The following is a 54,224-nucleotide window of genomic DNA, read 5'->3' on the forward strand; positions in this document are numbered from 1 at the left end:
TACCCCTTCGCCCCTAATCCCCACTCCCTTGGGGGGAGTGGGGGCCCCGAGTTCCTCAGAGGAGACCCCTACCTTCCCCAATCCCCAATTCACACCCCCACCACCCACACCCTATTACCTTTCATCCTCACAACAACAACGCGATCGCCTTGAAAAAATTCTTGAGTTTCATCGGTGAGGGCGACAAAATCTACTAGGGAACCTTTGAGATTGACGCGGATTTTTCCTGGACTATTGTGATTGAGAGGAATTTCCACAGTTCCGTAAGAACCGACGATATTATCCATGCGTACGAAACTGTCTATTGCGAGGCGTCGGCGTTGTAAAAAAATCAGTAAAACGATGAACGCACCAACTAAAACTCCCAGGGCGACTGTAATACCAGCAATTACCAAAATTGAATTCTTCATAAATATTCCAATTTAACCGCCACAGCCACCACATCCACCACCACATCCACCACCGCAACCACTCCCACATCCACCACCACATCCACCACCATCACCACTACTGCTGCTAGTGCTTGGCGGTGTGAAGACTTGTTTTAAATCTGCTAAAGAACCTATTAAGACTGCACTACCAAATAAAGCAAAAGAAAATGCAATGTTAGATGAATTGGAATAGGATAAGCGATAGTAATTGAGGGTGCGATCGCCAAAGCGAGTGCGGCGTGGTTTAGTCAATAGCAAGAAGGCAAAAATAGCCGTCAAAATGCACATTACTATTAAGAAACCTACAGGTTTACCGCGTGAAACTCCCACAAATATTTTGCTTATTCCCAACAACAATAATGCTAGAACGGGTATTGCAGTTGCAATTTGAATCATCCTCGCTTGGCGATCGCTAATTAATAAACCTTGGTTTTCTAAGTTTCGCTTAATTGAATTTGTTGCTGATACTAATCTTGCACGGATACTTTCAATCGGAGCATCATTGATACCACTAATGCTTTCCTTAATCATTGCTTCTGTTATTGATTTTTCCAAAGGGTGACTATTGGCAGATGGAGCATTTTCTAAATGTAAAGTCCGGCTTGTTGCTGATACTTTGATAACTTTGTCTTGAACAAGTTTGGCGATCGCAGCATCTACGGCTCGATATGCACCACCATTCAAATATGCTAATTCATAAGCATCTAAAGAGGTAGATTCACTCAGAGAATGATTAACAGATGTACTTAAAAACCAACGTAAAGTTCTAGCAATCACCAAAGTAACACTTGCCAGCAAAAAATAAAACCAGAGAAACTCATATCCATTTAACTTCAATGGATTATTAATCGAAGCTGCTAACAAAGGCTCATTATTTGCTACTATTAATCCCAAAGAAAATGGCATCAGTAAAACTGGTGATATATTTCCTATAGGACGTAGTGTAAAACAAGCTAAATTTATCTTTGGAAACTGGAATAATTCTTTAGGCAAAATCCAATTTTCATGAGTATTCACCCGCACAAAATTAGTATTACGATCAAAACGAATATGCGGTGCTAACCAAATATCTGCTGGTGGAGTTTGCCCAAAAAAATGCTCGTAACTTGCCAAAGTTTGAATATACAAATCTTGGAATTTATGATGTTCAACACTACCACCACGAGTCGGATTGTGATGCAGTGGTGTTTGTAAAACTTTTGAACAAAACTCGTCCCAATAAGAATGTGTATAAGTTAAGTGGAGATGCCAAACTTGATCTACTTGTTCTGATGGCGTTACCGTATGTTCCGCAACAACCGATAAAAAAGCAAACTTTTTATACTCCTCAATTGCCCGTTTGGTATATTCAGCACTCCAACCATTTTCTTTCGCTAGCTTGTTGCTGAAAGGATAAACAGCATCCTTTTCGTCTAAAGAAAACTCTTGAATACGTGTATATAATTCTGCTTGTTGAAGATTCATCATTTTCCTATCATCCACTATTCACAGAACTCTCCCAATCGGCGCCTTGGTTCTATAAGTTCTTCAGTTGGAACAGGAAAAGTTTATTGCTGTGTTTACATAAATTTACAATTTAGCAACAGTTTTCTTCTTATACCATTTCCATATGAAGATGCATAGAAAGAACCCCACCGCCTTCGGCACCTCCCCTTACCAAGGGGAGGTTGGGAGGGGTTAAAATAATGTGCAGCTTCATATTTAATTGGTATTACCTATCTACTCTCCGGAGTTAAACATCATTGAGATATTGTGGCGTTTTATTAAATATCACTGGCTGCAAATAGATGCATATGGCACATGAAGAATAAAACAAGTTTAATTTGATAACTGATATGTTTCCCCACTCTCCCTTGTCCCCGATTCCCGATCACTTTAACAGATTTTAATTTATTTTTACAATCTGTAAATATAGCTCTATTGCCTTCCCCATCGTGCTGTATTGCATAATACTAAAGACTTGATACTTAAAAAATATTAATAGAAATTCTCATCAAATAGCTTTATTGTAACGTTTTAGTGGCTTTTGTAGCCGTTCTTAACGGGTTGCAGAAGTCCCCATCCTACGTGTCGTTTCCTTCTCAGGTTTAAAGACGCTGAGTTTCCCACATACCGAGCATTTTTATGAGCAGTAATTTAGCAACTAAATTGCGTGTAGGCACAAAAAAAGCCCACACGATGGCAGAAAATGTTGGTTTTGTCAAGTGTTTTTTAAAAGGAGTAGTTGAGAAAAACTCTTACCGTAAGCTGGTTGCCAACCTCTACTTCGTGTATTCGGCGATGGAAGAGGAAATGGAAAAGCACAAAAATCACCCCATTGTTTCTAAGATTAACTTTCTAGAGCTATACAGACAACACAGCTTAGAAACAGACCTAACTTATTACTACGGTACTAACTGGCCAGAGCAAATCCAATTATCCCCTGCTGGAGAAGCATACGTCCAGCGCATCCGGGAAATCTCTGAAAAAGAACCAGAATTGTTAGTAGCCCATTCTTACACTCGCTACCTGGGTGACTTGTCTGGGGGACAAATTCTCAAAGGAATTGCCCAAACAGCAATGAATCTAAATAGTGATGGTGTCGCCTTCTATGAATTTGCAGATATTGATGACGAAAAAGCATTCAAAAACAAATATCGTCAAGCCTTAGACGAACTCCCAATTGATGAAGCCACAGCCGATCGCATTGTTGAAGAAGCAAACGATGCTTTTGGTATGAACATGAAGATGTTCAACGAATTAGAAGGTAATTTAATTAAGGCGATCGGGCAAATGCTTTACAACACCCTAACCCGTCGTCGGACTCGTGGTAGTACTGAAACCGGACTCGCCACAGCCGAGTAAAAGCTGTAATAATTTTGGATTTTGGATTTTTACAAACAATAATTTAGTTGCCAGTCTAAAACCAAATGATACTAAATCTTGAATAAAAGATCTTAGGGGTAGTAGCCTTGAGATTACCTGTACCAGTTATAGGTAAGCGCAAGGAGACTACCCCTAAAACAATTCAAAATACCTACATGCCTGTCGCTACGCGTCTACAAAATTCACGCATTGCGAGAACAATAGTAGAATTTCAGCTTAAAATAACAGAGGTTAATTTCCACATCAAACTAACTTCAGTACCTAGTAACATAATATAGTTACCAGTTAAATACTGACAATTACTTATTTTTAAGACTACAAAAGATTATTTTCAGCATGGCTAAAAAAATTCCTGTCACCGTCATCACCGGGTTTTTGGGAAGTGGTAAAACTACTTTGATTCGCCACTTATTACAAAATAATCAAGGACGACGGATTGCGGTTCTAGTCAATGAATTTGGTGAACTTGGTATTGATGGCGAACTCTTGAAATCCTGCCAAATTTGTCCAGAAGATAGTGAGAGTGAAGATAATATTTTTGAATTAACCAATGGTTGCTTATGTTGTACAGTGCAGGAAGAATTTTTGCCGACAATGCAACAATTACTCAAGCGACGCGATCGCATTGATTGCATTTTGATCGAAACCTCTGGTTTAGCATTACCAAAACCATTAGTAAAAGCATTTCGCTGGCCAGAAATTCGTTCTGGTGCGACAGTTGATGCTGTGATTACCGTCGTAGATTGTGCAGCAGTTGCAGGTGGAACCTTTGCGAGTAACCCAGAAGCAGTAGAAGCGCAAAGACAAGCAGATGATAGCTTAGAACACGAAACACCCTTACAAGAATTATTTGAAGATCAACTTGCTTGTGCAGATTTAGTGATTCTCAATAAAACTGATTTAATCGACGCAGAAACAAAAACACAAGTCGAAGATTTAGTCAAACAAGAATTACCCAGAGTCGTCAAGATAGTAGAAAGTGATCAAGGTAAACTTGACCCATCTATATTATTAGGATTTCAAGCCGCAGTTGAAGAAAACTTAGATACTCGTCCCAGTCACCACGACACTGAAGAAGATCACGATCACGACGAAGAAATCACATCAACTCACTTAATTTTAGACCGTGATTTTGACCCGCAAATACTGCAAAAACAATTACAAAACCTTACCCAACAACAAGAAATTTATCGCATCAAAGGCTTTGTTGCAGTACCCAACAAGCCCATGCGTTTAGTTATGCAAGGCGTGGGAAACCGTTTTGAACAATTTTACGATCGCCCTTGGCAATTAGATGAACCAAAGCAAACACGGCTAGTTTTTATTGGTCGCAAACTCAATCGAACTGAAATTGCAGCGCAGTTAGAAGCGAGTTTATGTTAGTAGTATGGTAGATTATGGTTTAACAGGTAAAGTTGCTCTAGTAACAGGAGTTAGTAGACACATCGGAATCGGTGCTGCGATCGCTCATTTTTTGGCAAAAGCTGGGGCTGATGTGTTTACAACGTACTACAGACCATTTGACGAGTTGATGCCTTGGGGTAGTAAATCCACTGAAGCAGAAGAAATTATTGAATCACTGAAATTGCTAGGTGTGAAGTCAGAAGGCTTTGAGGCGAACTTGGCTGAACCTCACATACCTAAGCAAATATTTGATCAAGTCGAGAAATCTTTTGGTTTTGTGGATATTCTGGTGAACAACGCCGCCCATGATCAACAGGTAGATATCTACTCACTATCAGCCGATTTACTTGATGCTCATTATGCCGTAAATGTGAGAGGCACTACGCTGTTATGTGCTGAATTTGCCAAACGCCATGATGGAAGACCAAGGGGAAGAATCATTAATCTTACTTCTGGTCAAAGTCTCGGACCCATGCCTGAAAATTTACCATATGCTATTACCAAAGGCGGAATAGAAGCACTTACCATAAGCCTCAGCGCTAATCTTGCCAAAAAAGGAATTACTGTCAATGCAGTCGATCCAGGCCCGACAAACACGGGTTGGATGAGTGATGAACTTTTTTCAGAACTTGAGATAAAAGCACTCTTTGATCGTGTTGGTACACCAGAAGATGCTGCACGTATAGTGTTATTTCTTGCTTCATCACAAGCCCAGTGGATTACAGGACAGATTATTCGTTCCAGAGGTGGACAGTAGCTTTTCACTACCGAATGTTTACCTGAATTAAAAAGGGTGTAGGGGTGTAAAAAGAGTGATATTCTTATTCACCCCAGTATACGCAGTTCATGACGACTAAATTTTGTAATAAATTATGATAAGTAATCAACTGTTTAATATTGCTAATCTTTACGTATTGCCATTTTGGCTAGTAATGATTTTCTTGCCTAACTGGAAAATTACCAAACGGGTAATGGAATCATATATTCCTTTTGTGCCGTTAGCATTAGCTTATATATATTTATTTGTCAGCAGCATTACACCAGAAAATGCCCAAGCATTATCGAATCCTCAATTAGCTGATATTGCCAAATTTTTTGCTGATGAAAAAGCAGCTGCAACAGGTTGGATTCATTTTTTAGCCATGGATTTGTTTGTCGGTCGTTATATTTATTTACAAGGACAAAAAACAGGAGTTTGGACAATTCATTCTCTAGCCCTATGTTTTTTTGCTGGACCAATGGGATTGCTTTCTCACATTTTGACTTATTGGGTAACGAAGAAATTTTTTCCAAAATCAGACAATGAGACAACAACAGTAGGAGAAAATACTATTTCATTAACTGATAACTGATAACTGATTAATGTGCCACAGCACCACCAGTCGGCTTGATTTTCTTGAAAAAAATAATTGCGATTCCACTCAGTAATAAAGAAATACCAATAAAGTAAAAACAATCATTAAACGCCATAACAAAAGCCTCACGACGAACTACATTATCAATAGCTTTAATCGCTTGGTCTTGGGCTGTACTTAAATCTGCACCTCGACTAATAAAATATTGGGTTAATTGATTAATTCGTTCTTGAGTTGCTTGGCTATATAAAGATACTGATTCTCCCAATCGATTAGAGTGAAATTGTTCTCGATTAGTTAATAAAGTCGCTAGAGATGCTATACCAATAGAACCACCCAAGTTACGCATCATATTAAACAAACCACTACCTGAACCAGCTTCTTGCGGACTCAAACCAGCAGTAGCAATAGAAGAAAGTGGAACCATAATTAAAGGTTGTCCCATCGCCCTCACAAGTTGTGACCATCGCAATTGATCTAGTCCAGTTTGAGAGGTCATATTAGAATTCATAAAAACACTGATAGAAAATAAAGTCACTCCCACTGCAACCATGAATCGTACATCTATTTTTTGCATAATTTTGGGAATCAAAGGAATAATAAATAATTGTGGTATTCCTGCCCACATCAATACTTCACCAATTTGCAATGGATTATATTGTTGAATTTGGGCTAAGTATAGCGGCAATATATAAATTGAACCATACAAACCGATTCCCAAGGCAACATTGACAATACTAGCTAAACCAAAGTTACGTCTTTTCAAAAGTCGCAAATTAATAAATGGCTGTCTACGAGTTAATTCAATCCAGAAAAATAACGCCAAAAAGATTGCTGCAATGATACTTAAACGCACAATAAATTCTGAACTAAACCAATCTTTGCGGCTACCTTCTTCTAAGACAATTTGTAGGGAACCTAAACCAATTGCCATGCTAATGATTCCCCACCAATCACCTTGTTTTAGTAAATTAACTTGAGGTCTATCTTGCCTGATTCCATACCAAACCCCAGCCAACATTAACAAACCAGGAATTATGTTGAGATAAAAGCTATATTCCCAACTAAAGTTTTCTGTTAACCAACCTCCTAATGTCGGACCAATTGAAGGTGCAAAAACAGCAGTCAAACCAAATGCAGCTAACCCCACTGATTGCTTAGAGGGAGGTAAACTTGTCAATACAACCGTCATCGCAATCGGAATTAAAACCCCTCCTGTAAAACCTTGGGCGGCGCGGAAAACAATCATAGACATGAGATTCCACGACCAAGCACAACATATAGAAAAAAAGATAAATAAGATAGTATTAACTAACAAATAGCGTTTGAGAGTAAATACTCGCGATAGCCATCCTGTTAAGGGAATAACAACAATTTCTGCTACTAGATAAGCAGTAGAAATCCATGAACCTTCTTCTAAGGTAGCACCCAAACTAGCTTGGATTTGTTGTAGTGAAGCATTGGTAATTTGAATATCTAGTACCGCCATGAATGCACCAAGCATACTAGCTAAAACACCAATCCAAGTTCTTAGCGGTATTTGGTCGGAGGAAGATTGAATAACTGCGTTTTGTTTAGCCACAGTAGTACTCCGAATAATAAATGTTTAAGAGTTCTAAAATATTAGATTATCTAGAATTGGGGCAAAAGGGAAGTATTTTAAGTTCTCTCTTGAAAAAAGATTTAAGTAAGTCGGCACAAATAAAGCTAACTAGTTGGGATCGTTATTTTTCATACTCTACCTTGAAGCCGAAGAAGGCACGTCTATGTCATTGGTTATTGGTAAGGCTTTTAGGCATGTTTACTCTTCGTAACTCAGTTATGTTTATTCCTGCCGACTTACTTAACTTAAGTTCAATCTTTTCAGCTTCTGCACGTCTAAAAATCTAATGTATTTTAGCAGGTAGAATTCCTCTTTCTACATAAATAGGACGTATCAATTGCCTTAAATTAGGTAGCTGTCTGGAAAAATATATAGAACCTAAAATACAAACTACTCCATCAAAAATTAAAGTATTAGTAGCACCAATACTATCAGCTAAAGCCCCTCCCAATAGATTACCAAAGGGGATAGTACCCAAAAAAGCCATTGTCAATAAACTCATAACTCGCCCACGTTTTTCATCTTCAACAATTGTTTGTAAAACTGTATTACCAGCAGCAATTTGAAAAATTGTTCCCAAGCCAACAAATAACATTGTGAATAATGAAAGTGGTAATAAACGTGATAAGGAAAAAGCTATTAATCCCATTCCTAAAATTGCTGGTCCTACAACAATTAATTTCCCAAGTCCCAAGATAGTTTTACGTGATGCCAAATAAATTCCACCAGATAATGCTCCGACACCAGAAGCAGCCATCAAAAATCCCAGTGTTTCTGCATTACCTTGTAATATTTTTTCGGCAAAAACTGGAACGAGAACAGTATACTGGAATCCAAAAAAGCTAACTATGGCTGAGAGCAACAATATTGCCCGAATAGGTGGAAAACCAAAAGCATATAAAAATCCCTCTTTTATTTGTTGTAAGGGATTACTCATACTAGCTACAGTTTTTTGAGGCTTAATTCTCATTGCTAATAAAGCCATGATTACGGCAATGTAACTAATACCATCAATTAAAAAACAATAAGCTACGCCCACACCCGCAACTAACAAACCACCAATCGCAGGGCCAATTAAGCGCGCCCCATTAAACATTGTGGAATTAATCGCGATCGCATTCGCTAAATCTTCTTTATGTTCTACCAAATCCACCACGAATGCTTGCCGTGCAGGTGAATCAAAAGCACTAATAATTCCTTGGAACAAACTTAAAACAATAATATGCCAAATATGAATCACACCAGTTAGTGCCAATATCGCTAAGATCAATGACTGAATCATTGCCAATACTTGGGTACCAATTAAGGTGCGATAACGAGAAAAACGATCTACAAATACGCCACCAAACGGAGCAAGAAGAAAGCTAGGAATTTGACTGCTAAATCCCACCAGCCCCAGCATCAAAGGCGATTGAGTTAAGCTATAAACCAGCCAAATTGTAGCAGTTTGTGTCATCCATGTTCCAATCAAAGAGATACCTTGTCCAATAAAAAACAAACGGTAATTTCTCGATCTTAAGGCTGGTAATAGCACCTGTTCTTGGGCTTGTGTTTTCATGCTGGTTAATGGTAATCAGTCAACAGATTTACCTAATTGACAATAATGAAAATATTTCACTTTCACCCCTCTCTATTGACGTAAACGGAAGTAGTCGTCAGGTGGAAGTTGGTGATTGGGGATCGGGGATTGGGGATTGGGGAAAAGGGAAGGCGGACAACTAATGACAAATGACAAATAACTAACTTACTTAACTTTGACGCTCACTTCCGCAGACATGCCTGGTACAATCTGTGATTCATAGCCCTTGATGCTGTTTTGATCAAAAACGATTTTGACCGGGACACGCTGTACAATTTTGGTAAAGTTGCCTGTGGCGTTATCTGGTGGCAATAGGGCAAATTGAGCGCCGGAAGCTGGAGAAATACTGTCAACATGACCCTCAAAAGTATGATGAGGTAAGGCATCCAGTTTTATTTCTACTGGTTCTCCTGGTTTCATGTTTTCAAGTTGGGTTTCTTTGAAGTTAGCAACAAGCCAGTTCTCGTTATCAACGATCGCCATTAATGGTGTTCCCGTTTGTACTCTGTTACCAACTTCCACATTTTTCTTACCTACCCGTCCACTACTGGGGGCGGTAATGTTGGTGTAGGATAGCTGCAATTGAGCATCGTTGAGAGAAGCTTGTGCTTGAGTGATCGCTGCTTTCGCTGCGTCATACTGACTGCGTTTTACGGCTGTGTCTTGCTTAGTAGCCGTGGCTTGTTGTAATCCTCCTTGGGATGCTGCGAGTTTAGCTTGGGCGCTAGCAACTCCTTCTTGGGCTTGTGCTAGTTGGGACTGCGCTTTGGCAACTCCTTGTTTAGCAGCAGCTAGTTGTGCTTGGGCTTGTTGAACTCCCTGAACGGCAGCATTTTTTTGTGCTTGTGCTACACTATAAGCGGCTTTGGCTGTATCCAATTGCTGACGAGCGATCGCACCTTGTTGATATAAAGTTTGGTAGCGGTTATAGTCAGCTTGGGCTTTTTGTAAATTCGCCTCGGCTTGTGCTACTTGTGCTTGGGCTGCTGGAACCGCAGCTTCGGCAGAACGAACTTGAGCTTGGGCTGTGGGAATACCTGCTTGCGCCTCTTTTACTGCTGCTTGGGCTGTGGAAATTGCTGCTAAAGCAGCGTTAACATTTCCTTGCGCTTGATTTGTCTGAGCGCTGCTAGTTTGTGATGTTAAAGCAATATTTGCTTGTGCAGCCTCCGCTTGAGCCTTAGCATTTACTAAGGCTGCTTGTGTCTGCTGGACTTTACTTTGGTAGTCTTGGGAATCAAGCTTTACTAGCAACTGTCCCTGTTTTACCAACTGGTTATCATTTACCAGTACTTGAGCGACAGTTCCTGGAATGCGCGTGCTAACTTGGTGGACATGTCCCGCTACCTGGGCGTTGTCGGTTTCCTGATGAGTAGAAGCATACTCCCACCAGCGAAACCCAAAACCACTAGCCGCAACTGCACCCACACCCAAGGCTACCAAAATTAGCTTGATTGGTTTCTTACGTTTTTGAGGTGAAGAGGGCTGTTGCTTCTCTGCTTCCGGCGCTTCTGGCGTTGCTACTGGCTGGGTACGAGTTTTCAATTCTTCTGTATCTATAACTAATTCTTTTTCCAAGACTGCTGTTTTGCTGTGTCCGTTATTGTTGTTGAGATTAGTAGTGCTTGAACGTTCCATGATTGCCAATTCTCCTGTTCCAGCGCGAAATTATATAAATTATTTAGGACTCGTAATATCGATCTAAAATTAGTTAGGGAATAATTATTTCGTATGCTTACTATTTTTTAAAAAAAAACTGAATGTCACTACACCCAATTGGGTGATATGTGTCTATTCTTCAAGAAAGATAAAGGTTAGTTGTTGGTCAACTATCAATTGTCAAACATCAATCGTTATTCTACCCATCTGCCTTGTTCCCAATTCCCAATCTTACGACAAATTCGCGATCGCCTGATTGATCATGCGGGCAAATTGTTCGCGTTCAGCATGGGAAATACCTTGCAAAGCTTGCTCACGCACTTCTACAGCCAGTTCAGGTAGAATAGCTTCTAGTTCTTTGCCAGCATCAGTTAACCAAATTCGCCAAATGCGGCGATCGCGACAATCTCGTTCTCGGCGAACTAAGCCACGCTCTTCCATCCGATCTAGTACCCCAGTTAATGTACCTCCGACTTGTTTGAGCCTTTCGCCAATAGTGGAAGTAGGTAAACCGTTTTCCTCCCATAAACAACATAAAATTACCCAATGAAAGGGAGTCAAACCATAGGGTTCCAGACGTTCTGTAAATTTGCGATACAGGAGTTGAGATAGCAATTTGATTCGATAGCCAAGATTGTATGGCGCTCTAGTTTGCTGCCACGACTCCAAAGCTACAGAATTTTCAGATGTAGAAACCATTTCAGGAAATACTTAGCGTGCGTACTATTATCATAGCACTGATTATGGAAAAGCTGCAAAATGATCGCATTCCGATAAGAAGTCGGAATCTGGCTGTCTCAATTTATCTTGAAAGCAATCTTGCGTTTAATGCTTTGGTAATGCGATCGCTCGTTTCTTCAAGATGAGCGAGTGTGTAAATATCAAGGTTTTCATTTTGGTACTTCAAGCTAGTATCAATGGCTTGGCGTAGTTGGCGCAATTCAAACCAAGCTAGTGTCCGTCCATCTTCTGGGACATCTGTATTACGCAACACCATATCGAGCAAAATATTTAGGTATTCTCGCTGCAAGGAACGACGGATACTAGAAATTGGTTTTGCTTTTCTAGCATCTACAACTTCTGTCCAAATGTCTTTTTGCAGAGTGTTGAACAATTCTGGCATGGAAAGTGCTTGTCCGCCAGTTGTTTTGAATTCGATATCCCGGAGATGATTGAGGCGATCGCTATCTAAGAGCGATCTTAATATTACAGCTTGAAAACGTTGAATACGTTCGTGAATTGGATAATCAAGGCGAGATACAGGTATAAAGTTACCCCAGTGTTGCCAGCGTGAAGGTGCTAGCAGATTCAACAATTGTGGCGAAAAACTAAAAGCATCCTCTGCAAATACATACTCTTGCAGTTTTGCTAAGACCTGGCGTTGCTGTTCTAGAGAAACTGCTACAAAACTGGGGCGCATATTTTCATCAGCATGATGACGCCCAAAAGATTGTCCACCTATATATTGAGTCAACAAAAACGCATTACGAAAATAATATTTGAGAATGCTATTAAATAACACCCGCAAGTTACTATAACTTTCTCCTTTCAACGGGTAACGCTGATCAAGACGTTGCCACATAGCGCGAGCATTATCCATTTGCCATTGGGAATAAACTAGCACATCACTACTCATATCCCAGACATTTGCCAGAGGATTGATATCCCAGATATCTTCATCTGTAGCGTAAGATAATTCTGGTTGCGGGGACGCCAAAGCAATCTGTTCCAAAAAATCTTTTTCAGCTTCGGGAATTACTGGTTCTGCCGTAAAATCTGGGTGAGGTTTGTAACCATACACAATTGCCCATTCATCATAAGGACCAATAATTGTGGGAAAATAGTCGCCTTGCTGTATTCCTGGAGGTGCTATATTCACAGGCAAATAATCCATCACAGAACCTGCCAAACCTTTGGTGTGAGTGATTTCTGTATTATTTAATTCCTGGGGTGCTAACATAGTGCTGCCGTGAAAATTGTGGCGCAAACCTAGTGTGTGTCCGACTTCGTGAGCAATGAGAGAACGTATATATTGATGCACGTATTCTTTCATCTCATCACTACTTGGTGTAGCGTCTTGCAACAGCGACAACGCCAAGGCCCCCATCGCTGCTTGCGTTGAAGATTCCATCCCATAGCAGAAGTCAGAATCTTGTTGAGAAGTCAACAATCCAGTATTCACAGTCCAAGGTAAATTATGATCAGTGCATTCAGCAACTGGACTGACTTTGCTATTTTGCAATCCCAGATTCGCAATTTTGAACCCTTGACCATTGACCCCTGATTCCATCAAAGCACGATATTCTTGCTGAATTGAGCGCACCATATTGGCATCGACGATAATATCTGCATCTAATATTTCTCCAGTCATGGGGTTGACGCGGGCTGGACCTCTAGCAAAACCTGCATCCAAAGAATTGAACCAGCGAATTGTGTTGTAGCGCACATCTGCTGGATGCCAATCAGCATCATCTGGCATTTGTCGGACTTCAATAGCATTTTGGAATCCTGCTTTGGCAAATGCTTGATTCCACATCAAAACGCCTTCACGCATAGCGTCGCGATACTCCAATGGTACAGCATTTTCAATCCAAAATATTATTGGTTTTTTCGGTGGAGACAAAGGTGCATTAGGATCAGATGGTTCAAGATGCCAACGATTGATATAACGTACAAATGATTCTTTGCTATTATTATGAGAAAAATCCTGGAAAGCAGTAATAAAATATCCGACTCTATCATCAGCAAGTCGGGGAATATACCCATTATTTTCGGGTAGCTGGGAAAAACTGTAGTGTACTTTTAAAGTCAACGCTCTGCTATCAGGTAATGTAACTAAATATGCTCCCTCTGGTGATGAAAAGGTGTAGATAGATTCAATCTCTAAGTTGTAAGGAAAGCTGTCAAGATCGCCAAAATATGATCTATTTTTTTCCAGGTGATAATCAGCCCGTAAATAATATTTTAATAAGGAGGTTAATCCCGGGAAATCCTGCATCAGCAGGTCATTAAGGTCAACAAGAATATTTTTACTATATGGATCGATACTGTCAATTTCGAGGGCATAAAGAACTGAGTCGCTAAATGAACGAGCAAGCGATCGCAATTCTGGTTCATCTTGTTCTGTGCGAAACTTAACATTACGAACAACAAAATGCAAATAATTGTTTACTCGCCGAAAGTAAAACAGAAAATCTTGCAGAGGTAGTCCACTATAAATCCCACTTTCCCCAATGCCAGATTCTAGTGTTACTGTACAAAGATAATTTTTATTCAGTTGTTCTGGCTTCAATTCTAAATAAATTTTATCGTCTTCCTGACTACGATAAATTGTGAATACTCCCTCTAATTTATTCGTTCCTTTGACTGCCTCACGAAATCGCCACAAATCTTCCTTTCTGTTCTCTTTAAAACTATAATCAGTACTTGCTAATTGTTCAATACCTGACAGTGTATTGAGTTGCTGGACATAAATATTTGCAACTTGATTGGACATAGCATAATTAGTGCCAAATAACAAGTAATAAAATAACAATACATATACTGTTAACTTTGTGATCCAGTTATTCATTTTTTGGCTACCTTATGAAGCGCTTTTCCTCTTTACAAGGGAGCATCCCAATTTTTTTCAACATCCCGCTAAGAGTTTAAATTTTTAGCCAATAGCACAAATCGTCTTTATACGACTCTAATAAATCAAACAGTCTGCTTCAGCTGACTTGAGCCGATACACTGCAATTTCAATCGCAGGCGGATTTTTTGGGCCGATTTTTTTAACATTTGAGATGCTCTCCTTACAAGCCGCTTGAATAATAAAATAGGTATTTTTTATCTTTCATGTAGTCCTGTTTTTACTGAATTACTGGGAAATTATTTAATTAACTATTAATTTCTTCCTGTATTCAAACAATTATTTCATCTAGGATTAAATTATTAAGTAAATCTCAACATCTTAAAATATGCATAAGCGTAGACAGATATAGCGATGTCTACGCTCACTCGATTATGAAAAGCAATAAGTAATGAATCTAATTTCATGTCATCCTACCAACCAAAAAATAGGTAGTGAACTGTAGATATGCGTGGGATCATTAATCCTAAATTCTACGTTAACCACAATAAATGTCTGTGGCGAATGTTACAGCATCATTTTCAACATGAGAGTATGATCTGTTTTTCGATTTCGGCAGAAAAACGTTTTTTTGCTAACTCCCTTTAAGAAAGTAAACCCAATAGCTTGCCGTTGGCATGAGTCAAATGGATGAGATTTTGACGAGTATTACATACAGTCAATACCAAAGCGATATTTCTGGTTAACCTCCATCAATTAGAATAGATAAAGCTTGACGAGCATGTTTTGCTCCTGCTGGAGTTCCTTCAATTGTTGCCATCAGACTAGCACCACCAATTAATAGCAAGTACTGCTGAGAGAATGCTTCTGGATTACGAATTTGAGCTTCGATTGCTAGTTTCATTATGTGAGTGCGGATCGCCTTACGTAACGATACAGAAACATGATGAGCTGGATGATTTGCATCAGCAATTTCCAGAACTGCATTAATGAATGGACACCCGCGAAAATCTGGTTGAGCATACCACTCTCCTAGCACATCAAAGGTTGCGAGTAGTTTTTCTTTAGCTGTTTTTCCTCGCTCCTCAACAGACTTTTGAAACCACTGTAACCACTGCTTTTTGCGATAGCGCATCACCTCCAAAATGAGTTGATCTTTTGAAGGAAAATACTTATAAAACGTCCGTTTTGCAACGTCGGAAGCAGCTATTACCTCATTAATTCCGACGTGCTGAATCCCCTTTTGATAGAAAAGCTCCGAAGCAGTTTCTAGAATGCGATCGTAGATTTGGTTAGTTTCTGGTGCCATAGATAGATCATTAAGTAGACAAACTTGTCTACTTAGGATATTCTACTAAAAGTAGACAAGTTTGTCTACAAAGCGAGCGACAAGTGTGTAATTAGCATTTTTGACAGGGTTTTTACCCTTCGACAGGCAATGTCGATAATACCAATACCTTAAAAAATACAACACAATGGAATTCACCATTTATACTCTTGAAACAGCACCAAAAGCATCTCAAGAAGCTCTGCGCCACGCCAAAAAAACATTTGGCTTCATTCCCAACTTAGAGGGTATCTGCGCTGAAGCTCCTGCACTTTTGCAGGGTGGTATGGCTTTATGGGATCTTTTCAGCACAACTAGCTTTAGCCCAATTGAACAGCAAGTAGTCTACCTGACAGCAAATTATGAAAATAATTGTCACTATTGTATGGCAGCACACTCAGGCTTGGCAAAAATGGTTGGCATGTCCATCAAGGATATAGATACCATGCGAAATGGTGAACTCCTGCAAGATCCAAAACTCCAGTCACTCCGGGAATTTACCCAGCGAATGGTGCAAACTCGTGGTTGGGTATCTGACGAAGAAATCGAGACATTTATGAAGGCTGGTTACACAAAGCAGCAGGTTCTTGAGGTAATTCTAGGTATCGCTGTGAAAGTTATTCACAATTACACCAATCACATTGCTCAAACGCCACTGGATAAAGAGTTTAAGCCTTATGCTTGGTCAAAACCTACCGTGTAGAGAGATGCAACTATATTTTTGACCATCAAGAAATAACTTTAAAAGTTTTTAACTCAAATCTACTAAATTAGCAAAATCCAATTATTTAGTCATCTTGAGATGACTTCTACATATCAGCCTAGAACTAAAGTTCTAGGTATACTTTTAGTTGCCAACGCAAAATATATTAACGATTATCATATTTTAAGTAAAAATTTAAATATTTTTACTTGAAATATGATAGACAGCTAGTAAACAGTATCATTATTATATATGCCTGGTATGATATACCAGGCAAAATACTTAAATTCTATTTGCTATATCGGCAATTAGTAATAAACCTATTAAAAATTCAATACCAGCAGAATTATCAAACAATCGAGCAGAGGATAAAAAAATGAAATTTGGGATAGATAGCGGACATAATTGTCCACCAGATACGGGTGCAAGAGGAATCAAAATAGAGGATAATCTGACTTTGGATGTAGGCAACAGGGTTACATCTAAGTTAAAAGCTTTAGGACATCAAGTTGTAGTATGTAAACCAGACAGAGCCTCTACAGTAGGTGATTCTTTAAGAAAAAGATGCGCTACAGCAAATGCTAATAAAGTAGATCTTTACGTATCTATTCATTTTAATGCCTTTAATCGCCAAGCAAATGGTACGGAAGTATTTGCAGTTAGCGATACAGGCAGAAAATTTGCCAAACCAATATTAGATGAAATTGTAAAATTAGGCTTTTTTAATCGTGGCATTAAAAATGGCAGTCATCTATTTGTCCTCAAAAATACCAATATGGCTGCGATTTTAATAGAATGTTGCTTTATAGATTCACAAAAAGACATGAATCTGTATAATCCAGAGGCAATGGCGAATGCGATCGTCAAAGGTTTAACAGGTCAATCACCTACTACTCCTGTTAATCACGTAGTCGATGAAGAAGAAAATCCAGACACAACTATTAAAAGATTGCAACAAGCTTTAAATAGACTCAAAATTACCGATAAAAATGGTAGATCTTTGTTAGAAGATGGCATAAATGGTGCTGCAACAAAATCAGCAATTGAAAAATTTCAAAGTATTGTTGGTATTCAACAAACGGGAATAGCCGGAGACACTACCTGGAACGGAATTAATCAAATTCTAGCGAAACGAGTTATTAGATTAAATCATGCAGGCGGTGTAGTTATTAGATACTTACAATTCCGCTTAGGTGTGGAAGTTGACGGTGTTTATGGTCCACAAACAGAAGCTGCTATGAAGAGATTTCAGCAGCAAAATGGTTTAACAGCCGATGGAATTATTGGCCCTATTACTTGGCAAAAATTGATTGGTTAGTGCATGTTTGTTGTTGGTTGTTTGTTGGTAAGAATGATCAATAACCAACATTTAACAACCAACAAAGCACACTTGAGGAGAATTTTATGACTTTTAATATTGACTTACTGAAATTACCAGTTCTTAGACTTGGTTCTAATGGAATATATGTGAGTGCTTGGCAAAGTTTTTTAAAAGAAGCTGAATATCCTGTTCAAATTGTTGACGGTGACTTTGGTAAAATAACTGACCAAGCTACTCGTCTTTATCAACAAAGAAATAATTTAGAAGCTGATGGGATTGTTGGTAATGGCACATATAGTAAAGCTGCTAATCAAGGTTTTCTTGCTAAAATACCTAATCTTTCAGCTAGTACATTGCTGAGTTATCTTGGCTTTGGTGATACAGAAGTTAAGGATTTACAAAAGTGTTTGAATCAGGTAGCACAACTCAATCCCCTATTAATAATAGACGGAGATTTTGGTAATACCAGTACCAAAGGATTAGCCGAAGCATATAAAAAAAGAGATGTACGTCTACGTGGTGAATTAGAACAAGCTTTGAGTAATGCAACTAAGCAAAAATTGGGGACAGATTTTACTCAAGCAATGGATATATTTAACGCCTATGCGAAAAAATTAAGATTTCGTCTGAGTGGTTCTCATTGGATTGATTACTTTCCTACAAGTAAGTTAATTGCTGATTTAGCTTCTCCATTTCGTCAAAAGGTAGAAGCATTTCAAAATGCTCTCATTGACGCTGGTTGTCAGGTGATTGTTACTGCTACCCATCGTCCCAAAGAACGTGCCTACTTGATGCATTATTCTGCCAGAATTAATCGCCAAGAAATATCTCCCCAATATATACCAGCAATGAGTGGAGTTGATATTGAGTGGGTGCATTATACGAATGCAGGATCACTACAAGCTGCTAAAGATATGGTAGAAGCTTATGGTGTGGGTGGTAATCCTGTATCTTTAAATTCTCGCCATATTCAAAGATTAGCAATTGACTGGAATGTAACCTGGGATGGCAAGATTAATATTAAGGATAGATACGGGAGAATGATTAGTGTTGGTGAACCGTGTAATGCTGCTTTAAATAAAAATGTATGGAAGGTGGGCGAATCTTACGGTGTATATAAACTAAGTAATGACCCTCCTCATTGGTCAGTGGATGGTTATTAGTAACTAGTTCAAAAATCAAAAGTTAAAACAAGAAAACCCAATAATCTATCAAATTAAAAAATGATGGTGCGTTATGGTTTTAATCTAACGCACCCTACAATATTACTGCACTATTACAAATATTTTTTATTGGGTAGTGACTGGCTCTAACGGTAAAGATTGACCATTTAAAATTGGTCTATGAGTTTTTAAATCAAATTTATATCCGTGTGGCAAAATATGAAGTCTTGCTCCGCAAAATGCTAGAGCTTCATCCTTCAAGATCTCGTCAATATTGTTATGTATCACCTCTGATTCATCTACAATTGTTACAGAGCCTTCTCCAATGACCTCAACTTGGCTGTCAGTAATAATCATTGCGGTATTTTCATCAATACCAAATCCTAGTACAGCAGGTTGTTGCGCCAAAGCTGATATTAACCTTCCTAAACGTCCTCTTTGAGAGAAATGTTGATCAATTACTACGCCAGGTAAAAAACCTAAACCGGGACCCATATCTACAATTTCAATCCGAGGATTTGTTTCAGAATCGCCTTCTACAATCATGACATCTGGCATGACAGCAGCTCCAGCACTTGTCCCTCCCACTACTATACCTTCAGAAAAGCGTTTGTGAATAGTTGCGTCTATTTCAGTATCTTTAAGAATACTAGTAATCCTTGCTTGATCTCCGCCAGTAAAAAATACTCCTGTTGCTTTATTAATTGCTTCCAAAGCAGTAGAAGAAGAAGCATCATCACGGGTTTCTGTATCAATTATGCGAACATCTTCTGCTCCTAGCCGCTCGAATACTCTTATATAATTTTCTCCTACTTCTCTAGGTAGTTCTGTCGCTGCTGTCATAATCACAATTCGCGCTTTAATACCACCAGCACGACGCACAAACTCCCGTAATATTTGACAGTCTCCTTCTTTATCTTCTGCTCCTCCAATAATTACCAACTGCCGTTTAGTTTGGCTTTCTAACATAGCGCCTCCAAGTATGAGTTGATATCAAAAAATGAATCAATAATTACTAATTTTGGTGAAAAATTAATAATTCTTTATATTGAATCAGTCAATAATACTCCCGCACTGGAGAACACGGGAGTACATCGGTTCAAAACTGAGTAATTTGATGATTTAATACAATTTTCTCAGCTATTTTTTGAACAAAAAATCTCACTTACTTGGTTGTTAAACAGCAGATCTACTAGAAAAGTGTGTGCTTCTTCCAATGGTAAATGTCTTGGTTTTCCTTGAAAGACTATTTGATATTCGTTAACATCTGGCCCATCTCCAAAGCCGGAAATTAACTTACGGTGAAAAGCTTCCTCAGCTAGATAGTGAACTTCTTTTCTGAGAGCAGCTTTGGTGACATTCATAATCTGCTGTCTCCTAAGTTTTTTTGATTTTACTTGTTCATTCTATTATTTATATGTATTTGGGGATCATATTTCACCCCTCAAAAGTTATAAGTTGTTAGGTATATAAAATAATTTGATTTGTTGGTTGTTGTTCGTTGGTTTTCTCTTTTGTCTCCCTTTGTCCCCACTCTCAACCTTTATACCCTGGGATAGCTCAAAATATTTCTCAATAGAGTTACACTGATTCCTGGATACACAAGAACTTTGACAAATTGATTTAGTAGTAAATCTCGGTAAACGCAAATTAGTATCAAGACACCAGAGTGTTTCGTCAAAGGTATATAGTCAATGGTTCAAGATAGAAGTACCGATACAGTCCGCATTAATGCTAGAAAAACAGATGCTTTTGATATTTTCAACTTTCAGCACTATACTGGGCCGAACCCTTACTTAGATACAGGAGCGCTAGTATTTGATTTTGCTATGACAGAGTCTTGGCGATCGCAACCTGTTGAAAATTATCTAAAAATTATTGGCGATCGCTACCCCCAACTCAAAAACGAAACCTATGATTCTCATGCTCAACTGTTTGCGCGCACTCTGTCGCAAGTAAATAAGCTGGATATGGATTTGCACCTTGATCGCTGGAGTATCCAACCCAATGGCCGATATACCAAAATCGCTGTCCAATCTCTACACGAAGACACAACACGCTCTGTAGCTTATTTTGTTTGGGATTGGTTTGAAGCTATTACTCGCGAAGATGATATTGAGTTTGAACAACAATTACGGACGCTGCAAAAGGAATTTCGACTTTCCGCTTACGGTGGTCCCACAATTTACGCCTTATTGCGAACAGCTTCCAAAAAAGCAATTCCTACCTTTCATATATGGGAAGAAAGACTAACACAATACGGCTACGGTAAAAAACAAATTCGCGGTGTTGCCACAACATTTGACAGCGATAGTCACTTAGACTCAGATTTTACTACCCGCAAAGATGACTGTAAAGAATTCTTGAAAATCTTGGGTTTTCCAGTACCCAAAGGTGATATAGTTTTCTTCAAAAAAGAAGCTTTCAGAGTAGCCAGAGAAATTGGTTATCCAGTCGCAGTCAAACCTGTAGTCGGTCACAAAGGTATTGGTGTAACCGCAGATGTGCGAGATGAAGATGATTTAGAAGCCGCTTATGGCAGAGCAGTCCAAGCTATTGATGAAAATGAGCCAATCCGGATCATCGTAGAAAAAAGTATTCGTGGGAAAGATCACCGCTTGCTGTGTGTGAATGGTAAATTTGTCGCCGCAACCGAACGTCGTCCAGCATCAATTGTTGGTGACGGATACTCAACAATTGACGAGTTAATTGAAAAAGAAAATCGTAAACCAGCTCGTTTAGATACACCCACCTCACCTATGAGTAAAATTCAGCGTGATGAGGCGATGGAACTATATTTAAATGAACAGGGTTTATCATTAGATAGTGTGATTGACAGAGACAAAACTGTCTATCTTCGCAAAGTTGCTAATCTTTCTGCTGGTGGTATGAGCATTGATGCTACACGCAATGTTCACCCCGATAATATTATTTTGGCACAAGATATTGCCCAGCACTTCCGATTAGTTTGTCTTGGAATTGATGTCATTTCCGAAAATCTTTCTCAATCATGGAAAGAAAGTGAATTTGCGATTTTGGAAATCAATGCTGCTCCTGGTATTTTGATGCATCTTAACCCCGCTATTGGTGAAAGTGTGGATGTACCTGCATATATTTTAGAAACCTTTTTTAAGACAGAGTCTGATTCGAGAATTCCAATTCTCACCTTTAATCAAATTTCAGTGAAAGAACTACAAGAAACTATTGATCATATTCTTTTACAAAATCCAAATTGGACAATAGGAGCTGTTTGTCGCGAAGGTGTGTTTGTGAATCGCTCCGAAAAATATTTGCATCAAAATTACAACAGCAACGTCTACACTTTGTTGCGTAATCCTAAACTAGATTTATTAATTGCTGAGTACCAAGATGACATCTTAGAAAAAGAGGGTATGTTTTATGATCGCAGCAATTTAGTAGTGCTGAATAATCCTACAGAAATCGAGATGATGTTGATGCGGGATGTCTTGGAAAATTCGACTGTGGTAATTAGAAAAGGAGATAATATTTCAATTCACCGCCAGGGTTTAATTGAAGAGTATACATTGGGAGAAGATGAACCATTGACTAGGGTTTATTTGAAAGAAATTAGCACTATTTTGTAAACATCTAGTTTTGGCTATTCTAGCCCTGGCGATTAGAAATCGCGGCTATACAAACTAAGTCCGCCTACGCGGACTAATGAAAATTCAAGAGTTATATCAAGTTTGGATAATTAGTTACACTTACCACAGTAATTGTACCCCACCCCGGTTTTGGCGTTAGACAAAACCGGGGTGGGGTTCTAAGGGTATTATAAGTAATTAAGCTAACCTGATATTATAAACCCACGTAGGTGTTCTAAGCTCGCAAAATCGATTTTGGTGACTCCCGAAATAATAATTGCGCTCGCAAAATCTATTTTGGTGACTCCTGAAAAACAGTGATCAACAGGGAGCATCCCAAATGTTTAAAATCTCCGCAGAGTGGAAGTCTGAGGCTACACAAACCAAGTCCGCCTGCACGGACTCTTTTTAGCCTACGTAGGTAGGCTAGGTTATGTTTTTGTGTGACTCTGGATCAAATTCTGCAAAATAAGGATATATAACTAAAGAAATCATTAGCACTCCTATTGATTGGAGGGCTTACCAATGCTTTATCTTCTCCAACGTCTTACCCTGATCATACTTTGTCTGACTTTCCTGATTGCGTGTGATTTTTCAATTCCCCAATCTCCGACAACACAGACACCAACAACACAACGCCGTACAAAAGAAGCTTTGCAGTTACAACAACAGGGACTGCAACAGCTTAATCAAGGTAAGTATCGCGAAGCTTTAGTAAATTTTGCACAGGCTTTAGCTATTTTTAAAGAAACTGGGCAGCGTCAAAACGAGATTACCACGCTTAAATATATTGGGCAGACTTACGAGAAATTGCGCGAGTATCCTAAAGCCCTAGAATATGATCAACAAGCTTTAGCGATCGCCAAAGAAACTGATAACAAGACTGAGGAAATGGAAATTCTCAGTCACATAGGTGTAATTTACTACAGAACTGGTGTTTATACCAAAGCACAGGAGCTTTATCAACAAGCTTTGGTGATGGGCAAAGAAACTGATAATATGCAAGCCCAAGCAGAAATTCTTCACGAAATAGCTTCTCTTTTGGAAGCACAGCAAAAGCCAGAGTTAGCGATCGCCTTTTACAAGCAAGCGATTAATGCTTTGGACGAAATGGAAGTTGATTCCAAACTATCCCCGCAAAAACCAATTCAGCATTTTTCTACAAACAGATTCACAAATACTTATCGCCACCTAGCTGATTTGTTACTCAAGCAAAACCGTGTAGTAGAAGCCCAAGTAGCTGTTGACTCGCTCAAAGTCCAAGAACTAGATGGTTATCTCAATAATGTCCGAGACAAAGCCAAAACACCGCAGCGCATGGAATATCTGCAACCAGAACAGCAGGTTGTAGATAAATTTAACACTGAAATTTCTGTTGTAGTCAAACAGGGCAAAGAACTAAGCGAATTACAAAAAATTCCTGAAAAAGATCGCACCCCCCAACAAGAGACACGCAGACAAGAACTTGAAGCTGCTCAAAGAGAAACTTTAAAAGATTTTCTCACATTTAGCGATAGTCCAGAAGTTATGGCTCATGTCCGAGAACTCAGCCGGACTACTGGTGGCGAAAATCTTAATCCTAAAATACTTAGACGTCTGCAAGACTTGATTAAGCAATTAGATATAAATGCGGTTTTACTTTATCCCCTAATTCTAGAAGACCGCTTGGAACTAGTGTTAGTCACTCCCTATACACCTCCAATCCGCCGTTCTGTACCTGTGAAACGCCAAGAACTAAACCGGACAATTGAGGAATTTCGCAACGCCTTAGAAGATCCACCAAAAGATGCGAAAAAACCAGGACAGAAACTGTATAATTGGTTAGTCCGACCGATTGAACCTGCTCTGAAAGAAGCGAATACAAAAACCATCATTTACGCACCGGATGGAGAATTGCGCTACATACCCCTGGCAGCGCTTTATGATGGCAAAAAGTGGTTAGTGCAGAATTATCGGGTAAATAATATTACTGCTTTAAGTCTCACCGATTTAAAAGAACGTCCACAGAAGTTGAAGATATTAGCAGGTGCTTTTACGCGGGGAAATTACGATATCAAAGTTGGTAAGCGTACTTTCAAGCTGGGCGGATTACCTTTTGCAGCAAAAGAAGTCGAAAATGTGACGTCGGCGTTTCCTGGTTCGGAAAAGTTAATTAATTCAGAATTCACTGAAAAAGAAACTTTAAAGCTGATGAGCAATTTCCCCATTCTCCATTTTGCCACCCACGCTGCTTTTGTGCCGGGTGCGCCGAATGAATCTTTTATTTTGTTTGGTGATGGGAATGCGGCGAGTTTTCGGGATTTACGATTTTGGAATCTTTCTAACGCTGATTTAGTGGTATTGAGCGCTTGCGAAACTGGCTTGGGAGGAGAGTTAGGCGATGGTATAGAGATTTTGGGATTTGGCTATGTGATGCAAGAAGCAGGTGCAAAAGCTGCGATCGCTTCATTATGGCAAGTTTCTGACGACGGTACACAAGCCCTGATGAATGCTTTCTACGCCGCACTCCAACAAGATAAACTCAGCAAAGTCGAAGCCCTACAAAAAGCCCAATTATCATTAATCGATAGTATTTACGATCATCCCTACTACTGGGCAAGTTTTATTTTAATTGGCAATGGGATGTAATAAAAATTATGAAATATGAATTATCGCAGAAAGGGACGATGCTCTAACTACACAGAACGTAAATCTTAGAACATTCTCAAAAAAATTAGATTATTTCTGACAACTTTTCAGGAAATCTATCAATTGATATTGGTGTTATTTCAGGGGCAACCCCAAAAGTGTATATCTCAATCGAAAATAAAACTATGAAACGCACAATCTCATTGGTAATCGGTATCTTTATCTCATTTTTGATGATGTTTAGCTCTGTTGCAATGGCTGATGAAATGAAAGTTGCAACACCAGTAACCCCATCAGAACTAACTAAATCAGAAGTAGTTAAAGTCACACCAACCGAAACGAAACAAACCTCAGTATCACAGCCAAAAGCTAGCGATATCGTGGATAAAGGGGAAATGAACCCCATTAAATTAAAGCCTGAATGCAACGTCCCGTGTCCAGGTGGTGCTGGTGGATATATTTCATATGGCTATTGCATACCATGTTAAAACTGACGTGAATTAGCGATAAATTAATAAATATTAAGGTAGGGTGTGTTATGGCGGAACGCCTAACGCACCCTACAAGTTGGATATTTTTTGAAGAGATTGTTTGTCATTCCACCAGATGTAGAGACGTTGCAGTGCAACGTCTCTACATCGGCATAAGCATATAAGTAGCATTTTCACAATGTTTCTGCTTACTGACTATCAACAAATAATTTGTATATGCTAAATAAAATTATTCCTAATTCATAATTGTTTATGAAAAAGCGGAATCACCATTTTTGCATAACTAGTTTAGTTTCCTTATGCTTTCTGGTTAAAACCGATTTGATTCAGGCACAAGTTTCCTCAGATGGAACTTTATCAACCCAGGTTACAACCACCAATAACCGAGATTTTAATATTACCAACGGCAACAAGGTTGGTAGCAACCTTTTTCATAGCTTTAAAGAATTTTCTGTACCAACAAGTGGTTCAGCTTCCTTCGCCAATGACTTAGATGTTAAAAATATCATTAACCGAGTGACAGGAGGTTCAATCTCAAACATAGACGGACTGATTAAAACCAACGGTTCTGCCAACCTTTTTTTAATTAATCCTAGTGGTATTATCTTTGGTCAAAATGCCTCATTAAACGTCAACGGTTCTTTTGTTGCCAGTACAGCCCATAGTATCAACTTTGCCGATGGCACTCAATTTAGTGCCACTAATCCCCAGTCAACACCATTACTAACTGTCAATCTCCCCATCGGTTTGCAATTTGGGCAAACTGCTCAACCAATCCAAATAGAAGGGTCGAATTTACAAGTTCTGCCTGGTCAAACTTTAGCAATGTTGGGTGGTGATTTATCAATTAAGGGTGGTACGCTATTAGCACCCGCAGGACGAATTGATATTGGAAGTGTCGCTCCTAACAGTTTTGTCAGCTTGGCTCCTGTTACTGAAGGTTGGGCTTTGGGATACGATGACGTGCAAAATTTTCAAGATATACAAGTATCCCAAGCTGCTAATATTTTTACAACTGGTGAAGGCAATGGAGCTATACAGTTGCGTGGCAGAAATATTGCAATTACTGATGCATCACAGGTCGGAGGAATTACCATAGGAGATAAACCAGGTCAACCTCTAACAATCACAGCCTCTGAATCTGTAGAAGTCAGTGGTTTCAACCAGAATTCTCCTAGCCAATTAAGTACTTTTACTTTTGCAACTGGAGCCGCAGGCGACATTACAATTGCAACAAAGCGATTGATTGTTCGTGATGGTGGACTCATAGAGACGTCTACTTTTACCTCTGGCTCAGGAGGAAATTTAACTATAGATGCCTCTGAATCTGTACAAGTACTAGGAAACAATAGACGCTTTTCTAGCTTAAGTGTTCGGACTCTTAGCACCGAAAAAAATGCTGGAAATGCGGGAAAAGTGCAGATTTCCACCAAGAACTTAATTCTCCGTGATGGCGGACAAATCTCAACTTCTACCCTTGGTGCTGGTAATGGGGGAACTGTGATAGTAGATGCCTCTGAATCGGTGGAAGCCAGTGGTTTAATAGTGATACCTCTTACCAGATTTGACGCGAATGGGCAAAGAGTGGAAGATACTATTAATTTCCCCAGTGGCTTACTTTCTGAGACTAGAAATTCACGGCCACTCTTCACACCACCCATAGGTAAGGGAGGGGATTTAATCATTAATACCCAGCGTTTAGTTCTCAAAGACGGTGCTAGCATCTCAGTTGCTGCTCTTGATGGTAGTCGAGGACAGGCAGGAAGATTAGATATCCATGCCTCGAAATCTGTAACAGTGACTGGTTCTGCCATTGGTGCAAAGGGACAAGTTGTTCCCAGTACCCTATTAGCTAGAAGTGAAGGCCCTGGTAGTGCGGGCGATTTGAGAATTAACACAGGGAAGTTGACTGTCAACAATGGAGCAGAAATTAATGCCAACAGCCTAGGTTCAGGTAGGGGAGGCAACCTTAATATTACAGTTGACGACCTACTGCTAGACAACCAAGGCAAACTCACCGCTACAACTACAGGCGGACAAGGAAATATTAACCTGCATTCTGGAACTTTAATCTTACGTCGTGGCAGTGCCATCACCACCAACGCCACAGGAAGCAATGTGACTGGTGGCAATATCAATATTGATACAAATAATTTAGTTGCAATTCCACAAGAAAATAGTGATATCACTGCCAATTCTAGAGACTTCCGAGGCGGTAATGTCACCATTAATGCTCAATCTATTTTTGGTACGCAGTTCCGTCCAGAACCCACATCCTTAAGTGATATCACTGCCACTGGGGCAAATTCTCAGTTAAATGGCAATGTCCAAATCAATATCCCGGATGTTGATCCCAGTTCTGGTTTAATAGAACTACCAAATATTCCCATCGATGCTACAAAACAAATTGCCCAAGCTTGTCCCACAGACAAAGACAATAGCTTTGTCGTCACTGGACGTGGTGGTTTGCCATTTTTACCAAACGAAGCATTCCGCACTCAAAATACTGTACAGATGCCTTGGGTTCGTCTTGATCATCGAGAAATCCCTATAGGAGGCGAGTCATTAGCCAAGTCTTCAATCCCAGATCACATTGTCGAGGCTACAGGTTGGGTAATTGATAAATCTGGGGAAGTGGCGTTGGTAGCAGCAAATACCACACCTGTGAATTCTTGGTCAAATCCCGTAGCTTGCCCAACGCGCTAAAGGTGGGAGCATCCCAAATGTTAAAAAAAAATTGGTGTGTACCAGACGCGATATATCGCGTCTGGTACAAAATTTAAACCCTGTAGAGACGTGCCATGGCACGTCTCTACATGCCTAAATGATGACGAAAAATCCTTAACCGAACCGTATTGCAAGTTGTCCTACTCGCTAAAAGGAAATTATGCCTGATTGAATTAGGGGTGCGACAAGATTTATGTTTTAGGAATCAAACACAGATGCACACCAATGAACACCGATGAACAGACGTTATCTTTACATTCGCAGGTGGTTGAAAAGATGCTTTCTTGCTTTGATGACTGCACTTTTGGTTATTTTTGAGTTTAATCTTAACTTTGGTATACAACTTGCTGTTCCTTTTGCTCAAGCAAAAAGTAATTCTAACCAATCAAATGCCCAATCTTTAGTTGCACAAGCTCAAAAACTTTATGAGAATGGAAATTACACTCTAGCAGTCGAAATTTTACAACAGGCAATAGAAGCTTTTCAAGCGAGTGGAGATCAGCTAGAACAAGCTATGGCGTTGAGCAATCTTGCTTTAGTCGTCAAGCAACTCGGACAGATACAAACTTCGTATAGCTATATTACAAAAAGTTTAGAAATACTTAAGATTAATCGGAATCCACAACTCCTAGCCCAAAGTTTGGAAATTCAGGGAAATCTGCTATTGGAATTAGGCAAAACTCAAGAAGCTTCAGATACTTGGCAACAAGCAGCTAAGATCTACACGCAATTAGGTGATGAAGTTGGTAAAATTCGTAGTCTAATTAATCTTGCTCAAGCTGAACAAACTTTGGGGCTTTATCTTCAAGCACGTACAAATTTACAGGAAGTGGTTAAATCTGTGGATAAACAACCAGATTCTGTAATGAAAATAACTCTCCTCCGTAGTCTTGGTGATGTTCTGCAATTAGTTGGTGAGTTACATGATTCTGAAAAATATTTGCAGCAAAGTCGTAATTTGGCTCAAAAATTACGATCGCCTGAACAATTAGCAGAAACATTGCTCAGTTTAGGTAACATTCAACGTGGTTTCGGTAATAGTGCTAGCAATCAAAAAAATGCTATTAATGGAGAACGACCCACACCTTTACGCTACATCACCTCTAATCTAAATAATCCCATCTCTAGTGAGGCTTCTAAATATTATCAACAAGCTGTCCAATTTTATGAGCAGGCGGCTACTGTATATAATTCACCAGTTGTGCAAGTTCAGGCAAAACTCAATCAATTAAGTGTATTGCTAGAAATGCATAATTGGTCACAAGCACAGCAATTATATACTGATATCCAATCTCGATTAAACCAAGTTCCGATTAATCAAACAGCAATTTTTGCTCGGATTAACTTAGCTCAGAGTTTAGTACATTTAAAACAAGCCACCAACGTAGATATACTTACTTGGGAAGAAATTGCTCAAGGTTTAGCAACAGCAATTAAACAAGCTAGAAGTATTGGTGATCAACGTTCAGAAGCTTACGCCTTGGGTGCATTAGGGGGAGTTTACCTAGAAACAAAAGATTTTGCCAATGCTCAAAAGCTGACTGATCAAGGATTAAAAATAGCTCTGAGTATGCGAATGGGGGATATTGCCTATTTATGGCAATGGCAACTAGGATACATCTTTAAAATGAGAGACAATATTCCAAGTGCGATCGCATCCTACAACGATGCCTATGATACCCTGATATCTCTTCGTAAGGATTTAGTTGCTCTTAACCCAGATGTGCAGTTTTCCTTTCGGGATAATGTCGAACCTGTTTATCGCCAATTTGTAGATTTACTTTTGCAACCCCAAGATCAGAGTAGAAAAATTAGTAAAGAAAATTTACAACAAGCTCGTACTGTAATTGAAGCTTTACAGTTCACAGAACTAGAAAACTTTTTTCGACAAGCGTGTTTGGAACCTTCATCCAAAAATATTGATGACGTGGTTGATAAAACTGATTCTAAAACCGCAGTCATTTATCCAATTCTTTTAAAAGACCGTCTCGAAATCATTCTCAAGTTGCCAAATAAAAGTGAACTTGAACACTACACAGTTTATAAACGGGCGAATGAAGTTGAAAAAAACCTAGAGGAACTACAGCGATCGCTCGCAGAACCAGACGAAACAAAGGATGTGAAGAAATACTCACAGGAAGTATATAACTGGTTGATTAAACCACGAGAAAATAAATTGGTAGAGATGAATATCAAAACATTGGTATTCGTATTAGATGGTTCTTTGCGAAATATTCCAATGGCTGTTCTTTATGATCAGCAAGAGAAAAAATTTTTAATCGAAAAATATGCTATTGCTTTGGCTCCAGGTTTGCAGCTAGTTGATCCCAAGCCTTTACAAAGAAGAAAAATTTATGCTTTAACTGCTGGAGTGAGTCAAAAACGTAAATTTGGAGATCGATCCTTTGCTCCTCTCAAAAATGTAGAAGTCGAATTGCGGGACATCCAATCAGCTATACCTAAACATAAACGACTTCTCAATCGGAATTTTACTGAAGAAAATGTGCGTAGTCAAATCAAAGAAGCATCATATAATGTTGTTCACATCGCAACTCATGGTGAGTTTAGTTCTAATGCTGAGAAGACTTTTATTCTAACTTGGGATCAACTTTTAAAAGTCAAGGATTTTGACCAATTATTGCGTTTAGGTAACTCTAGTAAATCTCGTGCTATTGAATTACTTGTGCTGAGTGCTTGTCAAACTGCTGTAGGAGACAAGCGAGCCACCTTGGGACTTGCTGGGATCGCAGTCCGAGCAGGTACACGCAGTACGTTAGCAACTTTGTGGTCTGTTGATGATGGGTCTACGGCTAAACTCATGATTAAATTTTATCAAGAGTTAGAAGACCCTAAACTTACCAAAGCTGAAGCTCTCCAGCGCGCTCAATTGGATTTGTTAAACAAACATAAGATTCCCTACTTATGGGCGCCCTATATTTTAGTAGGGAATTGGTTGTAGGGATTGGGGATTGGGGATCGGGGATTCTCTTTACGGAGACGCTTACGCGAACGGGGATCGGGGATTCTCCTTACGGAGACGCTTACGCGAACGGGGACTGGGGATCGGGGAAGATAGGAGTCCCTCTGGGGACAAGGAGGACAAGAGGGACAAGAGGGACAAGAGGGACAAGAGGGACAAGGGAAGGGAGCAGAATTTTTCTGGTGTTTCTGGTTTTTCTGTACTAGGTTAAGTCGTCTAGCTGCTAGGAATTTTGGCTGTTTGAGATTTAGAATGTCTGAACGCAGGTACAATAAGCTAAAGCTATATGCAGCTAGTAAAGAAAAAACAGTCAACAACCCAGGTCTAAAGACACGCTTGTTTCTAGCCTAAGACTAAGACAATAGTTGACCAGACTAAGTTCTTAACTGAACTACGTTATTGGCAAGAGTTAAAGACCTACCAGGGAATGCGTAGCCAGTTTCCTGCTCTAGAACTGGAAGATTAAACAGATTTATTGGGTTAAGTCGGTGTCTTCTGGATAGTACAGACCAATAACATTGTCGTTCGCCCTTGGCGTTCCCGAAGGGTAGCTAACATTACTTCCGCAAGGAAAGGCTCCTTGGAGCAAAAGCCGTTATGCGTACAGAGTTGTGAGATTTGAAATGGTAATTGTCAAGCTTGAAAGTGCAACACAATAGCACACCGAGTTAAACAATCTCCTTGCGCGATAATGGTGCAAATATTTAAGGCGGTTAAAACCGCACGTGTCGCTTTCCTCTCAGCACTTAAGTGTCTGAGTTTCCCGCATACCGTGAGGTCTTATGACTCAGCTTATTGAAGATTGGGTTGATCGCTTGCCCAATATAGAACTTGACAAAAACTCAACTGCACTCCAATCTCAACAACCTACGGTTGATGTTGATTAGAGTGCGTCTCGTTTTTGAAGCGTCACTACCCCACCCTATAGAGGGATGGGGACTTCCGCGCTACGTTAAATGATTAAATCCGTATAAAACTCATTTATTCTTCATTTTGCTTACTCTATATTTGGGGTATTAAAAATTTATCTTGTGTGTCTACGGGTATATAAAATAGAGAGAAGCTTTTTTATAGTGTTCAACTATCAGAAGGTATAAATTTAGTATCAATTTTTGCAGAATCGGTTCAGCAACAACTAGTATTCAAGAAAAACCACCGCATCTATACGCTTTTGACATTTTTTATGACTTCCCAGATTCGCTACTTGATGTGTCCGCCTGACCACTACAATGTGGACTATGTAATTAATCCCTGGATGGAGGGGAATATTCACAAGTCATCGCGCGATCGCGCTGTGCAGCAGTGGCATAAACTTTATCACATCCTCAAAGAACACGCGATTGTAAATTTAGTGCCACCCCAGCAGGGCTGGCCAGATATGGTGTTCACGGCTAATGCTGGTCTGGTGTTGGGAGAGACAGTAGTTTTAAGTCGCTTTTTGCATAAAGAGCGTCAAGGAGAAGAACCGTATTTTAAGCAATGGTTTGAGGAAAACGGCTACAAAGTCTATGAGTTACCCAAAGACTTGCCGTTTGAGGGAGCTGGTGATGCACTCCTAGATCGGGAAGGACGCTGGCTATGGGCGGGATACGGTTTCCGTTCAGAGTTAGATTCTCATCCCTATCTGGCAAAATGGCTGGATATTGAAGTGTTATCCCTGCGGTTGATAGATGATCGCTTCTATCACTTGGATACTTGCTTTTGTCCATTAACAAATGGTTATTTGCTTTACTATCCTGCGGCTTTTGATTCCTACTCCAATCGTCTAATTGAAATGCGAGTAGCTCCAGAAAAGCGGATAGCGATCGCCGAGGCTGATGCGGTGAACTTCGCCTGTAATGCGGTGAATGTGGATCGCATCGTGATTATGAACAAAGCTAGTGATTCCCTCAAGGAACATCTGGTGAATGTGGGTTTCCAAATTATTGAAACACCACTGACAGAATTTCTCAAAGCGGGGGGTGCAGCCAAATGTTTGACTCTGCGTTCAACAGAACCAGTCAGAGAAGAAGTTCATGCTACTGTGTCGGTAGAAAGCCGCATCCTTCGCATGGAAGGACACTTGCTTGATGCGGGCTTGATTAACCGCGCTTTGGATTTGATTGTAGATAACGGCGGAAGTTTCCAAGTTCTCAACTTTAACTTAGGAGAACAACGACAAAGTACCTCAGCCGCAGAGGTGAAGGTCTCGGCTCCCTCTCATGAGGTGATGGAAGAAATCATCTCCCAACTCATTGATTTGGGTGCGGTTGACTTGCCGCAAGATGAGCGAGATGCCAAGCTAGAACCAGTGATTATGCCTGGTGTCGCTCCCGATGATTTTTATGTCAGCACGATTTATCCCACCGAGGTGCGGATTAATGGTGAGTGGATGACAGTACACAATCAACGCATGGACGGAGCGATCGCAATTTCCCAAACTCCCCAAGGTTTGATAGCACGGTGTAAAATCTTACGCGATTTGGAAGTTGGCGAACAGGTGGTTGTGGATGTCCAAGGTATCCGCACTATTCGCAAAACAGAATCGCGGGAAAAACGCAATGCTGAAGAATTTAGCTTTATGTCAGCAGGGGTTTCCAGCGAACGGCGCGTAGAATTAGTCGTTGAGCAGGTGGCTTGGGAACTACGTAAAATCCGCGATGCAGGTGGTAAAGTTGCTGTCACAGCTGGCCCAGTAGTGATTCATACTGGTGGTGGCGAACATCTATCACGGCTGATTCGTGAAGGATACGTACAAGCGCTGTTGGGAGGAAATGCGATCGCTGTTCACGACATCGAACAATCGATCATGGGTACTTCCCTCGGTGTTGATATGAAGCGGGGTGTAGCAGTACGCGGCGGACACCGCCACCACTTGAAGATCATTAACACTATCCGGCGTTACGGTAGTATTGCCAAAGCTGTAGAAGCTGGGGCAATTAAAAATGGTGTCATGTATGAATGTGTAAAAAATCACGTACCTTTCTGTTTGGCTGGTTCAATTCGGGATGATGGCCCCTTACCTGATACCCAAATGGATTTAATTAAGGCGCAAGAACAATACGCCGAACTGCTCAAAGGTGCAGAGATGATTTTGATGTTATCATCAATGCTGCATTCTATTGGTGTGGGTAATATGACGCCTGCGGGTGTGAAAATGGTTTGTGTAGATATCAACCCAGCAGTAGTAACAAAATTAAGCGATCGAGGTTCGATTGAATCGCTGGGTGTAGTGACAGATGTAGGATTATTCCTGAGTTTGTTAACCCAGCAGTTGGATAAGTTGACAAGTCCGTACACAGCCAAAATGGGATAGGAAAAGAAGGCAAAAGGGCTATTTCATTCTTACCATAACCCGCCCAGAAATAAATTTCCGAGCTAACAGCAAAACTCCACTGAAAGTCGTTTTTAGACGACTTAAGCTATAAGCCAAAAATTAAACTTCTTGGCGGACTGGACGAGAATGAAATAACCCTGTTTTGATGTAAAACATTCGACACGATAGAAAAATATTCACCAGTTTGAGAAAGCCCACAAAAGTTCCAAAGGGATGAAAAATGCAAGGAGTTGCTTTTACTAGAAGGTTAAGAGTTAATTGGGTAAGTTTTTTTGCTGATTTTCTGTTAGCAGGAATGGTGATAGGGCCCCTTGCTGCTCCTTTTTTGGCAGCTTCTGGGTTGTTTGTTTTACCTAGAATTGCGGAAATTATTTATTTCATGGGTCGTCATGTCTGTCCTCAACCAGAGATGGGAGTGAGTTTGACATCACCGTTTCTCATGGCTGTATGTATGCGTTGTTACGGGACAGTTACAGGTTTGCTGTTGACTCGGTTGCTGTATAGGATGGATGGTGGTAAAAATTTTTACTGGCTGCATCAATATGGTTGGAATGGTGCAGCACTTACAAGTATCTTGATGATGGCTTATCCGTTGGAGTTAGCCGCAGAGGTGTTAGGGTGGTGGAGTTTTAATAATTATGTTGTAACTTTGTTTGGATTGGTGACGGGTTTGGCGTGGGGATTGTTTACTATCCCACTATTACATGCAGGAAAGCCAAATTTTCATGCTTGGCGGTGAAATTTTTTCAAAGTTGAGAAGAGCCAAAAGCGATCGCAAACTACAAACTGTTTTTTCTCGGAATCACATTTCTGATGCCACCTTTAGCACCAACAGTATCACCTTTATAGCGTGGAATAATATGAATACTGGTGTGCATCATATTTTGACCAGCATCTCGATTGATGTTCATTCCTACATTGAAACCATCGGGTGCAAATTCTTGGCTGAGAATTGCTTGCACTTTATTAACCATCAGCCAACAAGCAGATTGCTCTTTAAATGGTAGCTCAAAATAATTACTCACATGACGTTTTGGGATAACCAAAACATGACCTTTACTCACGGGATAACCATCAAACATTGCATAGGCTGTTGCTGATTCAGTTAATACTGTGAGGTGTTTATAAGGATTGCAAAATATACAATTATTAGAAGAATTTCTCTGTAAATTATAATGCTTATACTCGTAAACTTCGTAATAATCATCTAACTGAATTGATTGAAAAGGAAGTTTAACAATACATTGATATGTAGGTTTTTTATGGATATAATGTTCTCGAAAACCTTCTTTTTTGATATCCCTTCTCACTGCATAATAAGCTTTGCCTCCTGGCTTCAAAAGATGTGAAATTTCCATGAGAACATTTGCTTGTTCTTCAGTAAATAAAACATTTAAAACATAAATACAAATTATGGTGTCAAATTTTTCCTTCGGATATTGGGGAAAATAATAAGGATCATAAGCCGTAATATCAAATCCTTTTTTTTGCAATAATTTAACATCATTACCAAAGCCACAACCAAAATCCAGAACTTTACCTTGAAGCAGATTTTTATCTAATAAAAAATTTGTCGGTACTGATAGATAAACTCTTTCAATTGCTGTGAGGTGACTAAATTGATTTTTTTGCTTTTTCATGAAAAAATAAATCTTCCAGGAAGATTTGCAACAAGCGATCGCCAATTATAATCAAGTGTTCTGATCAATTTTATGAAGCGATCGCACCCATGTCCACAAAAAAGCAAGCGTAATAATACAAAAACCCTAAATCATAAAAAATAAGATCCCCGACAACTCCTGCGAAGTCGGGAATCTGGAGAATCAACACCAAAAAATATCCTAGTACCGCTTCCTTGGAAGTCAAAAGTCTTTTATTTCAGGCTTTTGGGCTGTTTGAAACGGTCAGTTTATTTACGCCGACCTGTACTAATGCCAAACAAACACTTTAGCTTCGTAAGGGCCAATATCAATCATCATGCCATCATCGCCAGCATCAACATCATAATTTCCTGTCCATTCGTGCCATGTTCCACTAATAGGAAAGTTAGGAACCTGATAACCAGCTAAGAAATTTTCCGAGAAATTAGTGACAACAACTACACGGGAACCTTCATCATTCCAGCGACTATAAGCTAATACTTTTGCTTCTGGATTCTCATGGATAAAATCAATATTTTCTGTGTAAAGAGCATGATTTTGTTTTCGCAGGCTAATTAAACCTTTGTAGTACTCAAATAAACCACGATTCAAATCATTACCTAGTAGATTCCATTCAATTTTTGCTGATTCTGTAGTCTTAGGTTTGTACTCACCAAACTCTTCACCCATCCAAACTAAGGGTACACCAACAGCCGTCATTAAAATTGCAACACCAAGCTTGATTCTCCTGAAAGCTTCCTCATCAAAAATGTTGCGATCGCCTAAATCAACCATCAAATGGTTATGGTCATGGTTTGTCACATAATTGACAACATTTGTAGCACCCATAAAGCCTTGACGCTTACAGTCAATGATATCTTTGAGTTTTTCTATATCAAATGTTTCACCACAAATATGTTCCTTTATACAATGATAAAAACTATCATGCCAGCAACCATCCATCGGCCCATCAACATTTGTAATGCTGCTAGTTTCAGGAATATATTCAGCAACATTATAAAAAGGTTTTGCACCAGCAGTTTTCTTAGCTTCTTGTACGATCCAATGCATGAAGTCGTAATTCGCAATTTGACGCGCTGCATCATAGCGAATACCATCAAGATGATATTCTTCTATCCAAAAACGGATTGTATCACCGATAAATTTTCGTGCAGGATAAGTCTCTAAATTTTCATCATAGAATTCGTAATTAAACTCAGGACCCCAGCTATTATCAGGGTCACGTGGAGAATGATGATACCAGTAATCGTGATCAATTTGAGTCAATGGACTAGATGCTTCTGAGTGATTATAAATCCCGTCCATAATCACGCGAATTCCCCTAGCATGGCACTCATCAATCAGATTTTTTAAACCAGATGTCTGACCATAACTTGATTCTGTAGCAAAAAAATAGCGGGGATTGTAACCCCAGCTATGATCACCTGGATATTCTTTAACTGGCATTAACTCAATAGCATTAATACCCAATTCACAAAGATAATCTAACTTTTCAACTACATGTTTATACTTTCCGCGTGCGTAGGGATCATCTTCACCACCAGAAAAGTCACCAACATGTAATTCGTAAATTACTAATTCATGGTCAGCAGGTAAAGGTTTATCATCGTGCTGCCAAACATAAGTATCAACTATTCTTTGTCCGTCTTTAATATGTACAATACCGTTATCTTGACCACTTAATTCATCTATATCTATTGCATAAGGATCTGTAACATCAACCCATTGATCTTCTTCAAAAAACCATGATTTTGACTGTACACGAAATTTATATTGATAATCTCCATCCTCTAATTCAACTGTGGTACGGAAATAACCATCCTCACCTTTTTCCATTGGAATTTCTTGCCAATCAGAAAAAGAACCAATTAAAGCTGCTGCTTTGTTATATGGAGCAAATAGATTAAATTCAATTGGCTTCGCCATCATACTTAAGTTTATTTATGTTAGTGAATCCTTGCATGATTATTCTCTGATTTTCAGAAAGAATAGCCAATATTTCCTTAGAGATAAATAAACAATTATGACTCTATCTTCAGAAATAAATCTTTAAGAAATAATCAAAGAATACTTAAGTTAGTTGTTGGTAGTTGGTTATTAATTATTCTCCCTTGTCCCGATCCTCGTTTGCATAGGGTCGTTCCAAGCTTTGCTCTAATTGCTTCTATCAAGTCAGTGAGATACCCTTGGATGTGAGGGAATGGACTTGCCCTCACTGCGGTACCCATCATGACCGAGATGGAAATGCAGCAATTAATATTAGAGCAGAAGGAGTCAGAATGCGTGCATACGGATGGTTCAACCGTCTGGATCTATAGGAGGGCAGATAAGACCAAAGATGGGGCAAAAGTCTGTTCTTCGGCACTTGCATGACTACACAAACCCTGTCCGCCTAAGCGGTGGGGAGTTCACAAATATATAGGGCAATGCACACGGGGAAACTAACGTGAGTCAAGGATTTGATTATGATTTAGTGATTATCGGCGCTGGAGTAGGCGGACATGGGGCTGCCTTGCACGCCGTTAGCTGTGGTTTGAAGACAGCGATCATTGAAGCGGCTGATATGGGGGGAACCTGTGTCAACCGAGGCTGCATTCCTTCTAAGGCATTGCTAGCAGCCTCTGGACGTGTACGGGAACTTAGAGACGCCCATCATCTCAAAGCGCTGGGAATTCAAGTCGCAGGTGTACAATTTGAGCGGCAAGCGATCGCAGACCATGCTAACAATCTTGTCGCGAAAATTCAAGGCGACTTAACCAATAGCCTCAAACGTTTGGGGGTTGATATTATTCGAGGTTGGGGCAAAATCGCAGGCACTCAAAAAGTAGGTATCGTAACAGATAGTGGTGAAAAAACAATCACTGCTAAAGATATTATTCTTTCTTCTGGTTCAGTTCCCTTTGTTCCTCCTGGAATTGAAGTAGACGGTAAAACAGTCTTTACCAGTGATCAAGGGGTAAAATTAGAATCATTACCAGATTGGGTAGCAATTATTGGTAGTGGTTACATTGGGCTGGAATTTTCTGACGTTTACTCGGCTTTAGGCTGCGAAATCACTATGATCGAAGCACTCGATCAATTAATGCCAGGATTTGATCGTGATATTGCCAAACTTGCCGAACGAGTGCTAATTACTCCCCGCGATATTGAAACCCATGTGGGAATATACGCCAAAAGAGTCATTCCAGGTTCACCAGTAGTGATTGAATTAGCCAACTTCAAAACCAAAGAAGATGTAGATGTGCTAGAAGTTGATGCTTGTTTAGTCGCAACCGGACGCATCCCAGCCACCCAAAATCTCGGTTTAGAATCAGTAGGTGTAGAATTAGACCGCAGGAATTTTATTCCCGTCAATGACACCATGGCTGTGTTAAGTGGGGGTGAAATAGTTCCACATTTGTGGGCAATTGGTGACGCTACCGGCAAAATGATGTTAGCCCACGCTGCATCTGCTCAGGGTATTGTAGCAGTAGAAAATATCTGCGGTAGACATAAAGAAGTAGACTATCTTAGTATTCCCGCAGCAGCTTTCACTCACCCAGAAGTTAGCTATGTGGGGATAACCGAAGCACAAGCCAAGGAAAAAGCCACCGCCGAAGGTTTTGAAGTCGCAGTGGCAAAAAGTTACTTCAAAGGTAATTCCAAAGCCTTGGCAGAAGGCGAAGCCGATGGTATGGCAAAAGTAATTTATCGTAAAGACACTGGTGAAGTTTTGGGAGTCCATATTTTTGGAATGCACGCCTCCGACCTCATCCACGAAGCCTCAGCTGCGATCGCCAACCGTCAGTCTGTCCACACCCTCGCCCATCTAGTTCACGCCCACCCCACACTCTCAGAAGTCCTAGACGAAGCTTATAAACGAGCAGCCAGTTAGGGATTGGGGATCAGGAATTGGGGAAAGGGATTGGGGATCAGGGATCAGGGATCGGGAAATAATTTAGTTCCTAGTTTCTAGTCCTCAATCCTGAATCCTAGTTTCCAGTCCCTTTTCCCTTTCTTCAATCCCCTTTCCCCGTTCGCGTAAGCGTCTCCGTAAGGAGAATCCCCGATCCCTTTTCCCTTTCTTCAATCCCCTTTGTGTCCCCCGATCCCCGATCCCTTTTCCCCAATCCCTACTATGCAAATCCGTCGCCGTCCACCAAATCCAACTGTTGCAGTGTCTAGTCTAAGGTATCAGGTTGCCACTCATGATGCTGAACCAATGAACATCTTAGAAAAAATTGTTTGGCAAAAAGAAGAAGAAGTAGACAAAATGCGTGAGAAGCAACCCCTAACGGAGTTGCAAAAGCAAGCTTTAACTGCACTCCCAACCCGCGATTTTGTGGCAGCACTGCGAAATGGTAAAACTAAACCAGCTTTGATTGCTGAAGTCAAAAAAGCTTCTCCCAGCAAAGGTGTCATCAGAGAAGATTTTGACCCAGTGGCGATCGCTTTGCAATATCAGCAAGGCGGTGCTAGTTGCATTTCAGTGTTAACCGATGAAAAGTTTTTTCAAGGTAGCTTTAATAATTTAGCTAAAATCCGCACTGCTGTAGATTTACCTTTATTGTGTAAGGAATTTATTATTTATCCCTATCAAATGTATCTAGCCCGCATTCTTGGTGCAGATGCAGTTTTGCTAATAGCAGCTATCCTTAGCGATCAAGATTTACAATACTTTGTAAAGATTGCCAATGCTCTCAACATGAAAGCATTAATTGAAGTCCATACTCTTGCAGAACTTGACCGTGTATTGGCTCTAGATGGTGTTTCATTGGTAGGAATTAATAACCGCAATCTTGAAGATTTTTCTGTTAATTTACAAACAACTTGTCAAATTTTATTAGCAAGAGGCAAAGACTTGCAAGAAAGGAACATTCTAGTTGTGAGTGAGTCAGGATTACATACCCCAGATGATCTAAATATAGTAGAACAAGCAGGGGCTTCTGCCGTACTCATTGGTGAATCATTAGTCAAACAATCAGAGCCAAAAGTGGCGATCGCTAATCTTTTCACTAAATCTTAATTACCTAGTAAAACCAGGATTCAAGCAAATATTTGTCGTCTATGTAACAACTAGCTGATTAACACACAGTCTTGGATTTGAAATCAAAAGGTACAATAAAAAATAAATTTCATGGAGCAAATTCCTCTACCTTCACCCATCCATTACGAACTCATACTGCAACTACTAGAAAGACAAACAATGTTAGCAGTGAGTAAGAATTCAGAATTGCGAAATCAAGTGAATCAGCTAATAATTACCCTCCGCAAAGCTGCTGTTCAACAAAAACATCTAGAAGAAATTTGTCAGTGTTCATCTATGAGTGTTGATCATCGTTGGTCACTGAATCATCTCAAGACGGAGCAAGTATCTTCACCTGATTGACTTGAAAAATTCTTGGTGTCTTTGTGTCTTGGTGTCGAAAAAATTATATTTTTACCACCAAGACACAAAGACACAAAAGTTCACTGACTATTAGCGATATTTAATTTAGAAGCATCTAAGTTTGGCATCACCGAAGAATGATCAAACCCAGCAAATTTTGTATGATCAAATGCGTTAGGATGATCAACCGTATCAGCACCAATTTGTTGGGGTTTGAGGTAATCAGAGAATTGATTAGGATTACTATTAGCTTGACCAGTCAAAATTTCACGTAAGTCACTTCCATATTGATTCGGAGCAAAATCAGTATTGAAATCTTCTTTGTTTTGTGTGTTGTTATCCACAAAGCGATTGCTAACAACACCAGCAGCTAACTTATCTTCTCCTGCATTACCGATGAGGCTATCATTACTATTTGCTTGAAGTGTTGGTTCAGAAGATGGAGGGTTTGGTATCTTGCTAATAGGGTTAAGATCACCACTACCAAATTCCTGACTCCAATAATTGTTATGGAAACCAGCGCCGATTTCAGTATATTTGGGATTGAGAATATTTTCTCGGTGTCCAGGACTGTTCATCCAATCTTGGACCACCTGCTCAGGAGTTGTTTGACCTGCGCCTATGTTCTCTCCCATCGTTTTCGCTTCATAACCAATAGCCTCAGCTCGCTCCCATGGTAGAGAACCATCTGCTCCTGTATGACTTAAAACACGACGTTCTGACATCTGTTTAGCATATTCGTCAGCAACATAGTTGAGTTCAGCATTCTCTCTTAAAGCAGGAAGATTATTCTTCGCTCGTTCTTGGTTAGTTAGTTCAACAACTTGTTGCTCAAATGTCATGTTGTTTGAAGTCATCTATACTGTCCTCGCTATTTTCAAAATAGATTTTGGATTTTGGGTTGACCCCACTTATTATCAAAGGCGATGCGACTTGGTGTCTTGGTGTCTACAGTTCCGGTAGGCGCGCAAGCGATTTCTGCAAGTAGCCGCTTGCGCGTCTATGTAGTGAAAAAATAAATCTTAATTTAACCACTAAGACACAAAGACACAAAGAAAACTATGCTTTGAAGGTTACACCCCCTACTAACTAAGAACAAAGTTACTGGGTTTTAAGCTTGATGCATCAACGTTTGACAACATGATGAAATTCTCTAAACCGCCAGATTGTTGGCTTCCGTCCATGTCTAAGCGAACGGCTGTATCAGCACCAACTTGTTTTAATTCCAGATAGTCAGAAAATTGATTTGAGCCTGTGTAAGCTGAACCAGACATAATTTGACGTAAGTCGATCGCATCTTGATTGTGGTCAAAATCGGTAATGGTATTCCCTTTGTTTTGCAGATTCTCATAGATAAAGCGATCGCGTCCAGCACCACCAGTTAATTGATCTGCTCCTGAACTCGCTATGATTTGATCGTCGCCATCGCCACCATTGAGAAAATCTTTGTCTTTACCTCCTGATAGTTCGTCATTACCTAGACCACCAATCAGGACATCGGTTTCGTTTTCACCGTCAAGGCGATCGTGCTTATATCCCTTGACTTCGGTTTTACTCTTAATAAATTCTTGTTCGGCTTCCCATTTTGGAGAAGTAGATTGATTGACGTGTTCTAAAGCGCCCCAAGCACCCCATTTAGTTGGTGTGGTGATGTCATCGTAAATTACGAATTCACTACCGTTACTTTGCTTATCCCATCCTTGGAGATATTCTTTATACAACTGACCCATACGTGGATCACGGTTAGCTTTGATGAATAAATCCGTGATGGCGTCATTATTTTCTGATCCATTAAGACCTGTAAGATGCTGTCCACCTTCATAGCCAACTAAATCAAGACCATATTTTTGAGCCTGTTCTGACTGTTTGCTGATGTTGTCTAGTTGTTTAGGTAGTTCTGTGTTATTTAGGTAGTCAAAGACTTTGTTCAAACCTCCATCTGATTCTTTTGTCCAGCTTTCTACTTCTGCTTCTGCGGTTGTCCAATCTTGTTTACCTGGAGTCACAAATATCCCTAGGTAAGGAGCGATGGCGATCGCATCCACTGTAGAGTTTGGATCATACGCCTTCACCTTCTGCATCAGTTGATCAGTCAACTGTAAGTTACCATTCTGAGCGCCGAGTACTGTGACTACTCGATTGCTATCTTGACCAAAGGCTTTATCCCAGATATCACCCATTTGCTCTGTACGGCGACTATGCCAGTCTTTCCAGTCACCGTCTAGCTTTTGCCCTTGATCTTGCGCCCATTGATGTTGACCAAAAGCACCATTCCACACTTCGTTGGAATATTCTACATAAGCTTTCAGGTTGGGGTTAAGCTTTTCTTTGACAACTTTGGCAAAATTTGCAATGTACTCATCCGATGCTTGGTGAGGCATATTAAACCAAGGATTAGCCCCGGTTCGATTGGCCAAATCAACCATCACTTCTACAGGCACACCCTTGTTAGAGTAAATGTAATTAGAACTATCAACTGTCGGTCGATTTTTCCAATCACTCTGTTTAGAGTTGTTAGTACCCATCCAATCCATAAATCGGAGGGTAGAAAAATTGTCAGTTTTATTGACAAAGGTAGGATTAAATACCTGAGTCTTGTAGTTTTTTTCCTCGGCTTCTGGTACAAGATGAATGTCGCGAAGATAATTTCCTGTACCTTTAGGATCTGTTTCGGTAAGCCATATAGACATACCCTTACTAGAGGGTGTGACGTCGATAACATCACGACCAGGTTTAGAAGCAGCTGTATCTAGTTTGGCATCTGCCCCATACTCTAGCTTGCCTTCGCCGTCGTACAAAACAACGTATTTACCACTAGGATAATTTTCTTTGACTCCTGGTGTGGCAGAGATGAGATCGACAAGAGTTTGAACGCTATCATAATTACTCTCTCCTGATTTAGGTAAGGATTTTACCCAGCCATTTTCATCTAGATTCAGTTGAATTCCTTGTGGCTTTTCCCCTGTTTTGAAATTTTGAGGCATCCAGTTACTAGCCGTTTTGAAGTGATCCAAGAATGGTAATTGGCTAGACCAGTAAGAAACTCCACTTAGATTTGTGCCTAGATTATTTGCCATGACTATCCTTTAATTAACGCCAAATGGTAGATTCCCTGGAATATGAGTATGAGTGTAAGGGTATAAGGAGATACTCTTACCTAAGACTGGAACTCATAAGCACCAATATCAGTGCCTTTACCTTGACCACGTTGTTTACCGTCGTGATCCAGCTTTGCGTAATCACCAATTGCTGCGGAAGCAATATCAATTGCTGGCGAATCTGATGTGAGTTTGAAATTCTTGCCATTTAAATCAGCAAATCCCATTGACTCAGCCTGAGTGTTATTTTCAGCTTTCAAATTATTCACTCCATTGCCAGTTTCATAGACTTTTGCAAACTTACTCGTGAATAAGTTGTGGTCTAAGGTCACATTATCAACATCTTCAACTAATCCATTACGAAAACTACTATTAGCGAAGATATTGTTGCGAACTAAAATGTCATGAGGCCGATAACCGCCATAGTTGTCAGAGCCGTCTATCAAGAAACCTTGAACATTGCCATCAACCGTATTGTTGACGATTTGAACATCACTAACATTACTGCTGACACCAATTCCTTGACCACTATTTACCCCGTCCTTACCATTGCCAAAAACAATGTTGTTGTAGACACGGATACCAGATACATCCCCTTGATTGGGAACTTCATCTGTAATCACAAGTCCACCAGCAGTGTTATTGGCTACAACATTGTTGTAAACATCAATGTTGAACATATCAGCACGGTTGCCTTCAATATAAAGACCAGGACCACCACTGTAACCGTTGGGTGTACCGCTAACTAAGGCTTGACCAGTAACAGTATTGTCGTGGACAGAACCATTGCGGGAACCTGTTTTGACATCTATACCTTCGCGGTTGCCTTCTTTAACAGTGTTATTAGCTACCTCGAAACCATCCACACCCCAGATACTTAATGATTCCTGTGTTCCAGTTGTAAGGTCGAAACCATCGTTTATATTGCCTTCTTTAGAACCGTTACCTTTCCAGATCCAGCTAGCTCGTTCAACAGTGTTGTTGAGTACCTTGATATTTTTACTAGTCACCTCCGCTTCCCCACCGTTATAGTAGGTATCAGGCATGACGATGATACCGGAGGCACCAGTTTCGTAGGTGTGGTTGTTCTGCACAGTCATGTCGTAGGCATCACGCAAAGCAATTCCCGCCCAGGATGTGTTCTCAATCCGGAAGCCATCAATCACCCAATGACCTTTGCCAGCTGACTGAATCACTCCTTCCCGGAAAAACCCACTATTGGGGTCGGGGTCACGTAGTGTAACATCGCCATTGGCTTTGAGCGTGATGTCACCCAACTTACTATCACCAGATTTACCAAGGGTGATAAGTTCTGTGTAGGTTCCAGCCTGAACTAAGATCGTGTCACCTGCCTTGACAGGAGAACTGTCATTCACCGCATGGTTCACACTTTTCCAGGGTTTATCAACTGTACCTGGATTCTCATCACTACCATTGGGTGCAACGTAGTAGAGATTCTGGGAACTATTGGATTGACTTGAGTCTTTACTCGTTGCTAGAACAGTCGGTTTCTGGGTAGATTTGCTAAAGTCAATACTCGTGCCTAAAACATCTGATGTTGTAGTTTTTGGTTGAGTATCAGAACTAGGCTGTATTAAAGATTGATCAGCATAATTGCTGAATTCCTTGATACCATTGCCTTTGATTCCAGTTAGAATGTCCCTATTGTCACCACCGAGGGTTTCATTGCCATTGTTGCTTAGGAGTTGTCTATCCTCTGTCTGAGAAAATTGGCTGTTTCCTTTGCCAGCATCTAACCAGTTATCTTTCGTGCCTAAACCTTGATCCTGCCAAGCACTAACTCCTGAGTTGGGTAAGGACTTTACCCAGCCATTTTCATCTAGATTCAGTTGAATTCCTTGCGGCTTTTTCTCTGTTTTGTAATTTTGAGGTATTAAGTCACTAGCCGTTTTGAAATGATCCAAAAATGGTAATTGGCTAGACCAGTCATAAACCCCACTTAGGTTTGTGCCTTGAGTATTCGCCATGATAATCCTTTATTCACGCCTAATTAACGCCAAATGGTAGATTTTCTGGGATACCTACGGAAAAAATATCAACAGAGTTGAAGTGAGAATAACTTGCAACTACTGTTGTCTTCAGTACGCAGAAGCTAGTAACCCATTTGTTTTGTGATTAGTCATTTGTATTTACGCACGTGTATTGAGAACAAGTGACTAATGCAATTTTTGAAGCAATTCTTGAATCAGAAAAGATATATACGCCTAAAATCAGTTTCGGTGCAGGATAGTTGAACTCACAAGATTGTTGCGACTACGGTAAAAAGCGGTAATTACGAAATATTCACTCATTCAGAATAAAAGCTACAGTAGCTTTTCTCACGCTTTTATTGTGACAGTTGAAAGACTGTCACAATGCATTAAAAGTCAAATTTATACAAGTATTTTTCATATACTTTTATATATTTAAATTTGACATCATTTAGGCATTTTTAGTAGATTTCTATACTTTGCTTTTGATATATTCGTCAATTTGTGCAACAAAAATGACTTTATCAAGTATTTTTGTTGACAAAAAAAATTTTTTATTAGAAAGTTTTTACTGTAAAAAATAAGTTTTTGTCAAAACAGCTGCAAAACAGTATATGATGTAATGTTTTGGTAAAGTTTAGTGATATTGTGGATAAAAAATTGACGAAGTCTTATAAAAAAAATTCCTGATGCAACTCAAAACCTGATGTATATCCAATAGAGACAGGGTCTATCTATTTGTAGATTGACTTTTGTGTCCTCTCACCCCGGTGAGATGTTTAGATAGATTTTTCAAACATTAGAAAACCGATCGCGCAAGCTAGGAATTATGACGATACAAACCTTGCAAGTGGGTAACGAAGTACTTCAGGCAGATCAATTAATGTCTTTGCTACATCGTTATCAGTTGTTACCGCAGGTATTACGCGCCAAAGTCATAGATGAGGCGATCGCTTGTTTCAGTTGCACAGATTTAGAGAAACAAGCAGCAATTAACGACTTTTACCAGCGTTACCAACTCACCTCATCAGAGGTAAAACAAGCATGGTTGCAAAAGCACCAGCTAACAGAAGCAGCAATGCAAGAATTGGCTATTCGCCCGGTGTTGAGCAAAAAATTTCAGCTTGCAATGTGGGGCAATAAATTAGAGTCTTACTTTATGCAACGCAAAGGAAATCTAGATCAAGTCGTATATTCTCTAATTCGTACCCAAGACGAAGGACTAGCCCAGGAATTGTATTTTCGGATTTGTGAAGGAGAACAAAGTTTTGCTAGCGCCGCCGAGAAATATTCCCAAGGTCCAGAAGCACAAACAGCAGGGATTTTAGGGCCAGTTCCATTGTCTCAACCCCACCCAGTCATTCAACAAATCTTATCTGTGAGTAAACCTGGTCAACTCTGGAAACCACGGGCCATAGCCGAGTGGTTTGTAATCATTCGCCTAGAAAAATTACTGTCTGCACAATTAGATGATGCTATGCAGCAGCAGTTATTGGATGAACTCTTTGAAAACTGGATACAAAAACAAGTGCAAACGCGTCTACAATCTTCCAACCATCATTTGGAAACTGCGGCAGCGTAAACTATCAACACTATCTCAGTTTTAGGGGCAACCCAGATAGCCGAATTTGTGAAAATTTGGGACAGTAAGTGAGGTTGTGAGCAAAGGAGACAAGAAAAATTACACTTTTTCTCCCCAAACCCCACCGACGCCTAAAAGTTGGTGTGGCAGACTACTAGGTTTTGTGGGAGTTTCTAGGAGAAATTCAGATGAAGCCAGCTATTACCCAAACCGACATCATAAAATTCTTAGCCGACACCCCCCCTTTCAACAAACTATCACCTGCCACCTTAGAAACAATTGCAGGGAAATGCCAACTGTTGCAATATCGTACTGGACAGTGGATGGTGGTTAAAGAAAGAATGCCAGCGCAAGTAATTGTAATTTATCAAGGACAAGCGCGGCTATTGGGCTATGACCAGCGTACAGACTCTCAAATTAGTTTGACAGTGGTAGAGCCAGGAGAGTTCCTGGGTTGGCTAGGATTAATACGTGGGGTAAGTTGCGAAGCAGCGATCGCCTCTAGCGAAGTCATAGCCATTACTCTAGACGCACCAATATTTCTAGAATTGATGGCTACACAACCAGAGTTTAAACAAGCAGTGCGATCGCGTCCTCAGATCATAGAAGTGTTTGAACTCCTGAGTTTAGAACTCCAACGACAAGCAGATGCAAGCACCGATTTAAAAGACTTAGTGCGTCAGGTTTGGCAACAAACAACGGTTGTGAATGCACCAGCAGGGAAACTAAATTCGCAGCAATTGAATGATGACTACCTTTGGCTAATCAGCGCAGGAATGTTCGACAAAATGAGCGTTGGTAGTCGCTTACAGTTAGATCACAACCAGCAGAAAATTTGGCACAGTGAAACAGAAATACGCTTAATCGGTATTCCCTGGAAGTCTCATACAGAGAAATCTCGCAATGACAATACCTCCACTCTAGCAATTTCTCCTGCCCCAGAATACCCAACTAATCCTGCTGTCGAATATATCGCCCCACCAGACACCATATTTGTATCAGGACAAGGCACTGTTGATGCTCCCTTGGCATGTTTCCAAATGTTACATCGCATCTTAGGGGGTTCTTTTCGCCGTGACTTAATTCGCAAAGTCTTAACAAATCAACTCAAATCTCACAAGCAGATTTCACTGCAAGTAGCAGGGGCTATTGTAGAAATGATGGGTTTGCAGGCCCAGTTAGTCAAAGTCCCTGTTAACGTTATCAACCGTTTGAGTGCGCCAGCAGTAATTTACTGGCAAGAAAACTTGGCCTTACTGTACAAAATCACAGAACATGAAATTGTTGTAGCTGCCCCAGAAAAAGGTATTTCTCGCTATTGTGTAGCGGAATTTGGTAACATCTGGGGGCAATCAGGACAAGTCTTGGTGATCGAAAAACCAGAAGAAGAACGTCCAGAAAAATTTAGTCTGCGTTGGTTTTTGCCTTATATCTACAAATATCGCTTGGTATTGATTGAGGTTCTGATTGCTTCGTTTTTTGTGCAAGTATTTGGTTTGGCAAACCCAATTATTACCCAAATCATCATTGATAATGTATTGATGCAAAAAAGCCTCGATACTCTCGATATTTTGGGGATTTTCTTGCTTGTAATCGCAGTATTTGAGGCAATCTTAACGAGTCTGCGTACCTATCTGTTTGCTGATACTACCAATCGTATTGATATCCGTCTGGGTTCAGAAGTCATTGAACATCTGTTGCGATTACCGTTGAGTTACTTTGAGCGTCGCCGCGTTGGAGAATTAGCAGGAAGGATTAATGAACTAGAGAATATTCGTTCTTTCTTGACAGGAACAGCATTGACTGTGGTACTAGATGCGGTATTTTCTGTGATTTATATCGCCGTCATGCTGTTTTATAGTTGGGTGCTGACACTAGTTGCTTTGGCTTGTGTACCATTGTTTGCCTTACTCACAACTTTTGTGGTTCCGGTTGTGCAGCGACAATTACGGAAAAAAGCCGAACGCTATGCTGATACTCAATCTTATTTAGTTGAGATCCTCACCGGCATTCAAACAGTCAAAGCTCAGAATATAGAATTAAAATCTCGTTGGCAATGGCGCGATCGCTATACCCGCTACATCAGCGCTGGATTCAAGAATGTACAGACTTCCAGCACCGCCAACTCCATCAGTGGATTTTTAAATCAATTCTCTAGTTTTGTATTGTTGTGGGCAGGCGCTCATTTAGTTATTTCTAATCAACTTACCCTCGGTCAATTAATTGCCTTTCGCATCATTGCTGGTTATGTTACCAGTCCTCTGTTACGTCTAATTCAACTTTCACAAAACTTTCAAGAAGTGGCCTTGTCTATTGAACGTCTTGGTGATGTCTTAGACACTCCGCCAGAAGTATTGCCAAGCGATCGCCAAAATATCCAACTACCAGAAATTGAAGGCGCAGTCAAATATACAGACGTTTCCTTCGGTTTCAATCCTGACAATGCCTTACAACTGCTCAATATCAATCTTGAAATTGCCCCTGGTACTTTTGTCGGTATTGTCGGACAAAGTGGTTCCGGTAAAAGTACAATGACAAAATTGTTACCCAGACTCTACGAACCTTTAACAGGGCAAATCCAGATAGATGGCTATGACATTAGAAAAGTAGAGTTAAATTCCCTACGCCGTCAAATAGGGATGGTATTACAAGATACCCTGTTGTTTGAAGGGACAATTCAAGATAACATTGCCCTAATTCGCCCAGAAGCAACTACCGAAGAAATTATTGCAGCTGCCAAAGCTGCTGCTGCTCACGATTTCATCATGGCACTACCCAACGGCTACAACACGATTGTGGGGGAGCGAGGTTCTGCACTTTCCGGTGGACAACGGCAAAGAATCGCGATCGCCCGTACAGTTTTGCAAAATCCACGACTACTGATTTTAGACGAAGCCACCAGCGCCTTAGATTACCAATCAGAACAACAAGTCTGTCGCAATCTGATGGAAGTCTTTGAGGGGCGCACCGTCTTCTTCATCACCCACCGTCTCAACACCGTCAAAAATGCCGATGTCATCATCATCATGGATCGGGGTGCGATCGCTGAACAAGGAACCCATGCTGAACTCATGGCCATGAAAGGACGATATTACTGTCTCTATCAACAACAAGGACAAGAAGAATAGTCAATTGTCATTTGTCATTAGTTATTCTCCTTGTCCCCTTATTCCCTCACTTCCCCACTTTCTACACCTCCTTTACACAGAAAAAACCATGCTTGATCCATCTTTGTTTTTGCTAGCTTGTACAAACTGTTCAGAAGTGTCACCTAATACTCCTGAAACAATTAGTAATTATTGCGAGCAAATTCTTGCAGATCAGACCACAACTCAATCAAACTCTGAATTGGGTAATTGCATTAGTGAACTCGAAGGCACGGAAGTGGCTTTTTCATCACCTAATCAGTCGATCTTGAAATTTGGTAGTCAAGGCACAACTGTTTTTCAACTGCAAACTCAACTGCAAAAATTAGGATATTATCATGGCGCAACTGATGGTAAATTCGGTGTACTTACTCAAGCAGCAGTTATAAAATTTCAGCAAGAGAAACTATTAAACGCTGCTGAGGGTGTTGTTGATACTGCCACTTGGAAGGCACTACAACCATCCCTACCCAAGGTTACGACTACTAAAACTAGCTCTGAAAATGATTTTATCGATCACAGCGATCGCCAAAAAACAACTCAAAAAACAAATCAAAACACAACCCAAAACACAAATCAAAACACAAATTACCATGTAAATTACTTAGAAGCCGCCCCACGTCAAGGATCTATTTTCTTGCCTCTGGGTGGTTTCATGTTTTTACTCACAGCCGGGGGATTAGTATTTATTTGGAAACGTGTGCCAAAATCTCAGCGTGAATGGCAACTGCTTTTGCAGGGAAGTTCAGCAATTTTCAGTTCTGGAATTAGCATACCTCGTGAAACACCTCGTGAAACACCTCGCGAGGTAAATGACTTTGATCAGCCCGTCATCTTAAAACAATCTCGTGTTTGGTCACATGCTATCATTTGGAGCATCGTTGGTGTAACTAGTTTTGCATTTGTCTGGGCTTGTACAGCTAGAATCGACGAATCTGTTCCCGTACAGGGCAAACTTGAACCCAAAGGTTTAGTCAAAGAAATTCAAGCGCCAGTGGGGGGAGTAATCGACAAAATTCATGTCCAGGAAGGGCAAAGAGTCGAAAAAGGCGATCTTTTGGTGAGTTTTGACCCCACAGTTGCTCAAGCAAAATTACGCTCTCTGCAAGAAGTTCGAGCTAGCCTAGTTCGAGAAAACATTTTTTATCGTACCCAGATGCGAACATCGACAGCGAATTCTACAAAAAGAGAATTCCAAATATCGCCAGAGTTAGCATCACTTACAGAAAACCGTGTGGCATTAGTACGAGAAAATGAACTTTATCGTGCAGAATTGCTTGGTAGTGCAGCAATACGTAACCTTAGTTCAGAGTTACGAGAACGTTTTATTAATAGACAAACAGAAAGAGACTCTCGAATTGCAACAGCAAGATTAGACGTAGAACAATTAGCCAAGCAGTTAAATCAAGCGCAAGTCCAATTAACGAGTGCTAGGGGTAGCCTCACAACAAATTTAGAAATAGTCAGCCATTTAAACTCCTTGGTGAAAAAAGGAGCCTTTGCTCGCTTACCTTATTTAGAAAAACAACAAACAGCAGACGCTAGTAAAGCCGAAGTTAACCGCCTTGTGCAAGAAGAACAACGACTACGGTTGGCGATCGCCCAATCACAAAAGAAATTAGAAAATGCGATCGCCTTGTCTAAGGAAGATTTACTCAGCAAAATTGCCGAGAACGACAAGCGCATTGCTGAAATTGATAGTCAACTTACCAAAGTGATGGTCGAAAATAAAAAACGCATCCAAGAACTTAATAGTCAAATTAGCGAAATTTTTTCGACTTTAAAATATCAAGAAATCCGAGCCACAACTAGTGGAATTGTTTTTGATCTCAAGCCTCGTAGTTCTGGTTACGTCTACAACACCAGTGAATCTATTCTCAAAATCGTACCGCCAGAAAATCTTGTTGCCCAAGTTTTTATCACCAATAATGATATTGGCTTTGTCAAAGATGGAATGCCCGTTGATGTGCGAATTGATTCTTTCCCTTACACAGAATTTAGCGATATTCAAGGTGAGGTAGTTCGGATTGGTTCTGATGCTTTACCTCCTGATCAAAACACTCCATATTATCGCTTCCCGGCTGAAATTCGCTTATCCAAACAATCCATCAACATTAACGGTAAGCAAGTACCTCTCCAATCTGGTATGTCTTTGAACGCCAATATTAATGTCCGTAAACGAACTGTAATGAGTATTTTCACAGAAAAATTCTTAGGCAAAATAGAAAGTCTGAAATATACTCGTTAGTTTGTAGTGAGGACTTTAGTCCTCTTTGAGCGCTCAAGCGCTCACTACAAACTTCCATCTTCATACCTGTAAAAATTCAATTTTTGGTAATAACGGATCAGAAACCACAGCCACACCGCCAAAACCCCAACGTTTGAGCAAAGCCTTTAGTTGTGATCCTGGAATAGATTCCACACCAAAACGATTCGCTAATTCTCCAGCGTGCGTGTTGAGATAGCTCAGAGCATCAGAGTGTTCGCGAAACATCAAAAGATAACTCACACCTTCTGGGTTGGGACGGGCTGTCAAATAACGACCGTCAGTTTGTGACCTTACCAAATAATAAATTTCGGAAAACATAATTAAACGTCATTGGTCATTGGTCATTGGTCATTGGTCATTGGTCATTGGTCATTGGTCATT

At 40.1% G+C, this 54,224-nt stretch carries 38 protein-coding genes and 1 pseudogene; 22 read left to right on the forward strand and 17 right to left on the reverse strand.

Features of this window, described 5'->3' with window-relative positions:
- Positions 1 to 89: 89 nt before the first annotated feature.
- A complete protein-coding gene (locus tag AC5JMK_RS16030; protein ID WP_096675266.1) occupies positions 90 to 410 on the reverse strand; it encodes an NfeD family protein in 321 nt (106 codons plus the stop codon).
- Between the two features lie 12 nt (positions 411 to 422).
- Positions 423 to 1,898, reverse strand: a complete 1,476-nt coding sequence (locus AC5JMK_RS16035) for a TIGR04222 domain-containing membrane protein (RefSeq protein WP_495910549.1) — start codon at positions 1,896 to 1,898, stop codon at positions 423 to 425.
- 244 nt (positions 1,899 to 2,142) lie between these two features.
- On the opposite strand from AC5JMK_RS16035, the pseudogene AC5JMK_RS16040 reads away from it, so the two are divergent.
- The 5 genes and pseudogenes from AC5JMK_RS16040 to AC5JMK_RS16060 all read left to right on the forward strand — a co-directional run.
- A pseudogene (locus tag AC5JMK_RS16040) lies at positions 2,143 to 2,232 on the forward strand (transposase); the annotation flags it as partial.
- Between the two features lie 323 nt (positions 2,233 to 2,555).
- Positions 2,556 to 3,275: a biliverdin-producing heme oxygenase gene (locus AC5JMK_RS16045; protein WP_096675269.1), complete on the forward strand. Its 720-nt coding sequence runs from the start codon at positions 2,556 to 2,558 to the stop codon at positions 3,273 to 3,275.
- A gap of 357 nt (positions 3,276 to 3,632) precedes the next feature.
- A complete protein-coding gene (gene cobW, locus AC5JMK_RS16050) occupies positions 3,633 to 4,679 on the forward strand; it encodes a cobalamin biosynthesis protein CobW (RefSeq protein WP_096675271.1) in 1,047 nt (348 codons plus the stop codon).
- 4 nt (positions 4,680 to 4,683) lie between these two features.
- A complete protein-coding gene (locus tag AC5JMK_RS16055) occupies positions 4,684 to 5,457 on the forward strand; it encodes an SDR family oxidoreductase (RefSeq protein ID WP_495910550.1) in 774 nt (257 codons plus the stop codon).
- Positions 5,458 to 5,572: 115 nt separating this feature from the next.
- Entirely contained in the window at positions 5,573 to 6,052 is a 480-nt protein-coding gene (locus tag AC5JMK_RS16060; protein WP_495910551.1) for an ABA4-like family protein, read from the forward strand.
- A gap of 7 nt (positions 6,053 to 6,059) precedes the next feature.
- Here AC5JMK_RS16060 and AC5JMK_RS16065 read toward each other — a convergent pair whose 3' ends face one another.
- From AC5JMK_RS16065 to AC5JMK_RS16090, 6 genes are all read right to left on the reverse strand, one after another.
- The gene (locus tag AC5JMK_RS16065) at positions 6,060 to 7,637 is read right to left on the reverse strand and encodes a DHA2 family efflux MFS transporter permease subunit (RefSeq protein ID WP_495910552.1); all 1,578 of its coding nucleotides are present in this window, start codon (positions 7,635 to 7,637) and stop codon (positions 6,060 to 6,062) included.
- Between the two features lie 304 nt (positions 7,638 to 7,941).
- Positions 7,942 to 9,216 (reverse strand): MFS transporter, encoded by a 1,275-nt coding sequence (locus AC5JMK_RS16070; protein ID WP_096675275.1) that lies wholly within the window; start codon positions 9,214 to 9,216, stop codon positions 7,942 to 7,944.
- A gap of 186 nt (positions 9,217 to 9,402) precedes the next feature.
- On the reverse strand, positions 9,403 to 10,875 hold the full coding sequence (locus AC5JMK_RS16075) for an HlyD family secretion protein (RefSeq protein WP_495910553.1): 1,473 nt from the start codon (positions 10,873 to 10,875) through the stop codon (positions 9,403 to 9,405).
- Between the two features lie 252 nt (positions 10,876 to 11,127).
- Positions 11,128 to 11,595 carry a MarR family winged helix-turn-helix transcriptional regulator gene (locus tag AC5JMK_RS16080; protein WP_096675277.1) on the reverse strand — a complete coding sequence of 156 codons (468 nt, stop codon included), beginning with the start codon at positions 11,593 to 11,595 and terminating at the stop codon, positions 11,128 to 11,130.
- Between the two features lie 103 nt (positions 11,596 to 11,698).
- Positions 11,699 to 14,467: a zinc-dependent metalloprotease gene (locus tag AC5JMK_RS16085; RefSeq protein ID WP_495910554.1), complete on the reverse strand. Its 2,769-nt coding sequence runs from the start codon at positions 14,465 to 14,467 to the stop codon at positions 11,699 to 11,701.
- Between the two features lie 742 nt (positions 14,468 to 15,209).
- Entirely contained in the window at positions 15,210 to 15,776 is a 567-nt protein-coding gene (locus AC5JMK_RS16090) for a TetR/AcrR family transcriptional regulator (RefSeq protein ID WP_096675279.1), read from the reverse strand.
- Positions 15,777 to 15,942: 166 nt separating this feature from the next.
- Here AC5JMK_RS16090 and AC5JMK_RS16095 point away from each other — a divergent pair, with 166 nt between their 5' ends.
- From AC5JMK_RS16095 to AC5JMK_RS16105, 3 genes are all read left to right on the forward strand, one after another.
- The gene (locus tag AC5JMK_RS16095; protein ID WP_096675280.1) at positions 15,943 to 16,497 is read left to right on the forward strand and encodes a carboxymuconolactone decarboxylase family protein; all 555 of its coding nucleotides are present in this window, start codon (positions 15,943 to 15,945) and stop codon (positions 16,495 to 16,497) included.
- Positions 16,498 to 16,873: 376 nt separating this feature from the next.
- Positions 16,874 to 17,815 carry an N-acetylmuramoyl-L-alanine amidase gene (locus AC5JMK_RS16100; protein WP_096675281.1) on the forward strand — a complete coding sequence of 314 codons (942 nt, stop codon included), beginning with the start codon at positions 16,874 to 16,876 and terminating at the stop codon, positions 17,813 to 17,815.
- A gap of 86 nt (positions 17,816 to 17,901) precedes the next feature.
- On the forward strand, positions 17,902 to 18,981 hold the full coding sequence (locus tag AC5JMK_RS16105; RefSeq protein ID WP_096675282.1) for a peptidoglycan-binding domain-containing protein: 1,080 nt from the start codon (positions 17,902 to 17,904) through the stop codon (positions 18,979 to 18,981).
- A gap of 126 nt (positions 18,982 to 19,107) precedes the next feature.
- On the opposite strand, the gene AC5JMK_RS16110 is transcribed toward AC5JMK_RS16105, so the two are convergent.
- Both AC5JMK_RS16110 and AC5JMK_RS16115 read right to left on the reverse strand, forming a co-directional pair.
- Positions 19,108 to 19,950: a cyanophycinase gene (locus tag AC5JMK_RS16110; RefSeq protein ID WP_096675283.1), complete on the reverse strand. Its 843-nt coding sequence runs from the start codon at positions 19,948 to 19,950 to the stop codon at positions 19,108 to 19,110.
- Positions 19,951 to 20,117: 167 nt separating this feature from the next.
- Positions 20,118 to 20,345, reverse strand: coding sequence for a hypothetical protein (locus AC5JMK_RS16115; protein WP_096675284.1), 228 nt, complete (start codon positions 20,343 to 20,345; stop codon positions 20,118 to 20,120).
- A gap of 330 nt (positions 20,346 to 20,675) precedes the next feature.
- On the opposite strand from AC5JMK_RS16115, the gene AC5JMK_RS16120 reads away from it, so the two are divergent.
- From AC5JMK_RS16120 to AC5JMK_RS16150, 7 genes are all read left to right on the forward strand, one after another.
- Positions 20,676 to 22,586, forward strand: a complete 1,911-nt coding sequence (locus tag AC5JMK_RS16120) for an ATP-binding protein (protein WP_096675285.1) — start codon at positions 20,676 to 20,678, stop codon at positions 22,584 to 22,586.
- Positions 22,587 to 23,111: 525 nt separating this feature from the next.
- Complete coding sequence (locus AC5JMK_RS16125; RefSeq protein ID WP_495910555.1) at positions 23,112 to 25,214, forward strand: CHAT domain-containing protein; 2,103 nt, start codon at positions 23,112 to 23,114, stop codon at positions 25,212 to 25,214.
- A gap of 185 nt (positions 25,215 to 25,399) precedes the next feature.
- Complete coding sequence (locus AC5JMK_RS16130; protein ID WP_096675287.1) at positions 25,400 to 25,702, forward strand: hypothetical protein; 303 nt, start codon at positions 25,400 to 25,402, stop codon at positions 25,700 to 25,702.
- A 255-nt stretch (positions 25,703 to 25,957) separates the two neighbouring features.
- Complete coding sequence (locus AC5JMK_RS16135) at positions 25,958 to 28,411, forward strand: beta strand repeat-containing protein (protein ID WP_096675288.1); 2,454 nt, start codon at positions 25,958 to 25,960, stop codon at positions 28,409 to 28,411.
- A gap of 313 nt (positions 28,412 to 28,724) precedes the next feature.
- Complete coding sequence (locus AC5JMK_RS16140) at positions 28,725 to 31,391, forward strand: CHAT domain-containing protein (RefSeq protein WP_096675289.1); 2,667 nt, start codon at positions 28,725 to 28,727, stop codon at positions 31,389 to 31,391.
- A 1,204-nt stretch (positions 31,392 to 32,595) separates the two neighbouring features.
- Positions 32,596 to 34,707 (forward strand): bifunctional arginine dihydrolase/ornithine cyclodeaminase, encoded by a 2,112-nt coding sequence (argZ, locus tag AC5JMK_RS16145; protein WP_096675291.1) that lies wholly within the window; start codon positions 32,596 to 32,598, stop codon positions 34,705 to 34,707.
- 241 nt (positions 34,708 to 34,948) lie between these two features.
- Positions 34,949 to 35,467 carry a DUF2085 domain-containing protein gene (locus AC5JMK_RS16150; protein WP_096675292.1) on the forward strand — a complete coding sequence of 173 codons (519 nt, stop codon included), beginning with the start codon at positions 34,949 to 34,951 and terminating at the stop codon, positions 35,465 to 35,467.
- A gap of 40 nt (positions 35,468 to 35,507) precedes the next feature.
- Here AC5JMK_RS16150 and AC5JMK_RS16155 read toward each other — a convergent pair whose 3' ends face one another.
- The 3 genes from AC5JMK_RS16155 to AC5JMK_RS16165 all read right to left on the reverse strand — a co-directional run bounded on the left by AC5JMK_RS16155 (position 35,508) and on the right by AC5JMK_RS16165 (position 38,315).
- Positions 35,508 to 36,368: an HIT domain-containing protein gene (locus AC5JMK_RS16155; protein WP_096675293.1), complete on the reverse strand. Its 861-nt coding sequence runs from the start codon at positions 36,366 to 36,368 to the stop codon at positions 35,508 to 35,510.
- Positions 36,369 to 36,438: 70 nt separating this feature from the next.
- On the reverse strand, positions 36,439 to 36,594 hold the full coding sequence (locus AC5JMK_RS16160) for a hypothetical protein (RefSeq protein WP_495910556.1): 156 nt from the start codon (positions 36,592 to 36,594) through the stop codon (positions 36,439 to 36,441).
- A 62-nt stretch (positions 36,595 to 36,656) separates the two neighbouring features.
- Positions 36,657 to 38,315, reverse strand: a complete 1,659-nt coding sequence (locus AC5JMK_RS16165; RefSeq protein ID WP_495910564.1) for an alpha-amylase family glycosyl hydrolase — start codon at positions 38,313 to 38,315, stop codon at positions 36,657 to 36,659.
- Between the two features lie 260 nt (positions 38,316 to 38,575).
- Between AC5JMK_RS16165 and AC5JMK_RS16170 the strand changes: the two genes are divergently transcribed.
- From AC5JMK_RS16170 to AC5JMK_RS16185, 4 genes are all read left to right on the forward strand, one after another.
- On the forward strand, positions 38,576 to 38,707 hold the full coding sequence (locus AC5JMK_RS16170) for a zinc ribbon domain-containing protein (RefSeq protein WP_495910557.1): 132 nt from the start codon (positions 38,576 to 38,578) through the stop codon (positions 38,705 to 38,707).
- A 128-nt stretch (positions 38,708 to 38,835) separates the two neighbouring features.
- Positions 38,836 to 40,263 (forward strand): dihydrolipoyl dehydrogenase, encoded by a 1,428-nt coding sequence (lpdA, locus tag AC5JMK_RS16175; RefSeq protein WP_096675295.1) that lies wholly within the window; start codon positions 38,836 to 38,838, stop codon positions 40,261 to 40,263.
- 243 nt (positions 40,264 to 40,506) lie between these two features.
- Entirely contained in the window at positions 40,507 to 41,394 is an 888-nt protein-coding gene (gene trpC / locus AC5JMK_RS16180; protein WP_495910558.1) for an indole-3-glycerol phosphate synthase TrpC, read from the forward strand.
- Between the two features lie 111 nt (positions 41,395 to 41,505).
- Positions 41,506 to 41,757, forward strand: coding sequence for a DUF5340 domain-containing protein (locus AC5JMK_RS16185; RefSeq protein WP_495910559.1), 252 nt, complete (start codon positions 41,506 to 41,508; stop codon positions 41,755 to 41,757).
- A gap of 80 nt (positions 41,758 to 41,837) precedes the next feature.
- On the opposite strand, the gene AC5JMK_RS16190 is transcribed toward AC5JMK_RS16185, so the two are convergent.
- The 3 genes from AC5JMK_RS16190 to AC5JMK_RS16200 all read right to left on the reverse strand — a co-directional run bounded on the left by AC5JMK_RS16190 (position 41,838) and on the right by AC5JMK_RS16200 (position 46,843).
- Positions 41,838 to 42,614, reverse strand: a complete 777-nt coding sequence (locus tag AC5JMK_RS16190) for a CAP domain-containing protein (RefSeq protein ID WP_495910560.1) — start codon at positions 42,612 to 42,614, stop codon at positions 41,838 to 41,840.
- Positions 42,615 to 42,842: 228 nt separating this feature from the next.
- Entirely contained in the window at positions 42,843 to 44,834 is a 1,992-nt protein-coding gene (locus AC5JMK_RS16195) for a M10 family metallopeptidase C-terminal domain-containing protein (RefSeq protein WP_096675299.1), read from the reverse strand.
- Positions 44,835 to 44,914: 80 nt separating this feature from the next.
- Positions 44,915 to 46,843, reverse strand: coding sequence for a right-handed parallel beta-helix repeat-containing protein (locus AC5JMK_RS16200; protein ID WP_096675300.1), 1,929 nt, complete (start codon positions 46,841 to 46,843; stop codon positions 44,915 to 44,917).
- Positions 46,844 to 47,675: 832 nt separating this feature from the next.
- Between AC5JMK_RS16200 and AC5JMK_RS16205 the strand changes: the two genes are divergently transcribed.
- The 3 genes from AC5JMK_RS16205 to AC5JMK_RS16215 all read left to right on the forward strand — a co-directional run bounded on the left by AC5JMK_RS16205 (position 47,676) and on the right by AC5JMK_RS16215 (position 53,822).
- A complete protein-coding gene (locus AC5JMK_RS16205) occupies positions 47,676 to 48,428 on the forward strand; it encodes a peptidylprolyl isomerase (protein ID WP_096675301.1) in 753 nt (250 codons plus the stop codon).
- A gap of 188 nt (positions 48,429 to 48,616) precedes the next feature.
- A complete protein-coding gene (locus AC5JMK_RS16210) occupies positions 48,617 to 51,556 on the forward strand; it encodes a peptidase domain-containing ABC transporter (protein WP_495910561.1) in 2,940 nt (979 codons plus the stop codon).
- Positions 51,557 to 51,644: 88 nt separating this feature from the next.
- A complete protein-coding gene (locus AC5JMK_RS16215; RefSeq protein ID WP_495910562.1) occupies positions 51,645 to 53,822 on the forward strand; it encodes a beta-barrel domain-containing protein in 2,178 nt (725 codons plus the stop codon).
- Between the two features lie 60 nt (positions 53,823 to 53,882).
- Here the strand turns inward: AC5JMK_RS16215 and AC5JMK_RS16220 are convergent, their stop codons facing one another.
- Positions 53,883 to 54,161, reverse strand: coding sequence for a hypothetical protein (locus AC5JMK_RS16220; protein WP_495910563.1), 279 nt, complete (start codon positions 54,159 to 54,161; stop codon positions 53,883 to 53,885).
- Positions 54,162 to 54,224 lie beyond the last annotated feature (63 nt).

The organism is Pelatocladus sp., from assembly GCF_059505505.1.

Bases quoted from the DNA above. Each gene is read 5' to 3' on its own strand.
- AC5JMK_RS16060 (WP_495910551.1), top strand. From the start codon at position 5,573: ATGATAAGTAATCAACTGTTTAATATTGCTAATCTTTACGTATTGCCA.
- AC5JMK_RS16215 (WP_495910562.1), top strand. From the start codon at position 51,645: ATGCTTGATCCATCTTTGTTTTTGCTAGCTTGTACAAACTGTTCAGAA.
- AC5JMK_RS16220 (WP_495910563.1), bottom strand. From the start codon at position 54,161: ATGTTTTCCGAAATTTATTATTTGGTAAGGTCACAAACTGACGGTCGT.
- AC5JMK_RS16075 (WP_495910553.1), bottom strand. From the start codon at position 10,875: ATGGAACGTTCAAGCACTACTAATCTCAACAACAATAACGGACACAGC.
- AC5JMK_RS16080 (WP_096675277.1), bottom strand. From the start codon at position 11,595: ATGGTTTCTACATCTGAAAATTCTGTAGCTTTGGAGTCGTGGCAGCAA.
- AC5JMK_RS16140 (WP_096675289.1), top strand. From the start codon at position 28,725: ATGACTGCACTTTTGGTTATTTTTGAGTTTAATCTTAACTTTGGTATA.
- AC5JMK_RS16090 (WP_096675279.1), bottom strand. From the start codon at position 15,776: ATGGCACCAGAAACTAACCAAATCTACGATCGCATTCTAGAAACTGCT.
- argZ (WP_096675291.1), top strand. From the start codon at position 32,596: ATGACTTCCCAGATTCGCTACTTGATGTGTCCGCCTGACCACTACAAT.
- AC5JMK_RS16155 (WP_096675293.1), bottom strand. From the start codon at position 36,368: ATGAAAAAGCAAAAAAATCAATTTAGTCACCTCACAGCAATTGAAAGA.
- AC5JMK_RS16035 (WP_495910549.1), bottom strand. From the start codon at position 1,898: ATGATGAATCTTCAACAAGCAGAATTATATACACGTATTCAAGAGTTT.
- AC5JMK_RS16125 (WP_495910555.1), top strand. From the start codon at position 23,112: ATGCTTTATCTTCTCCAACGTCTTACCCTGATCATACTTTGTCTGACT.
- AC5JMK_RS16130 (WP_096675287.1), top strand. From the start codon at position 25,400: ATGAAACGCACAATCTCATTGGTAATCGGTATCTTTATCTCATTTTTG.
- AC5JMK_RS16200 (WP_096675300.1), bottom strand. From the start codon at position 46,843: ATGGCGAATACTCAAGGCACAAACCTAAGTGGGGTTTATGACTGGTCT.
- AC5JMK_RS16190 (WP_495910560.1), bottom strand. From the start codon at position 42,614: ATGACTTCAAACAACATGACATTTGAGCAACAAGTTGTTGAACTAACT.
- cobW (WP_096675271.1), top strand. From the start codon at position 3,633: ATGGCTAAAAAAATTCCTGTCACCGTCATCACCGGGTTTTTGGGAAGT.
- AC5JMK_RS16105 (WP_096675282.1), top strand. From the start codon at position 17,902: ATGACTTTTAATATTGACTTACTGAAATTACCAGTTCTTAGACTTGGT.
- trpC (WP_495910558.1), top strand. From the start codon at position 40,507: ATGCAAATCCGTCGCCGTCCACCAAATCCAACTGTTGCAGTGTCTAGT.
- AC5JMK_RS16110 (WP_096675283.1), bottom strand. From the start codon at position 19,950: ATGTTAGAAAGCCAAACTAAACGGCAGTTGGTAATTATTGGAGGAGCA.
- AC5JMK_RS16095 (WP_096675280.1), top strand. From the start codon at position 15,943: ATGGAATTCACCATTTATACTCTTGAAACAGCACCAAAAGCATCTCAA.
- AC5JMK_RS16070 (WP_096675275.1), bottom strand. From the start codon at position 9,216: ATGAAAACACAAGCCCAAGAACAGGTGCTATTACCAGCCTTAAGATCG.
- AC5JMK_RS16085 (WP_495910554.1), bottom strand. From the start codon at position 14,467: ATGAATAACTGGATCACAAAGTTAACAGTATATGTATTGTTATTTTAT.
- AC5JMK_RS16135 (WP_096675288.1), top strand. From the start codon at position 25,958: ATGAAAAAGCGGAATCACCATTTTTGCATAACTAGTTTAGTTTCCTTA.
- AC5JMK_RS16185 (WP_495910559.1), top strand. From the start codon at position 41,506: ATGGAGCAAATTCCTCTACCTTCACCCATCCATTACGAACTCATACTG.
- AC5JMK_RS16165 (WP_495910564.1), bottom strand. From the start codon at position 38,315: ATGGCGAAGCCAATTGAATTTAATCTATTTGCTCCATATAACAAAGCA.
- AC5JMK_RS16055 (WP_495910550.1), top strand. From the start codon at position 4,684: ATGGTAGATTATGGTTTAACAGGTAAAGTTGCTCTAGTAACAGGAGTT.
- AC5JMK_RS16045 (WP_096675269.1), top strand. From the start codon at position 2,556: ATGAGCAGTAATTTAGCAACTAAATTGCGTGTAGGCACAAAAAAAGCC.
- AC5JMK_RS16150 (WP_096675292.1), top strand. From the start codon at position 34,949: ATGCAAGGAGTTGCTTTTACTAGAAGGTTAAGAGTTAATTGGGTAAGT.
- AC5JMK_RS16100 (WP_096675281.1), top strand. From the start codon at position 16,874: ATGAAATTTGGGATAGATAGCGGACATAATTGTCCACCAGATACGGGT.
- AC5JMK_RS16115 (WP_096675284.1), bottom strand. From the start codon at position 20,345: ATGAATGTCACCAAAGCTGCTCTCAGAAAAGAAGTTCACTATCTAGCT.
- AC5JMK_RS16195 (WP_096675299.1), bottom strand. From the start codon at position 44,834: ATGGCAAATAATCTAGGCACAAATCTAAGTGGAGTTTCTTACTGGTCT.
- AC5JMK_RS16120 (WP_096675285.1), top strand. From the start codon at position 20,676: ATGGTTCAAGATAGAAGTACCGATACAGTCCGCATTAATGCTAGAAAA.
- AC5JMK_RS16030 (WP_096675266.1), bottom strand. From the start codon at position 410: ATGAAGAATTCAATTTTGGTAATTGCTGGTATTACAGTCGCCCTGGGA.
- AC5JMK_RS16205 (WP_096675301.1), top strand. From the start codon at position 47,676: ATGACGATACAAACCTTGCAAGTGGGTAACGAAGTACTTCAGGCAGAT.
- AC5JMK_RS16210 (WP_495910561.1), top strand. From the start codon at position 48,617: ATGAAGCCAGCTATTACCCAAACCGACATCATAAAATTCTTAGCCGAC.